This window comes from Mesorhizobium sp. WSM4822 (assembly GCF_055811155.1).
The window spans coordinates 390,778-448,448 of the sequence record NZ_JBVVQM010000001.1 but is presented as its reverse complement, the minus strand read 5'-3'; the positions used below and the strand labels follow the sequence as shown (position 1 = coordinate 448,448).

General features: G+C 59.1%; 50 protein-coding genes (2 of these 50 only partly in view). 33 read left to right on the top strand and 17 right to left on the bottom strand.

What is annotated here, in order from left to right; genetic code table 11:
• From AC0L3E_RS02270 to AC0L3E_RS02215, 12 genes are all read left to right on the top strand, one after another.
• On the top strand, positions 1-99 hold the final stretch of the coding sequence (locus tag AC0L3E_RS02270) for a DeoR/GlpR family DNA-binding transcription regulator (protein WP_473604152.1). The gene continues 774 nt to the left of window position 1, outside the view; the window shows 99 of its 873 coding nt (coding positions 775-873); its start codon lies off the left edge, out of view; it ends in the stop codon at positions 97-99.
• Positions 86-1,180 (top strand): four-carbon acid sugar kinase family protein, encoded by a 1,095-nt coding sequence (locus AC0L3E_RS02265; protein ID WP_128308065.1) that lies wholly within the window; start codon positions 86-88, stop codon positions 1,178-1,180. Before AC0L3E_RS02270 ends, AC0L3E_RS02265 begins: the two co-directional genes overlap by 14 nt.
• A 228-nt stretch (positions 1,181-1,408) precedes the next feature.
• A complete protein-coding gene (pdxA, locus tag AC0L3E_RS02260; protein ID WP_206631188.1) occupies positions 1,409-2,440 on the top strand; it encodes a 4-hydroxythreonine-4-phosphate dehydrogenase PdxA in 1,032 nt (343 codons plus the stop codon).
• A 41-nt stretch (positions 2,441-2,481) separates the two neighbouring features.
• Entirely contained in the window at positions 2,482-3,972 is a 1,491-nt protein-coding gene (gene aldA, locus AC0L3E_RS02255; protein WP_128308064.1) for an aldehyde dehydrogenase, read from the top strand.
• Between the two features lie 77 nt (positions 3,973-4,049).
• Positions 4,050-5,192: a substrate-binding domain-containing protein gene (locus AC0L3E_RS02250; RefSeq protein WP_473604151.1), complete on the top strand. Its 1,143-nt coding sequence runs from the start codon at positions 4,050-4,052 to the stop codon at positions 5,190-5,192.
• Between the two features lie 66 nt (positions 5,193-5,258).
• Entirely contained in the window at positions 5,259-6,842 is a 1,584-nt protein-coding gene (locus AC0L3E_RS02245; protein WP_128307563.1) for a sugar ABC transporter ATP-binding protein, read from the top strand.
• A complete protein-coding gene (locus AC0L3E_RS02240) occupies positions 6,839-7,786 on the top strand; it encodes an ABC transporter permease (RefSeq protein ID WP_128307562.1) in 948 nt (315 codons plus the stop codon). Before AC0L3E_RS02245 ends, AC0L3E_RS02240 begins: the two co-directional genes overlap by 4 nt.
• Positions 7,787-7,917: 131 nt before the next feature.
• Positions 7,918-9,033 (top strand): sugar ABC transporter substrate-binding protein, encoded by a 1,116-nt coding sequence (locus AC0L3E_RS02235; protein ID WP_473604150.1) that lies wholly within the window; start codon positions 7,918-7,920, stop codon positions 9,031-9,033.
• Between the two features lie 58 nt (positions 9,034-9,091).
• Entirely contained in the window at positions 9,092-10,615 is a 1,524-nt protein-coding gene (locus tag AC0L3E_RS02230; protein ID WP_473604149.1) for a sugar ABC transporter ATP-binding protein, read from the top strand.
• Positions 10,612-11,574, top strand: a complete 963-nt coding sequence (locus tag AC0L3E_RS02225; RefSeq protein ID WP_128307560.1) for an ABC transporter permease — start codon at positions 10,612-10,614, stop codon at positions 11,572-11,574. Before AC0L3E_RS02230 ends, AC0L3E_RS02225 begins: the two co-directional genes overlap by 4 nt.
• On the top strand, positions 11,574-12,557 hold the full coding sequence (locus AC0L3E_RS02220) for an ABC transporter permease (protein ID WP_128307559.1): 984 nt from the start codon (positions 11,574-11,576) through the stop codon (positions 12,555-12,557). The genes AC0L3E_RS02225 and AC0L3E_RS02220 overlap by 1 nt, the downstream gene beginning before the upstream one ends.
• 194 nt (positions 12,558-12,751) lie before the next feature.
• A complete protein-coding gene (locus AC0L3E_RS02215) occupies positions 12,752-13,660 on the top strand; it encodes an SMP-30/gluconolactonase/LRE family protein (RefSeq protein WP_128307558.1) in 909 nt (302 codons plus the stop codon).
• A gap of 458 nt (positions 13,661-14,118) precedes the next feature.
• Here the strand turns inward: AC0L3E_RS02215 and AC0L3E_RS02210 are convergent, their stop codons facing one another.
• Positions 14,119-15,081: an AraC family transcriptional regulator gene (locus AC0L3E_RS02210; RefSeq protein ID WP_473604148.1), complete on the bottom strand. Its 963-nt coding sequence runs from the start codon at positions 15,079-15,081 to the stop codon at positions 14,119-14,121.
• 213 nt (positions 15,082-15,294) lie between these two features.
• On the opposite strand from AC0L3E_RS02210, the gene AC0L3E_RS02205 reads away from it, so the two are divergent.
• The 6 genes from AC0L3E_RS02205 to AC0L3E_RS02180 all read left to right on the top strand — a co-directional run bounded on the left by AC0L3E_RS02205 (position 15,295) and on the right by AC0L3E_RS02180 (position 20,351).
• Positions 15,295-16,065: an alpha/beta hydrolase gene (locus AC0L3E_RS02205; RefSeq protein ID WP_128307564.1), complete on the top strand. Its 771-nt coding sequence runs from the start codon at positions 15,295-15,297 to the stop codon at positions 16,063-16,065.
• Between the two features lie 148 nt (positions 16,066-16,213).
• On the top strand, positions 16,214-17,074 hold the full coding sequence (locus AC0L3E_RS02200; RefSeq protein WP_473604147.1) for an alpha/beta fold hydrolase: 861 nt from the start codon (positions 16,214-16,216) through the stop codon (positions 17,072-17,074).
• A gap of 46 nt (positions 17,075-17,120) precedes the next feature.
• Positions 17,121-17,615: a DUF302 domain-containing protein gene (locus AC0L3E_RS02195; RefSeq protein ID WP_128307555.1), complete on the top strand. Its 495-nt coding sequence runs from the start codon at positions 17,121-17,123 to the stop codon at positions 17,613-17,615.
• Between the two features lie 942 nt (positions 17,616-18,557).
• Positions 18,558-19,151, top strand: coding sequence for an SOS response-associated peptidase (locus AC0L3E_RS02190; protein WP_473604146.1), 594 nt, complete (start codon positions 18,558-18,560; stop codon positions 19,149-19,151).
• A 5-nt stretch (positions 19,152-19,156) separates the two neighbouring features.
• Complete coding sequence (locus AC0L3E_RS02185; RefSeq protein ID WP_473604145.1) at positions 19,157-19,867, top strand: hypothetical protein; 711 nt, start codon at positions 19,157-19,159, stop codon at positions 19,865-19,867.
• Between the two features lie 148 nt (positions 19,868-20,015).
• Positions 20,016-20,351: an alpha/beta fold hydrolase gene (locus AC0L3E_RS02180; protein WP_473604144.1), complete on the top strand. Its 336-nt coding sequence runs from the start codon at positions 20,016-20,018 to the stop codon at positions 20,349-20,351.
• 200 nt (positions 20,352-20,551) lie between these two features.
• On the opposite strand, the gene AC0L3E_RS02175 is transcribed toward AC0L3E_RS02180, so the two are convergent.
• The 5 genes from AC0L3E_RS02175 to AC0L3E_RS02155 form a co-directional block, all read right to left on the bottom strand.
• Positions 20,552-21,679: an S-(hydroxymethyl)glutathione dehydrogenase/class III alcohol dehydrogenase gene (locus AC0L3E_RS02175; RefSeq protein WP_473604143.1), complete on the bottom strand. Its 1,128-nt coding sequence runs from the start codon at positions 21,677-21,679 to the stop codon at positions 20,552-20,554.
• Positions 21,680-21,741: 62 nt separating this feature from the next.
• Positions 21,742-22,392 carry a glutathione S-transferase family protein gene (locus AC0L3E_RS02170; protein ID WP_473604142.1) on the bottom strand — a complete coding sequence of 217 codons (651 nt, stop codon included), beginning with the start codon at positions 22,390-22,392 and terminating at the stop codon, positions 21,742-21,744.
• 8 nt (positions 22,393-22,400) lie between these two features.
• Positions 22,401-24,167 carry a PDR/VanB family oxidoreductase gene (locus AC0L3E_RS02165; protein WP_473604140.1) on the bottom strand — a complete coding sequence of 589 codons (1,767 nt, stop codon included), beginning with the start codon at positions 24,165-24,167 and terminating at the stop codon, positions 22,401-22,403.
• 22 nt (positions 24,168-24,189) lie between these two features.
• Positions 24,190-25,095, bottom strand: coding sequence for an aromatic ring-hydroxylating dioxygenase subunit alpha (locus AC0L3E_RS02160; protein ID WP_473604139.1), 906 nt, complete (start codon positions 25,093-25,095; stop codon positions 24,190-24,192).
• A gap of 43 nt (positions 25,096-25,138) precedes the next feature.
• Entirely contained in the window at positions 25,139-25,999 is an 861-nt protein-coding gene (locus AC0L3E_RS02155; RefSeq protein WP_473604138.1) for an aromatic ring-hydroxylating dioxygenase subunit alpha, read from the bottom strand.
• 197 nt (positions 26,000-26,196) lie between these two features.
• Between AC0L3E_RS02155 and AC0L3E_RS02150 the strand changes: the two genes are divergently transcribed.
• The 5 genes from AC0L3E_RS02150 to AC0L3E_RS02130 all read left to right on the top strand — a co-directional run bounded on the left by AC0L3E_RS02150 (position 26,197) and on the right by AC0L3E_RS02130 (position 31,767).
• Entirely contained in the window at positions 26,197-27,036 is an 840-nt protein-coding gene (locus AC0L3E_RS02150; RefSeq protein WP_473604137.1) for a GntR family transcriptional regulator, read from the top strand.
• Positions 27,033-28,127: a BMP family ABC transporter substrate-binding protein gene (locus tag AC0L3E_RS02145; RefSeq protein ID WP_473604136.1), complete on the top strand. Its 1,095-nt coding sequence runs from the start codon at positions 27,033-27,035 to the stop codon at positions 28,125-28,127. The genes AC0L3E_RS02150 and AC0L3E_RS02145 overlap by 4 nt, the downstream gene beginning before the upstream one ends.
• A gap of 97 nt (positions 28,128-28,224) precedes the next feature.
• On the top strand, positions 28,225-29,772 hold the full coding sequence (locus AC0L3E_RS02140; RefSeq protein WP_473604135.1) for an ABC transporter ATP-binding protein: 1,548 nt from the start codon (positions 28,225-28,227) through the stop codon (positions 29,770-29,772).
• Positions 29,756-30,847, top strand: a complete 1,092-nt coding sequence (locus AC0L3E_RS02135) for an ABC transporter permease (protein ID WP_473604134.1) — start codon at positions 29,756-29,758, stop codon at positions 30,845-30,847. Before AC0L3E_RS02140 ends, AC0L3E_RS02135 begins: the two co-directional genes overlap by 17 nt.
• Positions 30,847-31,767 carry an ABC transporter permease gene (locus AC0L3E_RS02130; RefSeq protein WP_473604364.1) on the top strand — a complete coding sequence of 307 codons (921 nt, stop codon included), beginning with the start codon at positions 30,847-30,849 and terminating at the stop codon, positions 31,765-31,767. Before AC0L3E_RS02135 ends, AC0L3E_RS02130 begins: the two co-directional genes overlap by 1 nt.
• Positions 31,768-32,447: 680 nt before the next feature.
• Here the strand turns inward: AC0L3E_RS02130 and AC0L3E_RS02125 are convergent.
• The 5 genes from AC0L3E_RS02125 to AC0L3E_RS02105 form a co-directional block, all read right to left on the bottom strand.
• Positions 32,448-33,194: a molybdopterin dinucleotide binding domain-containing protein gene (locus AC0L3E_RS02125; protein WP_473604133.1), complete on the bottom strand. Its 747-nt coding sequence runs from the start codon at positions 33,192-33,194 to the stop codon at positions 32,448-32,450.
• A 97-nt stretch (positions 33,195-33,291) separates the two neighbouring features.
• Positions 33,292-33,675, bottom strand: a complete 384-nt coding sequence (locus AC0L3E_RS02120; RefSeq protein WP_473604363.1) for a molybdopterin-dependent oxidoreductase — start codon at positions 33,673-33,675, stop codon at positions 33,292-33,294.
• Entirely contained in the window at positions 33,620-33,925 is a 306-nt protein-coding gene (locus AC0L3E_RS02115) for a flavin reductase family protein (RefSeq protein WP_473604131.1), read from the bottom strand. The genes AC0L3E_RS02120 and AC0L3E_RS02115 overlap by 56 nt, the downstream gene beginning before the upstream one ends.
• A 115-nt stretch (positions 33,926-34,040) precedes the next feature.
• Positions 34,041-34,385 (bottom strand): phosphotransferase enzyme family protein, encoded by a 345-nt coding sequence (locus AC0L3E_RS02110; RefSeq protein ID WP_473604130.1) that lies wholly within the window; start codon positions 34,383-34,385, stop codon positions 34,041-34,043.
• A gap of 43 nt (positions 34,386-34,428) precedes the next feature.
• Complete coding sequence (locus AC0L3E_RS02105; protein WP_473604129.1) at positions 34,429-34,932, bottom strand: hypothetical protein; 504 nt, start codon at positions 34,930-34,932, stop codon at positions 34,429-34,431.
• Between the two features lie 1,187 nt (positions 34,933-36,119).
• Between AC0L3E_RS02105 and AC0L3E_RS02100 the strand changes: the two genes are divergently transcribed.
• Positions 36,120-37,739 (top strand): recombinase family protein, encoded by a 1,620-nt coding sequence (locus AC0L3E_RS02100; protein WP_473604128.1) that lies wholly within the window; start codon positions 36,120-36,122, stop codon positions 37,737-37,739.
• Positions 37,740-38,372: 633 nt separating this feature from the next.
• Here the strand turns inward: AC0L3E_RS02100 and AC0L3E_RS02095 are convergent.
• Entirely contained in the window at positions 38,373-39,254 is an 882-nt protein-coding gene (locus tag AC0L3E_RS02095; protein WP_473604127.1) for a hypothetical protein, read from the bottom strand.
• A gap of 100 nt (positions 39,255-39,354) precedes the next feature.
• Here AC0L3E_RS02095 and AC0L3E_RS02090 point away from each other — a divergent pair, with 100 nt between their 5' ends.
• Positions 39,355-43,860, top strand: a complete 4,506-nt coding sequence (locus AC0L3E_RS02090; protein ID WP_473604125.1) for an NACHT domain-containing protein — start codon at positions 39,355-39,357, stop codon at positions 43,858-43,860.
• Between the two features lie 193 nt (positions 43,861-44,053).
• Here the strand turns inward: AC0L3E_RS02090 and AC0L3E_RS02085 are convergent, their stop codons facing one another.
• A complete protein-coding gene (locus AC0L3E_RS02085; protein ID WP_473604124.1) occupies positions 44,054-44,791 on the bottom strand; it encodes a hypothetical protein in 738 nt (245 codons plus the stop codon).
• A 212-nt stretch (positions 44,792-45,003) separates the two neighbouring features.
• Here AC0L3E_RS02085 and AC0L3E_RS02080 point away from each other — a divergent pair, with 212 nt between their 5' ends.
• The gene (locus AC0L3E_RS02080; RefSeq protein WP_473604123.1) at positions 45,004-45,711 is read left to right on the top strand and encodes a competence protein CoiA family protein; all 708 of its coding nucleotides are present in this window, start codon (positions 45,004-45,006) and stop codon (positions 45,709-45,711) included.
• A 23-nt stretch (positions 45,712-45,734) separates the two neighbouring features.
• On the top strand, positions 45,735-46,412 hold the full coding sequence (locus AC0L3E_RS02075; protein ID WP_473604122.1) for a hypothetical protein: 678 nt from the start codon (positions 45,735-45,737) through the stop codon (positions 46,410-46,412).
• A 358-nt stretch (positions 46,413-46,770) separates the two neighbouring features.
• Here the strand turns inward: AC0L3E_RS02075 and AC0L3E_RS02070 are convergent, their stop codons facing one another.
• Together AC0L3E_RS02070 and AC0L3E_RS02065 are read right to left on the bottom strand one after the other, a co-directional pair.
• Positions 46,771-48,471 carry a hypothetical protein gene (locus AC0L3E_RS02070; protein ID WP_473604121.1) on the bottom strand — a complete coding sequence of 567 codons (1,701 nt, stop codon included), beginning with the start codon at positions 48,469-48,471 and terminating at the stop codon, positions 46,771-46,773.
• Positions 48,468-50,189, bottom strand: coding sequence for a hypothetical protein (locus AC0L3E_RS02065; RefSeq protein WP_473604120.1), 1,722 nt, complete (start codon positions 50,187-50,189; stop codon positions 48,468-48,470). The genes AC0L3E_RS02070 and AC0L3E_RS02065 overlap by 4 nt, the downstream gene beginning before the upstream one ends.
• 91 nt (positions 50,190-50,280) lie before the next feature.
• Here AC0L3E_RS02065 and AC0L3E_RS02060 point away from each other — a divergent pair, with 91 nt between their 5' ends.
• From AC0L3E_RS02060 to AC0L3E_RS02045, 4 genes are all read left to right on the top strand, one after another.
• Positions 50,281-50,457, top strand: a complete 177-nt coding sequence (locus tag AC0L3E_RS02060; RefSeq protein WP_473604118.1) for a DUF6119 family protein — start codon at positions 50,281-50,283, stop codon at positions 50,455-50,457.
• Between the two features lie 41 nt (positions 50,458-50,498).
• Positions 50,499-50,825 (top strand): DUF6119 family protein, encoded by a 327-nt coding sequence (locus AC0L3E_RS02055; protein WP_473604117.1) that lies wholly within the window; start codon positions 50,499-50,501, stop codon positions 50,823-50,825.
• A gap of 93 nt (positions 50,826-50,918) precedes the next feature.
• The gene (locus AC0L3E_RS02050) at positions 50,919-53,057 is read left to right on the top strand and encodes an AAA family ATPase (protein ID WP_473604116.1); all 2,139 of its coding nucleotides are present in this window, start codon (positions 50,919-50,921) and stop codon (positions 53,055-53,057) included.
• Positions 53,054-54,133 (top strand): HNH endonuclease family protein, encoded by a 1,080-nt coding sequence (locus AC0L3E_RS02045; protein ID WP_473604115.1) that lies wholly within the window; start codon positions 53,054-53,056, stop codon positions 54,131-54,133. Before AC0L3E_RS02050 ends, AC0L3E_RS02045 begins: the two co-directional genes overlap by 4 nt.
• Positions 54,134-54,227: 94 nt before the next feature.
• On the opposite strand, the gene AC0L3E_RS02040 is transcribed toward AC0L3E_RS02045, so the two are convergent.
• Together AC0L3E_RS02040 and AC0L3E_RS02035 are read right to left on the bottom strand one after the other, a co-directional pair.
• On the bottom strand, positions 54,228-54,587 hold the full coding sequence (locus AC0L3E_RS02040; RefSeq protein WP_473604114.1) for a hypothetical protein: 360 nt from the start codon (positions 54,585-54,587) through the stop codon (positions 54,228-54,230).
• A 16-nt stretch (positions 54,588-54,603) separates the two neighbouring features.
• Complete coding sequence (locus AC0L3E_RS02035) at positions 54,604-55,569, bottom strand: hypothetical protein (protein WP_473604113.1); 966 nt, start codon at positions 55,567-55,569, stop codon at positions 54,604-54,606.
• A 456-nt stretch (positions 55,570-56,025) separates the two neighbouring features.
• On the opposite strand from AC0L3E_RS02035, the gene AC0L3E_RS02030 reads away from it, so the two are divergent.
• Together AC0L3E_RS02030 and AC0L3E_RS02025 are read left to right on the top strand one after the other, a co-directional pair.
• On the top strand, positions 56,026-57,078 hold the full coding sequence (locus AC0L3E_RS02030; protein WP_473604112.1) for a DUF2235 domain-containing protein: 1,053 nt from the start codon (positions 56,026-56,028) through the stop codon (positions 57,076-57,078).
• Positions 57,079-57,403: 325 nt separating this feature from the next.
• On the top strand, positions 57,404-57,671 hold the beginning of the coding sequence (locus AC0L3E_RS02025) for a serine protease (protein WP_473604111.1). Its footprint extends 1,670 nt past the window's final position; 268 of the gene's 1,938 nt are visible here — the first part of the coding sequence; it begins with the start codon at positions 57,404-57,406; its stop codon lies beyond the right edge, outside the window.

Here is a 57,671-nt window from a genome sequence, read left to right as displayed (position 1 = left end):
GGCATCGATCAGGCCAACCTCACCAATCTTCGGACGCTCGATGTGAACGTCCGCGTCGTGCGCGTCAGCCGTCCGGGTTCTTCAGTTGAGCGCTCTTGAGACTGTCGATATCCGGATCATCGCGGACGACCTGACTGGCGCTCTGGACAGCGCGGTTTGCTTCGCCTCGCCAGGCCACGGTGTCGGCGTGAGCTGGCAACTGGATCGTGCGCTCTCGGGGCGTTTGGCTGTCGATATCGCCACACGTGAGGGTGCCGAGACAACCGCCGTCGCGAGACATTCGAGGTACGCGCCGTGGCTTGCCGCCGGACAACTGAGTTTCAAGAAGATCGACAGCCTTCTGCGCGGTCACGTCATCGCCGAAATACAAGCCTGCATCGTCGAGGGTGGGTACCAGCGCGTTGTTCTGGCACCCGCGTTCCCCTTTCAGGGCCGCGTTACACGTCTTGGGCGTCAATGGCGGCTCGACCGGTCCGAAATGGTAGGTCCCGACATCGTCGCCGGCCTGGGTCAGCGCTTTTCGTCTGGCCGGTCGGTACCGGGCGCGCGGCCGGTTCATTTCATCACACTCTACGACGCCGAAACGGACAAGGACCTGGACGAGATCGTTGCCACGGCGAGCGCGCCGCGGACGCTCTGGGTTGGTACGGGCGGCCTCGCTGCAGCGCTGGCACGACACCTAAGCATACCACACAAGCCTGTTCCGGCACTGCCCGCCCCATTCCTGGGCCTTGTCGGCACAAATCACGAAGTCACAGCGGGACAGGTGGCCTTTTTTGCCGCCGAGAATGCGGATGCGCATATCGTCGTGGAACGCGACATCGACAAAGCGAAAAGGGACTTGGCGAAACGGATCATGCGAGGTGCGCCGTCGGTTGTCACCGTCGTTGCATCGGGAGATCGCCACGCGGTGGCAGATCATATCGGCAAGGTGTTTGCCTCGCTTCTCGACGGCTTGCCAAAGCCCGGAACGCTGCTCGTCACCGGCGGTGAAACATTGCGATCGGTGTGCTCCAGCCTGGGCGTCGTCGAACTCACGGTCGAGAGCGAGATCGAGCCGGGGCTTCCGATTTCCAGGATCGAAGGCGGTGTTTTCAAGGGGCTGGCCACAATCTCGAAATCTGGCGCGTTCGGCGACAGCGCCCTCTTCTGCAGGCTCGCGACTCCAGCCCATCGCTGATCAAGACCGTCGCCGGCCAAAGGCATGGGGGCGGGTCATTCGGGCCGGTCAAATCACGTCAAACGACGGTCAGCAGCCCGGGATATGGGCTCGCCTCCCTCGGAGGGGTTGAAAAACATGCCGATTTTCACCGCACCGTTGATTACGAATGACCGCCAAAGAAAACTATTGCGCATTGATGGTTATAAGGATTAGAAGATGATCACAATTGACCGATTAGAGGCGTTCATGTCTGGTCCAAGACTCGGCATCACAATGGGTGATCCTGCGGGCATCGGCCCCGAGATCATCGCCAAGGCATGCGCACGGCTGAAACCGCGCCTTGCCGACGGATCGTTGTCCCTTCTGATCCTCGGCAGCGTCACCGCGATGCGTGCGATGGAGACGATTTCCGGGCGCATTGAGGAGGAACAACCGTCAGCTTCGGCCACCGGGGTTTTTCCGCCGCTAGCCATTCTCGAAGCCGGCCCCGAACGCACACCTATCGAGACAGGCGTCTTGTCGGCGGAAGGCGGGCGCCTCGCCTATCTGGCGATCGAAAAGGCCGTTCGCCTGGCGCAGGCCGGTTCAATTGCGGGCATCGTTACGGCTCCCCTCAACAAGGAGGCGCTCAATCTGGCCGGCTATCATTATGCCGGTCACACCGACATGCTGGCAGAACTGACAGGCGCCCGCGATTCCGTGATGATGCTCGCCCATGGCGATTTTCGCGTCAGCCATGTCTCGACCCATGTAGCGCTGGCCCAGGTTCCGTCGAAACTGACCGAACCTCGGTTGCGGCGGGTTATCCAGCTGACGGTCGAGGCGTTGCGCGGCCTCGGCATTGCCCATCCCCGCATTGCGATCGCCGCGCTCAACCCGCACGCCGGCGAAGGCGGCATTTTCGGCCGTGAGGATATCGACATTACGACCCCGGTCGTCGCCTCCTACACGTCCGCCGATTTTGCGGTGTTTGGGCCTGTTCCGGGCGATACGGTTTTCGTCAAGTTGCGCGCCCGCCAGTATGACGCGGTGGTCGCGATGTATCACGATCAGGGCCATGTCCCGGTGAAACTGCTCGGCTTCAACATCGATCCCGCGACCGGTGAGTGGAAAGCGCTCTCCGGTGTCAATGTCACGCTCGGCCTTCCGATCATCCGCACCTCCGTCGACCACGGCACGGCCTTCGACATCGCCGGCAAGGGCATCGCCAATGAGGACAGTTTGGTCGAAGCGATCGAGTTCGCGGTCCAGATGGCGGCAGCGAAATCCAACCCTTAGGCGTCGGCACGCCTGCAACGCACGCGGAAGCGGATTGAACCATGGCAGCAGAAGACAAGAAATCCTATCTCATGTTGATCGACGGGAAGTTTGTCACCGGCGAAGCCGGCACGCGTTCGGTGATCAATCCGGCCAATGGCAAGGCCTTTGTCGACGTGCCCGAGGCAAGCCCGGATCAGGCTCGCCAGGCGATAGAGGCCGCCCGCAAGGCGCAGAAGGCTTGGGGGCTCAAAGCGCCTCTTGCCCGTGCGGCGATCATGAAGCGGATCGCGGTCTTGATCCGGCAGAACGCCCGACATCTGGCCGAGGTGGTGGTCAGGGAACAAGGCAAACCGATCAATGAAGCAATAGGTGAAGTCGGCGGCGCGGCCGAGTTCTTCGACTACTACGCCGAGTTTGCCCGTCGCATTCAAGGTGAAATCCTGCCATCCGACTACGCGGGAGAGCAGGTCTGGATACAGCGTGTGCCGGTAGGCGTCGTCGCCGCCATTATTCCGTGGAATTACCCGAGCGCCCTGGTCAGTCGAAAGGTGGCGCCCGCCATGATCGCCGGTGACACCATCGTCCTCAAACCGCATGAAGACACGCCACTTTCGGCGCTCGAAATGGCTCGCATCTTTGTCGAAGCGGGCGTGCCGGCCGGCGTCGTGAACATCATAACGGGACGAGGTGAGACCATAGGCGAAGTGCTCTGCACGGAACCCGGCGTCGACCTCATCACCATGACGGGAAGCGTACCGACCGGTAAGCGCATCATGGCGAATGCTTCGCGCAATCTGACGCCTGTTTCGCTGGAGCTTGGCGGCAAGGCGCCATTCATCGTCCTGGCTGATGCCGATCTCGACCTGGCGGTTCGTTCCGCAGCCACGTCGCGCTACATGAATTGCGGACAGGTCTGCATATGCAACGAACGCACGCTTGTTCATCGTTCGATTTACGATCAGTTCGTCACACGCTTTGTGGAATTCTCCAAGTCGCTCGTCGTCGGTGATCCGATGCAGGCAAATACCGATATCGGCCCGAAAGTCAGTCGTGAAGAGTTGGAAAAGGTCGAGGCGGTCCTTGCGGAAGCCGTAGCGGGCGGCGCGAGGCTTGCTCTCGCCGGCGGACGCCCGACTAAGGCGCCCATCGATGGCGGCTACTGGCTCAATCCGACCGTACTGACCGACGTGACGGCTGACATGCCGATCATGACGCGCGAAATCTTCGGCCCGGTCGTGCCGATCATGCCCTTCGACACCTTCGAGGAGGCTGTCAGCATCACCAATGCCACCAACTATGGCCTGTCGGCCTATCTTTTCACCAATGATCTGGGCCGCGTCATGAACGCCGTCAACGAGGTTTCATTCGGCGAGATCTACGTGAACCGGATTGGCCCGGAAATGCTGCAGGGTTTCCATGTCGGCTTCCGCGAAAGCGGACTGGGCGGTGACGACGGCGTGCATGGGCTCGAGAGCTACATGCGCAAGAAGACTGTCTACGTGAACTATTCAGGTGCCGCCACGGCGGCATTGATGCCTTACGGGCGCTGAGCAGCGCCCAACCAGTACGACCAGCCAGGTCGCCACCCGGCCGCTACGGCCGTTTCATATGATCGGGAGGAAATGAAATGCACTATCGTGGATTTATGGCGGCCGCTTTGGCCTTGGCGCTATCGGGATTGGCCGCATCGTCGGCGCGCGCAGATGACACCATTCCACCGGAAGCAAAAGCTCTGCTCGAGCCGCTGCCCCTATCGCCGAGGGGTCAACCCGTCCCAGGCTTCCCGGACGGTCCGCCGGCGGTGTCGCCAGACGTGCTGAAATTCTCCGATGAGGACCTTGCCAAGCTCAAGGCTGGAAAGTTTACCGCTGGACTGGTGATGCACACCATGGATGCCGGCTGGCCTCAGTTGCAGGTCGCAGGAATCAGCAACACGCTCAAGGACCTCGGTATCGAAGTCGTCGGAACCACCGACGCTAAGTTCCAGCCCGGCCAGCAAATCAGCGATCTGGAGCAGATGACCGCCCGCAAGCCGGACGTGATCTTCTCGATTCCGATCGATCCGAAATCTGAGTCCGAAGCCTACAAGAAGGCGGCGGCAGCCGGCATCAAGCTGGTTTTCATGGACAACGTCCCGGTCGATATGGCGCCGGGCAAGGACTATGTGACCGTTGTCGCCTCTGACAATGAGAAGAACGCCTATTTCGCTGCGCAGGAACTTGTCGGGGCGATTGGTGGCAAGGGTGAGGTCGGCATCATCACGCTGGTTTATGACTATTACTACTCGGTCGCGGCCCGCAAGATCGGGGCCTTGAAGGCGTTCGGCGAACATCCCGACATCAAGGTCGCGGATGTCGGTACCTTCACGGCGCCAGAGAAGGCTTACGAAGTTGCCACCGCAATGTTGACGGCGCATCCTGACATGAAGGGTATTTTCGTTGCCTGGGACACGCCCGCCCAGCAAGTCGTGGCCGCGGCAAAGACACTCGGTCGCGATATCGTCGTCACCACCAATGACATTGCCGCGGACAGTGCGCTGAACGTTGCACGTGGCGAATTCCTGGCAGTAGGCGCGCAGCGTCCCTATGACCAGGGCGTCGCCGAGGCCAAGGCAGCCGCGCTTGCATTGCTTGGACATGACGTCCCGCCATACATCTCGGTGCCGACGTTGCGCGTCAAGAAGCTCGACCTTCTCAGTGCCCTCAAGCAGGTCACCAAGGAAGATGCTCCCGCCTCGGTGGTAAAAATCTGCAACGGCGAATGCTTCTAGCCCCTTTTTCGTCGGCGGGCTCCAGCAGTCCCGCCGACGCTCTCCCAAGCGATCGAGAAAATCGTCATGGCCGAAGCCAAAACCTCAACGTCCCGGAACGCGATCGTAGCGATGCAGCGCATCAGCAAGTCGTTTGGCGCGAACCGCGTGCTGTCCAACGTTTCGTTCGAGGTCATGGCCGGTGAAACCCACGCGCTGCTCGGCGAGAATGGTGCGGGCAAATCGACGCTCATGAAGATCCTCATGGGAGCCTATCAAACGGATGAAGGCCGCATTCTTTTCGCCGGAGAGGACGTCACCGCCTTGTCGCTTCGCGAGAGGATCGACCGCGGTATTGCAATGATCTTCCAAGAACTGAGCGTCTTGCCGAACCGCTCGGTTGCCGAAAACCTCTTTGTCCTACGCGAGCCCCTCTCCTTTGGCCGGCGTGTCAACAGTAGAAAAATGGTTCGTGACGCCCAGGCTCTGATCGAGCGGTACGCCTTCTCGCTTGATGCTTCCGCGCGCGTGGGCGATCTGGCCTTCGCCCAACGGCAGATGGTCGAGATCCTCAAGGCGATCTCGCGAGGCGCCAAGCTGCTCGTCATGGATGAGCCGACTTCATCTCTGACCATCCACGAGGAAGAAACGCTTTTTCGCACCATCGGTCAGCTGAAGCAGGGCGGAATCGGTATCGTCTACATCAGCCATCGCATGGCCGATGTGCTGCGGCTTTCGGATCGCATTTCGATCATCAAGGATGGGCGACTGGTTGGCCCACTTGATCCGAGCAAGACCTCCATCGAGGATATCGCCGCGATGATGTCACGGCCAAAGGGCGACGTGCCTTTGCCGACCGCAGCAGCGCCCACGAAACGCCGCCCGGCAACGTCGGTTGGGGCGCCGGCCCTTGAGGTCCGCGATCTAGCCACGTCGCGCAAGCTGTCCGACGTATCGTTCTCGATCGATCCAGGGGAGATCGTCGGTCTTGCCGGGCTTGTCGGCAGCGGCCGCTCGACCTTGGGAAAGGCTTTGTTCGGTATCCTTCCGGATGTATCCGGCCACATCACCGTCGCAGGGGAATCCGTTCGGCCGGGCAGCGTCAGCGGGGCCATCACTGCTGGTGTCGCGCTTGTTCCAGAAGACCGCCGGCTCGAAGGGCTTGTTGGCGGGCGCTCAATCGAGGAGAATCTTGCGCTTCCCCGCCTTTCCGATTTCTCGCTCGCGGGTCCCTTTGGACCAATGGCGAAGGCCCGGATAGCGGCTCTGTTCAGACAATACCGCGACGACCTTAATATCCTGTGCCGCGGTCCCTTACAAAAAGCCCAGGAGCTTTCGGGCGGCAATCAGCAGAAGATCGTCTTCGCAAAATGGCTGGCAATGAAGCCGAAGCTGTTGATCCTCGATGAGCCAACTTCCGGCGTGGACGTCAATGCCAAGCGCGATATGCGCGAGCTTGTGCGCCGCACGGCAGGCGATGGCGTCGCCGTGCTGCTCATTTCGTCGGAACTCGAAGAACTTCTGGATTTGTCCGATCGCATTCTGGTGATGGCGCAGGGGCGGATAACGCGCAGCATGGGCAGCGCGCACGACGAGACCGGGCTTCGCGCGTTGCTGCAGGCCGAGGTCGCCAGGCAAACCACAGTACGCGTCCAGGGAGTTGCAGCATGAAACCGTCCTCGATGCCGATGAGCGCAAATGCGATGAATTTTTTCCGCGATCACGTTACCTATGTGATCTTCCTGGCGATCACCCTCTATTTCGTCTTGTTCGCCCCCCACTTCGCGTCGGTCTCAACCGCAAGCGCGGTTCTGCGCATCACAGCCATCGTCTCCGTGATGGCGATCGGCATGACGTTCGTCATCATCTGCGGCGAAATCGACCTGTCGGTCGGGTCGGTTGCCAGCTTTTCAGGCATGATCGGAGCGTTGCTGCTCGATCAAGGTGTCCCCACCTATGTTGCCGCCCTTCTGGTGTTGGGCGCCGGGGCCACGATCGGCGCGGTGTCGGGCGTGCTTGTTACAAAACTGCGCATTCCATCGTTTCTTGTAACGCTTGGCATGCTGTCCATCTTTTCCGGACTGGCGCTGACCATCACCGGCACCCGGCCAGTGTCGATCGTCGACGATGATTTTTCGGATCTGTTCTGGAACGGCAGTTTTCTGGGCATACAGGCACCGATCTGGTGGACGATCGTCCTTACGGCCGTCGGCTACTACCTGCTGCATCAGATGCCCTACGGCAGACGTGTCTATGCGACCGGTGGAAATGCTGTTGCCGCGCGCTTTTCCGGTGTGCGCACGGACGGCGTCAAGATTTTCGCCTTTGTACTATCCGGCATGACCGCATCCCTTGCTGGCCTGATGCTCGCAGCCCGCTCCACGGCCGGCAATCCCAGCCTGGGAGCGGGTCTCGAACTGGATGTCATCGCGGCCGTGATCATAGGCGGGACAAGTCTCTTTGGCGGTTATGGATCAATCGTCGGTTCCGTCGTCGGCGCAATCTTCATAGGCATTCTCGGATTTGGCCTTCTCGTGCTCGGTCTATCGACCAGCATCCAGGAGGTCATCAAGGGAGCCATCATCATCATTGCCGTCTCGTTGAACCGGCGTTGAAGAGCAGACCCAATGATCGGGCCAGATGCACGCATTCGAGCATCCGGCCTCCGCGGCGGTAGCCGCGGCGCAGGAAAGTTGAGTTTCAGTTTGAAAACCAGCATCGCTGGAGAAACAGGGAGGAAAGTGAAATGACCAGACGTATGACGCTTCTGATGTTGGGTGCTCTGGCTGCATCCACCACAATGTTCACCAGTGCCTGGGCGCAAGACACCTACAAGCCCGGCTGCTATGCTCCCGCGCCAAACAGTGCCTCGGTGATCTCCTATCCGAAGAGGGCCGGACCCTACAAAATTGCCCTGGTCAACGGATATGTCGGCAACGATTGGCGTGCGAATTCCATTCAGACCGCCAAAGCCTGGGGCGCCCGTCCCGAAATCAAATCCAAGCTGTCCGAGCTGAAGATCGTTTCGGTTGGCAACGATTCCACGGCGCAGATCTCGGCGATCGACAACTTCATCGCCGCCGGCTACGACGCCGTGATCATCAATGCCGTCAATCCCACCGCCTTCGACGCAGTCGTGAGGCGCGCCAAGCAAGCCAGTGTGGTGCTGGTGACCTATGACAACGTGCTCGACTCCGACCAGATCGTGCAAATCAACGAAGATCAGGTCGAACTTGGCCGGATCAAGGCGCAGGCCGTGGTTGATGGCATCAAGGCGAAGAAGGGCAATGTCTCGGGTCAGGTTCTCGAAATCGACGGCGTTCCGGGCAACAGCGTCGACCGTGACAACCAAGCGGGATTCAGCGAGGTCTTCTCCAAATATCCCGAGCTAAAGGTGGTCAAGGTCGAGGGTGACTGGGATGTGGGCACGGCCTCGAAAGTGACATCCGACGCCATTGCCACCAACGGCAATTTTGATGGCATTGTCGTTCAAGAGGGCTCGGTTGGCGCACTCGAGGCGATGGCCGCCGCGAAGCACCCGGTCGTCCCGGTCGGGTTCGATGCCGGCAACGGCACGCGCATGCTGGTCAACAAGGGCAAGTATCCTGGCATCACCGCTGCCCAGGCGCCGGCGCTGGCCGCTATGGCGCTCGAGGCCTCGGTCGTGTTGCTGGAGGGCAATGCGCTGCCGCAGAAGGTGTTCCTGCCAATCCCCCAGAAGAACAATGCGGATCTGGCGGAAGGCAAGGATTTTTTCCCCGATCTGCCAAAGACCTTCTACACGGCCACCGGCTTTCCGCAGTGTTTCCCCGTGTTCACGCCCGATGAGCTGAAAGGCCAGACGGCCGACAACGCCAATTGAGCTATGACGCGACCTGGCCGGCGTTTAGGCCAGCCAGGTCGGTAGCAACGGAGCGCGCATGGCCGATCGCTATGTTGAACTGAAATCGGTGTCAAAATCCTATGGCGGCGTTCCAGCGCTGACCGCAGTGGATTTCCGTTGCGAACCGGGACGGGTGCACGCCATTCTCGGCGAGAATGGCGCGGGCAAATCGACCCTGATGAAATTGTTGGCCGGTGTCATCCAGCCGGACGCGGGAACGATCTCCATCGGCGAGCAGACGGTGCGCTTCTCCTCCCCGCGGGAGGCGGCCGAACAGGGCACTGTCTGCATGTTCCAAGAGCTGTCGCTGATGCCGCATCTTTCGGTTGGCGACAATATCGTGCTCGCGGCCCCGCGCACCCGGATGGGGATGATAGAGCGCAGCGTTTATCGTGAAGCGCGCGAGGCCCTGGATCTTGTCGGGGCCAAGTCGATCCCGCTTGGCGCTCGCGTTTCGGGCCTGTCCCTGTCGGAACGACAGCTTGTGGAAATCGCCAAGGCCGTGTTCCGCAAACCCAAGCTTCTTATCCTTGACGAGGCGACGTCGGCGTTGACCAGCGAGCTCGTCGAAACGGTGTTCGGTGTCCTGAGAATGCTGAAGGAGCAAGGTGTCGCGATCCTCTTCATTTCGCATCGCATGCACGAGGTCCACGCCATCGCCGACCGCATATCGGTCTTCCGCAATGGCAGACATATCGAGACCTTCGACGTTGGCGCGCGCACGACCGACGAGATCGTCGGCCTCATGATCGGCCGTTCGCTGGAAGAGCTCTTTCCACCACGCCGCGCGCCTGTGCCTGACACGGCGCCGGTCGTTTTGAATGTGTCTAACGTGAGCTGGGCAGGCCAGCTTGTCGATGTATCCCTGGCAGCGCGCGCGGGCGAAATTGTCGGGCTCGGCGGTTTGGACGCACAGGGCCAGCAGCAGATCATGCATGCCGTCTTCGGTGTGCTGCGCGGAGTGACGGGCCGCATCACGCTCAATGGCAAGCGCCTGAATGGCCTCAAGCCGCCGAGGGTGAAACAATCCGATATCGGTCTGGCGCTCGTGCCTGAGGATCGCAAGACCGAGGGGCTGATCCCCAGCATGTCTGTTGCGCAAAACATGCGCTTGGCGGCCCTTGGGCGGGCCCCCTTCGGCCTGCTTGACCTGGACGGCACCAGCGAGGCCCGGCTGCAGGAGCTGATCGAACGTCTGGCCCTGACCTACGGTTCGCTGGACGATCCCATCGCGACGCTGTCGGGCGGCAACCAGCAGAAGGTGGTACTGGCCAAATGGCTTGTGCTGTCGCCCAAATGTCTGCTGCTGATGGACCCTACCCGCGGCATTGACCTGCCGACCAAGGCGCAGATCTACAGGCTGCTCACGGATCTGGCGGCCGAAGGAATGGCCGTGATCCTGCAATCGACCGACTATGAAGAACTCATTCACTTGTGCGACCGGGTGTACGTCTTCTACCGGGGCAGTGTGGCCAAGGAACTGACGGGGGATCACCTGTCCGCCGATGCCCTCATCGCCGCCTCGATGAACGTGCACCTTCACGCTGGGGTCCAAGCATGATGACCTGGCTTCGCCAAAATGCCAGGGAAACGATCGCCGCGCTCGCGCTGGTGATACTTTTCGCTGGCTATATCGCCATTCATCCGCGCGGCTTTTCGACCTATGTGGTTACCATCTGGTCGAACCAGGGGACGCTGCTTGGGCTCGCCGCGATCGCCCAGTTCTTTGTCGTTTTGGTCAAGGGCATAGACCTTTCGGTAGGGTCGATCATTGCGCTGACCAACGTGATGGGATCCTTCCTCCTCCACGGATCTCCCACGTCGATCGCCCTTGGCATGGTGGTGGTGCTCACCGTCGGGGTGGCCTGCGGACTGGTGAACGGGATTGCGGTCGTCTACGGAGGGGTGCAGCCAATCGTCACGACCCTGGCGACGGGTGGCATATTCGGCGGCATCGCCCTGCTTCTGAGGCCAACGCCTGGAGGCAGCATCGATGAGACAATGTCGGACGCGCTCACCTATGCAGTAGCGGGCATCCCGGTCTCGGCGGTCATTCTTGTCATCGTTCTCGTCGTATTGCTGGTGCTTCTGCGCCGCACGGCCATCGGCCTCGGCCTCTACGCTATCGGGTCGTCCGAACAGTCGGCTTATATGACCGGCCTTCGCGTGAACCGGCTGAAGCTCGTCGCCTACGGCAGCAGCGGCTTTGTCGCAGCTCTTGCCGGCACCTATGTCAGTATGGTTACGCTGACTGGCGATCCGAATATTGCGCCGTCCTACACGCTGAACTCGATCGCCGCCGTCGTGTTGGGCGGTGTTGCGCTAAGCGGTGGTGTTGGCAGCCCCATCGGCGCAGTGATCGGCGCTTTGATCCTAAAGACCATCTCGTCGCTGATGTTCTTCTCCGGCCTGCCGCCATTGGCGCAACCGTTCTTCGAGGGATTGATCCTCGCAACTGCAATTGCACTTGGCGCGCTCGGCGTTTTCCGGGTGCGCAGCCGGCTTGAGTTGTACCGCTGATGACCGGTGCAACTGAGCGAACCGTTACCTCCCGCTGGCTCAACCGAGACCGTGTATCGGTGCTGCTGATCGCGCTGGGCTGCGTGGCTCTGCTGTTGGGTGGTTCCCTGTTGTATCCCGGCTTCCTGAAGCCCGGCTACATCCTGCAACAGCTTCAGATCGCCGCCTTTCTTGGCATCATCGCCACCGGCGCGATGCTGGTGATCCTGCTCGGCGAGATCGACCTTTCGGTACCGTGGACCATTACTGGCACGGCGATCGTAGTCATCTCGGCCTCTGGCAGCTCCAATCCCCTGGTTGCCAGCCTGGCAATTCCCCTGGGACTATGCCTTGGCATTGCAGTCGGCCTCTTGAACGCCATTGGTGTTGCCGTCTTTCGCGTGCCTGCGATGGTGTGGACGCTGGCCGTCAACGCCATGCTGTTCGGCGCTGCGGTCTTCTACACCGGCAACAGCCGTCCCAACGGTGAGGTTCCCTGGCCGGCGACGCAGGCGGCGACCGGCCGGACCTTCGGCATCCCCAATGCTTTTCTCGTTTGGCTGGTGGTCGCCGCGATCACCATCTGGGTTCTCAAACGGACCGTTTATGGAAACTATCTCTACGCACTGGGCAATTCGCGACGTGCCGTGTTTCTCGCCGGGGCGCGGGTTCGTCTGGTTATGGTGGCAACTTTCGTCCTTGCCGGGGTGTTTTCCAGTTTCGGCGCCATCCTCCTGCTCGGCTACACCAATCAGGCCTATCAGGGCATGGGGGACCCTTATCTCATGCCGGTGATCTCGGCCGTGGTGATTGGGGGGACCTCGATTCAGGGCGGCCGAGGGAACTATATCGGCACGTTCGCTGGTGCGATCTTCATCACGCTTCTGTCGTCGATCCTGTCGGTTATGCAAATGCCCCCTGCTGCGCGCCAGATAATTTTCGGTGCGATCATCCTGGTCATGCTGCTGGTGCACGGGCTCACCAACAAGAAGGAAGGCATCTGAAAGCCAATGGCGGTCAGCGATCCAACGTGGATGCCGTGTCCACGTCCATGAGGCAGTCAAGGCTGTGATACCGATGGCGCCGAGCGCGAGTTGCACAGGCATTCTCGCGACATTGAAATATCCATCAGGCCGAGTGCAAGCCCAAACGGGCCGGTCGGCTGGCAAGGCAACCCCAGCAAGCAAGGCATGTCAAAATGGCATACTACGAGGTTCTGGATGATCGCTTCCAAGATTTCATTATCTCTCTGTGCAAACTTGAAAAACTCCATACTGGAATGCGCTGGGCTGAAGGGCCCGTGTACTTCGCCGATGGCCGCTTTCTGCTCTTCAGCGACATTCCCAACAACAGAATGCTGAAGTGGGATGAAGTGACGGAGAATGTTTCCGTTTTCCGCTATCCTTCGAATTTCTCCAACGGCAATACGCGCGACCGGCAGGGACGCCTGGTCAGCTGCGAACATGGGCAGCGGCGCGTCACGCGCACTGAGTATGACGGCAGCATCACCATCTTGGCCGATCGGCTCGAGGGCAAACGTCTCAATTCTCCCAACGATGTCGTGGTCAAATCCGACGATACTGTCTGGTTCACCGATCCGCCCTACGGCATCCTGAGCAACTATGAGGGCTACAAAGCTCCCAGTGAGATCGGAGCCTGCAACGTCCTCCGCCTTGATCCAAGGTCAGGTACGCTATCGGTGGCTGCCGGCGACTTCGACAAGCCAAACGGCCTTGCCTTCTCCCCGGACGAGGCACATCTCTATATCGCCGACAGCGGCCGTTCCCACGGCCAGGATAAACCGCACCATATGCGTTGCTTTGATGTGGGCGAAGACGGCCGCCTTTCGAATGGTCGCATCTTTGCCGAGATCGATCCCGGCATCCCCGATGGCTTTCGGATCGATGTGGACGGCAATTTGTGGGTGTCAGCTGGCGACGGCGTGCACTGCTTTGCGTCGGACGGTACGCTTCTTGGCAAGATTCTTGTTCCTGAGACTGTCGCCAATGTCTGCTTTGGCGGACCTCATCGAAATCGCCTGTTCATCGCCGCCAGCAGCTCGCTCTATGCCGTCTATCTCAACACAACCGGGTTGCAGGTCTGCTGAGGGAGCAAAATTTCCGGTGACCGGTTTACAATCCCGTCCGTCCCAGGTTGAGCAATCCATTGTCGACGGTGGTCGGGTCGACCAACAAGCGCGGGTTTATACTAGCAAATGCAACTAGCGCAAATCCAGAATTTGGCCGTTGGTAAACTCGGACTTAGGATCGGAGACCCTACCCGCAGCCAGGAAACTCTCCTGTGTTAATGCGACTTTTCGAGCAAGACTCGGAACATTGGCCATTTCCCTGGAAAATCCAGAGTGCGGTGTTCAGAAATGGCAGTCGCGGGCCGCAAGCAAAAAATGGCAACCTCGCGAAAACAGTGGTCGCGGCTGTGATCAAGCCAAAACTAGACGACAGTTGGGATATCTCAGGGCGCGCCATTTGTGAACAAACCTAGCACTCCTGCCGGAGCTGCTCCGCCGCCCACCGCCAGACCTCCCTGAAGCCAGCTCGGTCGAAGTCAATCGGCGACTTCTGCTTCCAGAGCGCGCCCTTGCCTTAGGCCACCGTCAGACCGGCGAACTGCTCGATAGCGGCCAGGCGATAAGCCATGATGTCGACGGAACAGCTTCGAAAACGCGGACGAAGTCTCGTAGCCGACACGGGTCGCAATCCGTGCAATTCCCTCGTCGCTTGTTTCGAGCAGAAACGCGGCCTCCGACATCCGGCGCGCGATCAGATAGCGGTACATGGACTCGCCGACGAGCTTAGTGAAGCGAGCCGAAAACGCCGACCGACCAAGTCCCACGCTTTGCCCGAGGTCGCCAAGCGTCCAGGGGCGATCCGGCCGTTGGTGGATCAACTGAAGTGCCGGTCCTATGTGTGGGTCTGCCATGGCCCCCAGCCATCCGCCTTCTCCGGGGCCGAGCGACTTGATCCAGCTTCGCAACACCTCGACGAAGAGCACTTCAGTCAGACGTGAGAGCGCAACGCCTTGTCCGGGACGCTCGAACGCCGCCTCGCTCACCATGCGTTGCAGAATCGCCGCGAGCCATCCTCCGTCTTCCGTCGGTTTCAGGAGAAGCACGGGCGGAAGCAATTCCAAAACGCTACCGCGCGAGGGGGTTGCCACAGTGAAATTACCACAGATCATCGTCGCGTGCGGTTGCTCGCCGCCTCCATGACGAACGAGGCCAAGACGCCCGGCTAATCGATCGATGTCGACAATCGGTACCGGCCCCGCCTGGCTATCCGAGTAGATCACATGGGGCACGCCCCGCGTGACGACAACAAAGTCGCCCTCGGTCATGTGGAGCTCTCGTCCCTGTTCAAGCGCGAGGGTAGCCGAACCACGGCTGAGATAGTGGAAAAGGGCGTAAGGGCGCTTTGGCAACGCAAGATTCCAGGGATGGCCGAGCTCGAAGTGGAACAGCAAGGTTCCGCCAAGGCGAATGCGATCAAGCACTTCAGCGAGGATGTCCATGTCACTGACGTTAGCCCTTCGGACGATCCGACACAACATTCGGACGATTGTGCCCTAGCGTCCGCGACCTTCGCGGACGATCTCATGTCGCAGCGGCCGATGCATCGCGAGGTCATTCATTCGCTAACCGGCAGATGGATGGACCGTGGCTTCGCACAGACGGCTGCCCATTCTCGGACGCGCGTCGTCCGCCATTCCAACGGGAGCAATCCAATGCGAAATCTTCTACTTTCCGTCGCCACAGTCCTCATGGCCGGAGCAACAATTGCCGCACCCGCCCAATCGGCTCAACTGCCCAAGGGGGCGGCTCGCAATATCGTGCTCGTCCATGGCGCTTTCGTGGACCAGACAAGCTGGAAGCCGGTTGCCGATATCCTCACGAAGAAGGGCTACAACGTAACGCTCGTCGAAAACCCCCTCACCTCCCTCGCCGCGGACGTCGATGCCACCAAACAGGCGCTCGCGAAACAGAACGGCAAGACCGTTCTCGTTGGCCACTCCTGGGGCGGTGTGGTCATCACGCAAGCAGGTGATGATTCGAAGGTCTCGGCGCTCGTCTATGTCTCCGCATTCGCGCCTGACGTGGGACAATCCCTGGCCACCCTGGCCAAGAGCGGTCCGGCCACCGAAGGCGGCGCGGCAATTCATCCCGATGAGAAGGGCGATCTCTACATCGATCCCAAAGTGTTTCCTTCGGCAGTCGCGGCCGACCTTCCTCCAGAGATCGCCGAATCCCTGGCAAACCATCAACTGCCGTTGAACCACACCGCATTCGAGGCTCCGGTCGATACGGCAGCCTGGCACGATAAGCCGACGTTCTATGTGATCAGCACGAAGGACAAGGTCATCGCCCCTGAGGTCCAGAAGATGTTCGCCAACAGGATGAAGGCCCACACGACGGAGGTCGCCGGCAGCCATGCCTCCCTCGTCGTCCATGCGAAGGAAGTCGCCGCAGTCATAGAAAAGGCCGCACTCGTGAAGTGACGATACCGCTCCCGGCACTTTCGTGCCGGGAGCACCACGTCTGGTCGGCGGGCTACGGAATGCCTTGGGCCACGAGCGGCTCAAACCTAGCCAAAACCGCACCAGCTACTCCCACTCGATTATTTAAGCCAAGCATCCGGAGGATGACATGACTGAACTCGACACCGCGACTCAGGACGCCGCCACGCTAGAAACGGCGCCCACCCGTTACATCGAAGGCGGCGGAATCCGCTTTGCCTATCGCCGCCTCGGCCCATCGATCGGAACGCCGCTGGTTCTCCTGCAGCATTTCTCGGGCAACATCGACGCCTGGGACCCCGCCGTCGTGAATGCCCTGGCCGCCGATCGACCGGTGATCGCTTTCGATAACGCCGGGGTCGGCCGCTCGACAGGCCAAACGCCCGACAATATCGAGGCGATGGCCCGAGACGCGGTCGCCTTTATCAATCTGCTTGGCCTCCCCGAAGTCGACTTGCTGGGCTTTTCCCTCGGCGGCTTCATCGCGCAGCAGATCGCCGCCGACCACGCAACTCTGGTCCGCAAGCTCATCCTCGTCGGCACGGCTCCGAAAGGCGGTGAGGAGCATCTCTTGGCGGTTCTGCAGGACGCGTTTTCCCAAACCGACGCGCCGGACCCCCGCCTTCCGCTATTCTTCACGAAGTCGTCCGCCAGCCAGCAGGCCGGCCTGGCGTTTCTGAAGCGGGCGAAGGTGCGTAAGGAAGATCGTGATACCGATAACGGCAGCACGGTGACCGATCCGCAGGCCAAGGCGCTGATTACCTGGTGCGCCACTCCTGATCCCGAGCACGCCACTCTGCGCGCCATCCACCAGCCAGCCCTTGTGCTCAGCGGCAGCCATGACACCATGCTCCCGGCGGACAACGCCTACGCAATGTTCAAGGCTCTAAGCAACGCCCAGCTGGTCCTCTATCCCGATTCCGGCCATGGCTCGCTGTTTCAGTATCCCGAATTGTTCGTCAACCACGTCCGAACCTTCCTGGAAGCGTAGTGGCGGTTGTCGCACCTTATTCTTCAGAGCTGTTGCGGAGAAAGAAATGACAATCGCAAAGGTCGAGGTTGAGCGTTTCAGCCTGACGTGCTCCAAACCATTCGATGCCGTTGTTGCCGCGCTCAAGTCAGCGGTCGGGCAACCTGACATGGTCGAATTTTTCAAGGCGACGAGCGCTGCAAACTCCTTCTCGGATTTGGAGCGCGTTGTGCAAAGCGGCCTCGGCCGTACAGGTCTCATGCTCTTCGCGGAATTCGACCTGGGCGCCATTCTGCGCCGCGAAACTGGGGCCGAGACTCCCAAGAGCATGCGGTTTTTGGTGGGCAATCCACTCATTATGAAAGATATGGTCAAGCACGTTCCCGATGCTGGATCTTATGCCCCGGTCACAATCCTTGTTGATCAACGTCCCGATGGCGTACATGTCTCCTATGACAAAATGGAGAGTTATCTGCTCTCCTATGGTGATTTGGAGGCTCTTGCTGTCGCCCGCAATCTTGATGCGAAAATCACAACCTTGTTACGCGAATGCGCAAGCTAAACTCTCCTGATGACGCTTCAAAAGACGCATGGAAGTGAGAGCCCGTCCCGAAAACCGACGACGCGGATGGTAACCATGGCGCGACGGCTTTGAGCAAAGCGGTCGCCGAAGCGATTGTGGGCTCGGCATCCTTGCGGGTCGAGCGGAGCGGCTCGGTACGGTATCGCTTCCAGAGACGTGACAGCCCCGCGAGCAAGCGTTCCTTCTCGGCGGCACCACCTGCGTCACGACGCGACCCGCGTTTTCCCCTATTGAACTCGCTGGCTCAGTCGAACTCACCCGCAGGCGGCAGCTGAACTGGACAATGCGCCCATCGGCATTAGCCCATCCCTTCAGGTAGAAAACCGGGAGGAAGTGGTGCTTGTTGGACTCGCTCTGTTTGAACTCCTTTGTCATGCAGCGTCTATATCGCGCCAGGCGCCCACCTTGATACGGCCACTGTTTATCGCGACTATCGCCGCCAGGTAATCTGCCTTGCCTGCCGGGTTCCGGTTCGGCGCGGCACAGCGGAATCGCCCGGCACACTCAGAATGGTTCGCCGATGACTGTCGTTTTTTACCTGCATGTTCGGCGGGCGGCGGCCACTAGCGGAGATACGCGTCCAGTGATCAACTCGCTGCGATCACTGCATCGGGGGCCGGCATTCGATCGGAACGGAAATGGATTGCGCCTTTGCAGCTAAATCCTACGGAGCTAGTTCTTGGTGAGCGGGTCCGTGAGCCTATGGCTCCCTAATCACTTAGAAGCTAGACGGCACGACGCTCGGTGAGGTTTTACGAAAATGGTCTGGGGAGACTGAACTCGAGCAGACCGTTGTGAGCCACGGCGATGTCATTCGCGAAAGTGTCGATCAGGTCGCGCGAGTAAGTCTGGCGCCTGTTGCGCCCTGGTTGAGCCGCACTATTTGGCATAACGCAGCAACTCTGAACGCGCGGGACAGCTATGTGCAATGACTATGAGCAACATATCGCCTGGGCCGAATATTGCCGGATGATGCAATCACTGGCGCTCGACGTTCCCACCCATCAAACCGAACTGGATTTGCCGCAGGCGGATGACATCCGCATCAGTGATCCCGCCCCGATCATGCGCGCCGCCGGCGACACGATCGAACTCACGCGCATGACCTTTGCCTTTCCGCCCTCCGGGCCCAAAGGCGGGCCGATCTTCAACTTCCACTCGGAAGGACGGAGCTTCTCCAACAGCAAGCGCTGCCTTATTCCGGCGTCGGCTTTCTTCGAATTCACCGGAAAGAAGTCTCCAAAGGCTAAGCATCGCTTCGCGCTCAACGGCGCCTCGTTCATGGCGATCGCCGGCCTGTGGCGCGATGGCGAAGGCAACAAGCCCCCGACGTTCGCTATGCTGACGACGGAACCCGGCCCGGACGTGGCGCCCATCCACAATCGCCAGATTGTGGTTCTGCGCCCGGACGATTGGGCGGCATGGATCTACCTCACGAAACCCGAGGTGGAGCTGTTGAAGGCCCTGCCGGCCGGGTCGCTGGCGGTAGAAACCGTGCGACAAGGAAGCGACTAGCTCAGATGCCGGTGCGTTTTGCGCAAACACGGAAGATTCTTGGCGGCATCGCTTCGGCAATTGCGGCCCCTCGGGATCGCGGCTCTCGCCAAAGCGTCAGCACCTCGTTGTCACTGATTGCCGAGTGGCCACTTCCGCCATCAGCGACGCTTGGCTCGTCGGTGCGCACGAAAGGTATCGAGCGTGAAATACGTGCCCGCCTGCCATGGGCGGTGAGGAAGTACGTCAAAGCCGAGACTGGTCGCATAGCCTTGCCGATGCGCGAAGACGATGCCGAAGAGTTCGAGGCCGCCTCGAACAAGATCGCCAAGATCCTGGAAACCATCGAAGTACTCCCGGTCCTGCCGCGCGAGGCCGAGGACATCCTCACAATTTCTTCGCGTGAGCGTCACAAGTGGCTGAAAGACGGACGGCTGCAAAGCATTGGCACCCGCACCGTGAAGATGCGCGGTCGATCCAAGGCCGTCACCTTCCACGTGTTCGATCCCAAGCACATCGAGGACATCCTTGATCGTGATCTGCCAAGCCTTTGGCGCGAAGAAGACGCGCAGCAAGTTACGGAGAACAGGCGACGTGGCGCCGGCAAGGCTGCCCTGACGCGGGCGGGAAAGGGTAGCGAGAAGGTTCGCGGTTCCGGGAATAACCCCAGAGATGACGCTCCCCGGCCTAAGTTGAAGGGCTGGGACGCGTTCGACGACGAGGGCCTGCTCCGTTAGATCCGCCTTGTAGCCATTCGCGCGTCCAGAATGGACCCTGAGGGAAAGCTAACCGGGAGAAACGATCTGCAGTCGCGATTTGCCCCGAACCATTCCATGCTCAAGGAGTTCTTCAAGCCGACAACAGCCCGTTTCCTGAGGATGGCCGATGTTCGACAACTTCGCGCTTGAAATGGTGGAAACCGAGGGCGGGCCGATAAGGCTTCGGCATGGCGGATCTGGGCCGCCTCTGCTTCTGATCCATGGCCATCCTCGCGCGCATATGACTTGGGGCCAGGTCGCGGACTTGCTGTCAGCAGATTTCAGGATCGTGTGCCCCGACTTTCCGGGCTTCGGGCGCTCCTACGTACCGGCCGATGACCCCGAGAGCAGGTTCTCGTCCAAGCGGGCCAAGGCTTCGGCGCTGACGCCGCCATGGCATTTTAGAGGTAGAAACAACTTTCATCAGTTCGCCTTCTCGTCAGGATGTCTCGACCCGGCATAGCCGCAAGCCATGGCGTTCGAAATCGCGCCTCGCAAAACTGCGCCGGCGGCGCGGTCGAGCTGCGCTGGCTCGACCACGCCGCCGGTCTTACGCCAGTGCTGAGGAGGTCCCGAAGTTTGGGAACACAGAACCTTCAGCGTGGCGTATGGCTAAAAGCGATCGGACCGCGACCGTTCAGGCCGGCAAGGCGCCGGACTTCTTCAGTAAACGACGACGCTCCTGATCGACTTGCCTTCATGCATGAGATCAAAACCCTTGTTGATGTCCTCAAGCTTCAGCAAATGGGTGATCATCGGGTCGATCTGGATCTTGCCGTCCATGTACCAGTCGACGATCGTCGGTACGTCGGTGCGGCCACGTGCGCCGCCAAAAGCGGTGCCCATCCAGGTGCGGCCGGTGACCAGCTGGAATGGCCGTGTCGAAATCTCCTGGCCGGCGCCCGCGACGCCGATGACGACCGACTTGCCCCAGCCACGATGCGAGGCTTCCAGCGCCTGGCGCATCACCTTGGTGCTGCCGGTGCAGTCGAATGTGTAGTCGGCGCCGCCGATCTGGTCGGCGCCACGCTTGGTCATGTTGACGAGGTGGGGCACGACATCGCCGTCGATCTCCTTTGGATTGACGAAATGTGTCATGCCGAACCGCTCGCCCCACTCCTGCTTGTCGTTGTTCAAATCGACGCCGATGATCATGTCGGCGCCGGCAAGTTTCAGGCCCTGGATGACGTTGAGGCCGATGCCGCCGAGGCCGAAGACCACGGCTGTCGCGCCGATCTCGACCTTGGCAGTGTTGATCACAGCGCCGATGCCGGTGGTGACGCCGCAGCCGATGTAGCAGATCTTGTCGAAGGGCGCGTCGGGGTTGACCTTGGCCAGCGCGATCTCGGGCAGCACGGTGAAGTTGGAGAAAGTCGAGCAGCCCATATAGTGAAAGATCTTGTCCTTGCCGATCGAGAAGCGCGATGAACCATCGGGCATCAGGCCCTGGCCCTGGGTGGCGCGGATGGCCGTGCACAGATTGGTTTTTCGCGACAGGCAGGAATGGCACTGGCGGCATTCGGGCGTGTAGAGCGGGATGACGTGGTCGCCCTTCTTGAGCGAGGTGACGCCCTTGCCGATATCGACGACCACGCCGGCGCCCTCATGGCCGAGGATGGCTGGAAACAAGCCTTCCGGATCGGCACCCGACAGCGTGAATTCGTCGGTGTGGCAGATGCCGGTCGCCTTGATCTCGACCAGCACCTCGCCCTCACGCGGGCCGTCGAGGTCGACCTCCATGATCTCCAGCGGCTTTCCGGCGGCGACAGCGACAGCGGCGCGGGTTTTCATCTTTATCTCTCCCCCAAGAACTTGGTTTTGCCGAGCCATGGCTCCGGCTCGGTGTGGGTTGGTCAGGCGGCGGCCATGGCGGGTCCGGCGGGGAACACGCCCGACATCACCGTGAACCCCTTGATGCGCTTTACCCGGTCGCACCAGCGCCGGATTGCCGGATAGTCCTGGCGTGGAACACCCCCCTCCTCCGACAGGATGATGTAGGGAAAGCAGGCGATGTCGGCGATGGTCGGATGACTGGGCAAACAGATCCAGTTTCGGCCCTGCTGCTCGCCAAACCACAAATGCTCGTCGAGGATGCGGAACAGCCGATGCGCGCCGGCTCGAGCGGCATCGATGTCGAAATCGTAGAACAATGCATCGTGCAAGCGGGCGGCGGACGCAGTCGCTGTAATCCCGTCAGCGAAGGCCAGCCACTGGCTGATCTCGCCAATCAGTGCCGGGTTGTCTCTAGGATACCAGGTGCCTGATGAATCGTATTTCGATGCAAGATAGACAAGGATCGCCTGGGCATCACGCAGCACAAGACCGTCGTCGTCGAGCACGGGCAACTGCCCGAGTGGATTGAGCTTCAGGAACCATTCGGATTTGTGCTCGCGGCCGGGGTAGAAATCGACAGGCACGGTCTTGTAGTCGATGTCGAGGAAACTCATCAGCAGCCGCAATTTGTAGCAATTGCCCGACAGTTCATAGTCGTAAAGCGTGATCATCGCTGCTCCTAAATATCGAGTACGAGGCGTGCCGATTTGGCCCGCGAAACACAGGTCATGATCTTGTTGCCCGCCTTCTTCTCGGCGTCGTTCAAATAGACGTCCTGATGGTCCGGCTCGCCTTCGATCACCGTCGCCACACAAGTGCCGCAGGCACCTTGCTCGCACGAGGACGGGACATCGATGCCATTCTCACGCACGACCTGCATGATGGTCTTGCCGGCGGGCACGTTAAGTGTGACGCAGGAGCGCGCCAGGGCCACGTCGAAGCTCGAGCTGTCATCGATCTTGTTGGTGTTCTTGAAATACTCGAAATGCACGGCAGCATCGGGCCAGTCCTGCTCTGCCGCGATCTTGCGGGCAGCCTCCAGCATCGGGCCGGGCCCGCAGATGTAGACATGCATGCCGTTCCGGTATGGGGAAAGCAGTTCGCGCAATTTCGCGCCTGTCTGTTCGGGCGTGAGGCCAAGATGCGGCACCAGTGAGCCGCCGAGTTGCCGCAAGCGATCGGAAAAGGCGAGATGCTCCTCTCCTTGAGCGAAATAGTGCAATTCGTGCGCCAGTTCCTGGTTCTTCAGCGCCTGCGCCATGGCCAGCAGCGGCGTGATGCCAATGCCGCCGGCGACGAACAGCGTCTTGATCGCGTCGCGGCGCAGCGGAAAATTGCTGCGCGGCTCGGAGATCGCCAGCACGTCGCCTTCACGCACGGTCTCGTGCATGCATTTCGAGCCGCCCTTCGAATCCCGCTCCAGCTTGACGCCGATGGTAAAGCTGTCGGTCTCGCCAGGGCCGTTGGTGATCGAATATTGCCGCACCTCGCCATTGGGCATGTGGACATCGATATGGGCACCCGGCTGGAAGGTGGGCAGAAGACCCTTGATCGGGCGAAGTTCGAAGCCAGCTATGCCGTCGGCCGCCAGCCATTTCCTTGCCACCAACACGCGCAGCGCCGCCTTGCGGCCATGCGTCGTCAATTCTGGCATTTCGGCGAGTTCGGCTGATACTTTCTCGTAAACTGGCTCGATCGGCGCCGGCGCGGCCGAGCTCGCCGCCTCGCGCTCCGCGGCATCGCGAAGCTTGCCCAGCCGTTCGTTGTGATGGCGTAGGACGGCAATACGCGCGGCACCCTCAAGGTCCCTGTCGAGCACGCCGCGAATGACCGAACGATTGGAATCGACAGGCTGAACAAAGAAGACGCCATGCGTCTCCTGGCTGCCGTCATGGGAGCGCAGCGCCACTGCAAAATCCTGCACGGCTTCGACGAGGATCTCGGCGCCGTCGCCCTCGACGGCCCCGCTGGGCTGGAAACGATAGGCTTTCAGCTTCTCCACGACTTTGCCGGCAGGCGCATTGACCGGAATGCCGCGCAAGGCAAGCAACTGGCCTTCCGGCAGCCCGGCAAAATCGGGCACCTCCCCTTGCGGCCCTTCGGACGACCAGACCAGGCCATAGCGTTCCACCGCGGGAAAGGTGCGGTTGGTGATGGTGCGCGCCGGCGCGTCGGCGGGGTGCGCGGGGATATAGGTGCAGCCGGCGGTGCGGTTCGAATAACGCCAGCCATGGTACTGGCACTTCAACTCGCGCCCGTCATTGATGCCGATCGACAACCTGACACCGCGATGCAGGCAACGGTTCTCCCAGATGTTGACGTAACCGTCATCGGCCCGCCAGACAGCAAATTCCCGGCCAAGCAACTGGCCATGGAAGACGTGTCGGTGAGGCAGATCGTAGGCAGCGGCAATCGGATGCCACCGGCTTTTGGCTTCTTGCAACATTCGTCGTCTCCAAAAATAGGTCTCAGGCCGCAACCGGGATGACGCCGTAGGTCACGCCCTTCTGGCTAAGCCAACGCCGGTAGGCGATGGCCGACTTGTCGGCCCGGATCGGTGTTTCGGCGCGCGGGTCGAGCGGCAGCCGCTTCGGCACCTGGTTTTCCAGAATCGGCTTGTCCTGGCCGAAGATCGTCTGCTGAAAGCGCTTGATGACCTTGTCTTCATTGTCTTCGTCGAGCACGCAAAGCAGCATGTGGGCGCGCACATGCTCCTGATCGACCGGCTGCAGGAAGACGGCGATGACATCTCGTCGGGTTTCGTCGAGCGGGCTCGATTTGTAGAGAACCGAGCAATAGGGATGCGGGACGCGGTAGATGTAGTCCACATCGGCGCCACCATCCGAAGCAGTCGACGCCATGGGTTGGAAAAAGCGGCAACGCGTGGCCAGTATCTCGTCGCGATCGACAGATATCTCGACGTCGTATTCCTTCACCTCGGTGTGCGGTTCAACGCCCAGGATGTCGGTGTGCACGTAGGGAAAGTGACCCATGTCGAGAAAATTTTCAATGGCGCGCGGTGCCGAGACGTTGACGCCAAACGTTGCCGCGTTGAGCTTGCGGCGGTCGGGCTCGTCATATTCGGGTATCGGAAACAGCTCCGCAGGCGGCGAACCGAGCGACGTCCAGACATAACCATAGGCGCTCTTGGCGGGCAATGTTTCACCGACCGAGGCCGGATCGATCCGCGCGCCGGGTCGCAGATCGGGCCGGGATAGCCAGACTCCAATGGCGCCGGCCGCGCCAATTGCGAAACTGACCTGTTCGCCGAGCAGGGTTGTCTCCACCACGTTGTTCGGCGTCATCTCGGCAATGGCGCCGATCGGATGCCAGAGATTGAGGATGAGCGGATCGAAACATCGCGTCTGTATCATTTTTTCATGTCCTTCGAAGGAGCCAAGCCCAGCATCGATCCGGTCAGGCCTGAGCCGGAAGGGCACCGTAAGTTATTGCCTGATCGCGCAACCAGCGCCGGTAGGAAACCGAAACGGCGTCGGCGCGGATCGGTGTTTCGGCCCGCGGGTCGAGGGGCAGCCTTCGCGGCACCTGGTTTTCCAGGATGGGCTTGTCCTGAGCGAAGATCAGCTGCATGAAGCTGCGCACCGTTGCTGCCTCGATACCGTCCCTCAAATAGCAAAGAAAGGGATGAGCGATGCAATTGTCCTCATCGACCGGCTGCACGAACAAGGTGATGACGTCGAGCCGGTCCTTTTTTACGGGATTGCTCTTGTAGAGCGCGACCGTGTACGGCCGGATCACCTTGTAAGTATAGTCGACGACAAAGCCTTCCCTGGCGGTCGGCGAGGCAAGCGGCTGATAGAACCTGCATTCGGTCGCCAGCACCTCGTCCTTATCGGTGATTTCGACCCTGTACGGCACCACTTCGGTGTGCGGCTCTTCGCCCAGCAAGCCGGTGTGCACAAAAGGGAAATGCCCCATGTCGAGGAAGTTCTCGACGACGCGCAGACCCGACACCTTCACCGCGATCGAGCCGCCGGTGACCAGATGCCGGTCAGCCTCGTTTGATTCCGGGATGTAGACGATGTCACGCCAGGGTTTGCCAAGACACGCCCAGGCGAAGCCGTAACGCTCGGCCGAATTGACCTGTTCGCCAGTGTCTCCACGCACGATCTCCTTGTTGTACCGACCCTTGCAGGTGACTGATAGGGCGACCCCCAACAAGCGTGTCATGAACAGCGAGCCGTTAGAAAGCGTCGAGCAATCCGCGACGATGTGCCAGTCGTTCAGAAGAACCGCATCGTTGCAAGGGCTAGCCATCGCAATCGTCCTCCCTGGCCGGCACTTCACAGCGAACCCGGCTTGGTGACACCAACCATTACAAGCACAGAATTGGATATCAATGTTGGATTTTTTGAAACTCTTTCATGCGTATATTGATTGACAAAAACACCAGACCGATATGCAAATGTCCAGCGTGTTGACACCAGCAATGCCTGGAGGGAGCGGGAAGCCGCATGAGCAATCGGTCACAGGAGATCGCTGCGACGCTGACGAAAGCGATCATGGATCATCGTCTCGTGCCAAGTTGCAAGCTTGGCGAACGCGAGCTCGCAGAAATATTCGACGTCAGCCGCATCGTCGTGCGCCAGGCGCTCATAAGGCTCGCCGATGACGGGCTGGCGCAGATCGAGCGCAATCGCGGCGCCTTCGTTGCCAAGCCAAGCATGCAGGAGGCAATGGAGATCTACGACGCCCTTACACTTGTCGAACAGGGCGTGGCAGCACAGCTGAGCGATCGGCTGGGTCCGGCCGGCTGGGCCGAACTGCGCCATCATGTCGAACGTCAGCGCCAGGCCGTGGCAGCCGGTAACGATGCACTGGCCGACGTGCTGGGCCAGGAGTTCCACACGGTGTTCGTGCGCCTCAGCCGCAACAAGGTGATGCAGGAAATCCATGCCCAGCTCGTGCGCCGCACGACGTTGTTGCGGTCACTCATCACCGCCGATTTCGATTATTGCAATCTCCTGGACGACCATTCGCGGGTTGTCGACCTTCTGGAAAAAGGCCGGCTCAAACAGGCTATGGATCTCATCGACACCCATCACCGCACGGTCGTGCGCGGCTACATCATGGACCGCGAGGTGTTTCCGGAAATGACGCCCGCCGAGGCGCTTGCCCCTTATCTCGACGGTACGACGGACGCAGACGCACCATCGGTTCCGCTTAGACGGCTGGCGAAGTCGTTAAGCAATGGCGATGGGGCGACGCATCTCCACGTCCATCTTCCAAAAACAGATCTGGCACCCGCAAGCCGGGCATCAACCAAAAAAGCCAACAGAGGGTTGCCATCATGAACGACGTAACAAGACGGGATTTCCTGAAATACAGCGGTGCGCTCGGCGCAGCACTTGGCGCCGGAGGCTTGAGCACGATCGCGCATGCGCAGGAGGTGCTGAAAATCGGCGCCGTCTATGTCTCGCCGGTGGCCGAGATCGGCTGGACCAAGCAGCACAGCCTCGGCGTCGACGCCATCAAGGCCGAATTTGGTGACAAGGTTGAACTTACCGTCATCGACAACATCTTCATGCCGCAGGACGCCGAGCGCATCTTTCGCGAGCTGGCCAGCGCCGGCAACAAGCTGATCTTCGGCACCAGCTTTTCGCACGGAACGCCGATGCAGAAAGTGGCGCCGCGATTCCCCAAGGTTGCTTTCGAACATTGTTCCGGCATCACCCACCTCGCCAATCTCGGCACATTCGAGGCCAAATATTACGAGGGTACTTTCGTCGCCGGTGCGGCCGGCGGCTATATGTCGAAGTCAGGCAAGATCGGTTTCATCGGTGGCTTCCCCATCCCCGACATCGTCGGTCCGGCCAATGCACTGCTGCTCGGCGCGCAAAGCGTCAATCCGAACGCCACTTGCAACGCCATCTTCCTGAATTCCTGGTTCGATCCGGGCAAGGAAAAAGAAGCTGCCAAAACGCTGCTCTCACAAGGCTGCGACGTCATCTGCTCGATGACGGACACGGCAACCGGTGTCCAAGTCGCCGGCGAAGGCGGCGCCTGGTCGATTGGCTATGCCAGCGACATGTCGAAGTTTGCCTCGGGCAAACAACTGACCTCGTTCGTGCTCGACTGGACAAGCGATTATGTCGGCGCAGCCAAGGCTGTCGCTGCCGGCACCTGGAAGCCGGAAGTGCGTTGGGACGGACTGGCAGAGGGCGTCGTTAAGATGGCGCCCTACAATGACGGCATTCCGGCCGACACCAAAGCCAAGCTGAAGCAGCTCGAGGCCGACATCGGCAGCGGCAAGGTACACCCCTATGGCGGCGAGTTGAAGGACCAGGACGGCAACGTCAAGGTCGCTGCAGGCTCGGTCCTGGCCGATGACGATGTTCGCGGTATGAACTGGTTCGTCAAAGGGATGATCGGCAAGCTGAGCTGAACGCCATCAAAGAACCAGGGAGACGCCGAAGCCGACCTTCGACGTCTCCCTGCCTGGTTCCCGTCCAACCCCGCTTCACGCCACGGCAGGACCCGCCATGCATCCGCGTCTAGAATTGCGCAACATCTGCAAGCGCTATCCCGGCGTCGTCGCCAATGACGACGTCTCGCTGTCTATCCAGCCCGGCGAAATCCACGCCGTACTGGGCGAAAACGGCGCCGGCAAATCGACCCTGATGAAGATCATCTATGGCGCGGCGCAGGCCGATTCCGGCGAGATCTTCTGCGACGGCAATCCGATCGCGGCACACAACCCGGCGACGTCGCGCGCGCTCGGCATCGAGATGGTCTACCAGCACTTCGCTCTGTTCGAATCTGTTTCGGTGGTCGAGAACATCGCGCTCTCGGCAAGCAGCGCCTTCGACCTGCCCTCGCTTGCCGACAAGATCCGCGAGCTTTCGCTTCGCTACGGCATGCCGATCGATCCGCATCGGCAGGTGCATGATCTCTCTGTCGGTGAGCGGCAGCGCGTCGAGATCGTGCGCTGCCTGCTGCAGGCGCCCAAGCTTCTGATCCTCGACGAGCCGACCTCCGTGCTGACGCCACAGGCGGTGGTCAAGCTGTTCGAGATGCTTCGACAACTCGCCGCCGAAGGCTGCAGCATCGTCTACATCAGCCACAAGCTCGACGAGGTGCAGGAGCTCTGCGACACCGCAACCGTGCTGCGCAACGGCAAGGTCACCGGCACCGCTCGGCCGAAAGAGACGACCTCGCTCGAGCTTGCCCGCATGATGGTCGGCTCGAAGCTGCCGGAAATGCATGTCAGCCCGCCGTCCCCGAGCGAGAAGCCAGTGCTCGAGGTCAACAACCTTTCGGTCAAGGCAAGAGACCATTTCGGCGTAGATCTGAAGGACGTCTCCTTCAACGTTCATGGCGGGGAAATCGTCGGCCTGGCGGGAGTGTCCGGGAACGGCCAGGCGGAGCTTATCGCCTTGCTTAGCGGCGAACGCACGCATCACAACAACGACGCGATCAGGATTTGCGGTACCGCTGCCGCTCGCCTTCGTGCCGACGAGCGCCGCAAGCTCGGTCTTGCCTTCGTTCCCGAGGAACGGCTGGGGCGTGGCGCGGTACCGTCGCATACGCTGTGGGAGAACGCGGTTCTGACCGCCCATCGCTTCGGTACCGTCCGCAAAGGCCTGGTCGACAGGCGCAGGGCCAGCGCTTTCGCTGCCGGCATCATCGACAGGTTCAAGGTCAAGGCCAATGGTACAGGCTCGACGGCACAGAGCCTGTCGGGCGGCAATCTGCAGAAATTCATCGTCGGCCGCGAGATCGCACTTGAGCCGAAACTGCTGCTTGTTTCGCAGCCGACCTGGGGTGTCGATGTCGGAGCCAGCGCCTTCATTCGCCAGACCATCGTCGACCTCAGCCGCGCCGGCGCGGCGGTGCTCGTCGTCTCCGAGGAGCTCGACGAGTTGTTCGAGATTTGCGACCGGCTTCTGGTGATCTGCAAAGGCCGGGTGTCACCACCGCTCATACGCAAGACGACCGATCGCGAGGAGATCGGACTGCTGATGACCGGCCGAACGATGAGCAAGGACGAAATGGCAAGTGGGAGGGGCGACGTTGCGCTTCAGGATTGAACAAAGGCCGGAGCCGTCGGCTGCGATGCGTGTGGCGGCACCGGTTCTGGCGTCGGCCTTGACGCTGGTCGTCGGCTCGACCTTCTTTGCCTCGCTCGGACACGATCCGCTGCCGACGCTCTACGCCTTTTTCGTCGAGCCCCTCAGTTCAATGAACGGGCTGTCGGAATGGCTGCTGAAGGCGTCACCGCTAATCCTCATCGCCTGCGGGTTAGCGGTCGGCTTCCGCGCCAATGTCTGGAACATCGGCGCCGAGGGCCAATTCACCATGGGCGCGATTGCGGCGAGTGGCGTCGGCCTCTTCTGGCCGAACCCCGACAGCCTGCTGCTGTTGCCGTTGATGTTCGTTGCCGGCATGGGCGCCGGCATGGCGTGGGCCGCGATTCCAGCCTTCCTGCGCGCCCGCATGAACACCAACGAGATCCTGGTCACGCTGATGATGACCTATATCGCCACTCTGTTCCTGTCCTATCTCGTGCATGCGCCGTGGCGTGATCCGGCCGGTTTCAATTATCCGCAGACAGCGCTTTTGCCGACAGCCGCCCTGTTCGAATCCTTCGACCCCGCCTACCGGCTCAACCCTTCGATCTTTATCACCGTCGTTGCCGTGCTCGTGATGTGGCTGTTCACCGACCGCAGCTTCCTTGGCTACAAGATGTCGGTGAGTGGCGCAGCACCGCTTGCCGCCCGCTATGCCGGCTTTCGAGAATCCGCCGCCGTCTGGATCGGACTGCTGGCGGGAGGTGCGGCTGCCGGCATCGCCGGCATGGCGGAGGCCGCCGGGCCGCTCGGCCAGCTCTCGCCGCAGATTTCGCCCGGCTACGGTTTCGCGGCCATCATCGTGGCCTTCATCGGACGGCTGAACGCCTTTGGCATCGTTCTCGGCGGGCTGTTGATGTCGCTGCTTTTCCTTGGCGGCGAAGGCGTGCAGATGACGCTGGGCCTGCCCTCGGCGTTGACTCGCATCTTCCAGGGCATCCTTCTGTTCTTCCTGCTCGCCGCCGATTTCTTCATTTTCTATCGCGTTCGTCTGGTACGGCCGGCCCGAGACACGCATGCGCTGGAGACTGCATGATGGATCTGTTCATCGCCATCTTCACCGGCACCATCATCGCCGCCACGCCGCTGATATTCGCGGCTCTCGGCGAGCTCGTGGTCGAGAAGTCCGGCGTTCTCAACCTCGGCATCGAAGGCATGATGCTGATGGGTGCGGCATTGGCTTTTGGCGCCGTCACAGCGGGCTATTCGATGCCTGTCGCTATCCTTGCCGGCGCGCTGGCGGGTGCCGCCGCCTCGCTGCTGTTCGGCGTTTTGGCGCTGACTTTCCTCACAAATCAATATGCCGCCGGACTGGCGCTGGCGATCTTCGGCTCCGGCGTGTCCGCATTCCTTGGACGCGGCTTCGGCAGCGAGCCGATCGAGGCGCTGCACGGCGTCGATATCCCCGTTCTGTCCGACCTGCCGCTGATCGGTCCCATGCTGTTCCGCTTCGACCCAATGGTCTATCTGGCTCTGCTGATGTTCGTTGCCATCAGCTGGTTCCTCTATCGCACGAAGGCCGGGCTGGTCCTGCGCACGATCGGCGAGTCGCCGCAGACGTCGCATGCGATCGGCTATCCGGTGATCAGGATCCGCTACATGGCCGTCCTGTTCGGTGGAGCGATGGCCGGCCTGGCTGGCGCTTACCTGTCGGTCGCCTACACGCCGCTATGGGTCGAGAACATGACTGCTGGCAAGGGCTGGATAGCCCTAGCGCTGGTGGTTTTCGCCACATGGCGGCCGCTGCGCATCTTGCTTGGGGCCTGGCTGTTCGGCGGCATGACGATCCTGCAGTTGCAAGGACAGGCGCTGGGGCTAGACGTGCCGTCCGAACTGCTGTCGGCTCTGCCCTATCTGGCGACCATCGTCGTGCTGGTCCTCATTTCGCGAAACCGCCAGATGCTTGCACTGCATTTCCCGGCCTCGCTGGCAAAGCCTTTCCGTCCCGCGGCTTAGTTCAGACTAGCGGGCATTGGCCCAGGTGCCAGCGCCACTCCTCAGGCGGCCGGGCAATATGAAGCTCCAGACAGGGCAGGTTCATGCGGAGATGGCCCTCCGCGTCAGTGGCTGCTTCATCGCGAAAAAATTGGCCGCCAAGGCTATCTCAACGGCGTGGATCGGGAAAGCGTCGCAGAACTCCTCGACTGAACGGCGAGCCACCGACAGCCTTCGGAGGGAATTGGTCGTCCACGCAAGTACACAAATCCCAGCTAGGCCGCGTATCGCCTATAGCAGAAGAATGGGCCCTCAATAGTGGGTATTGAGATGTAGCGGTCTACCGACTCGAACCCCACTGATGCTTGGATCAAGGCTGCACCACAGCGAATCCAGACACCCCCGCCTCCTTCAGAAGCGCGCGCATCTCAACGGCAGGCGCGGGGCAGAAAGCTCGAAAAGCTTCCAAGAACTCCGATCGCGAATTGTAGAACGGTACAAACGACGGCTTGCGGCCATGGGCGGACTGTGCCCTTCCAAGGAGCCGAATAGTGTGACTACCTCCTGCAGGTTAGTCTCCACCTTTGAGGCCTGTTTGCCGTGTAGGCAGTATTGGCGACGGATGCAGCGGCGGCGATCCAAGGTTCGGTGAAGATGACCCCAATGCCACCCTCGCCCTAGGTAGCTAATCTTGTTAGTTGCTACCTCATAAAGAGAATGCCGCCCAGCTCCTTGCGATCGATCGACGCGTTGCCGTTGGCGTCGCCAACAGTCTCGGATTGCTGGAACGATGGCCACCTACGCGAGTTGGTCTCACCAGCGTGGTGGGCTGTTGGCGCACACGAACTGCAACCAATTATACTTACTAACCTGCGTTGATCTGGGGCATCTGGAATCGCCAGCCTGCTGTTCACAAGGAATCTTTCTACCTCGACGAGAGCAGACTGAGCAGAAGGCCCTTGGCTGACGAATGACGTTTCTTCGTCGCGCGTGAGCATGTTTGGATTTCCATGAAGATCAAGCGAGCCTGGTGTCGCGTACGCTTCAGGGTGGTACCAAGCGCCTGACGCCAGTTGCACAACACCCTCCAAGACGTCGCTCGAAAGCACCGCGCCAGCCAGGCATGCGCCGCGGTCATTGAAGACCCGCACGGTGTCGCCATTTTCGATCCGTCGGGAAGCAGCATCGATGCTGTTGATCAGAACCGGCTCACGCCCAGCGACTTTTGACTCGCGGCTCAGCTTTGCGTCGTCCAGCTGGCTGTGAAGTCGCGTCGAAGGCTGATTTGAGATTAGGTGAAGGGGAAACCGCTCGGCGGCTTTTGCCGAGTGCCATTCTTTCGGCGGCAACCAGACCGGATGGCCAGGGCAATTGTCATAGCCAAAACCCGTAATCGTCTCACTGAAGATTTCTATGCGTCCTGATGGCGTTCCAAGTGGGTTGGCCACGGGGTCGGCACGGAAATGCCGAACAGGATGAAGCCCTCCTCCGGCGACGGCACCTCGACGAAGCCATCCCTCCAGAACCTTGAGAACTCAGGCAACTCTACATTGTGCACCCGAGCCTTCGAGCGGCATCGGTCGTAAGCATGCTCGATCTACCTACGAATATCGCGGCCCTCCGTGAACTGCTCACGAAGCCAAGGTGGCCGGCAAGGTCACTAAAGATGTCATAGTCGTTGCGCGCCTGGCCAACCGGTTCAATCAGCTGCGGCATCGCGACGATGAAGCGGTCGCGGGGGGATGCTCCGACATCATCCCGTTCAAAGGTGGTCGTCGCCGGCAATACGATGTCGGCCTGGCGCGCCGTCGCCGTCCACCAGACCTCATTCACGATGATTGTCTCTGGCCTGTTCCAGGCTTCGACCAGACGGCTAATGTCCTGATGGTGATGGAACGGATTGCCGCCCGCCCAATAAACGAGCTTGATGTTTGGGAAGGTTACAGTCTTGCCGTTGAAAGGGATTGTCCTGCCCGGCTGAAGCAGCAGATCCGCCATTCGGGCGACTGGAATTGCCAGACCGAGCGTGCGTGACATCGATGACGCGGCCGATCATGACATTGTGCGTGCCTACGACATGTACATCCTCGATCTCGCAATCGAAATTGGCGATCTCATCCGACAGTGCCGGCGTGCCGACGTCAACGATTGAACATATAAGCTTAGAGGAATTCGCCACTACTCACTACTCGGCGTCTACTTCGCGATTGGCTGATGAGAGTGCCGCTGACCCCCTTATTCTCCCCGCAAATAGGCAATCACTACATTGGCTGCTATGGCTGACATCTGCACGCCTACATCCCGTGGGATGTCACCTTCGACGCGGCTTTGCGCCCAGCCGAGGAAGGCGAAGCGCGCAAGGCCGAAAATAGCGGCAGCGCGGCGATGTCGCGCGCGGTCAGTGCCCGCTCCTGCCGATAGCCCTCGAGCAAAGCGGCCTCGATCAGCGGATAGATCGCCTCATCGCGGTTCTGGTAGAGCGCGACGGCAAGGTCGTACATGTGCCAGCCATGGCCGCAATCGTCGAAGTCGATGATGCGGATCGCGCCGTCATGGACGAGCACATTCTCGCGCACCAGATCGGCGTGGATGATTCCGAAATTGCGGGCGCTGCGTTCATGCTCCGACAGCACCTTCACGGCCTTTTCCCGCGCCCGGAGGTGACCATTTGGATACTTTTGCTCATTGCCTGATGAACACGCCCGTATAGGTCTGGCCGGCAAGCGCAACGGTTCCCGCCAGAGTTCCGTCGGGCAGCATCATAAAACTGACGTCAGCACCATTCGGGAAGCGCCCAAGCTTCAACGTAGTCCTTACAATTTTTCCCGCTCCCGCGGCCTCTCCCGGATTGTTGTCGCCCAGCATTCCCCACGCAAAGGTGACCGTCACTTGGCCGTTCTGAGAAATCGTCTGCACAGCGACTTTGGCTTCATCCGACCCCTCCAATCGTCCGACCCACATGCCCGAAAATGCGGCGTACTTTGTTGGAACGCCCTTCGCGGGGGGAGTGATTGTCACGGATTGGTCCATGATTGCAGAGCCAGGAGGAATGGGATCCAAGGCCGGTTGAGGAGGAACAGCAACAGTATCTGACGCAGGTTCGAGAGCGGCTGATTGCGGCGCTTCGGGAGCCGATTGGCACGCCGCCAGGGCAAGCGCCGCGAAGCCCAGCATTGTGTTCCGCATCAAATCCTCCACCTCGTCCCCAAGCTGTCGGTGGGCAGCGGGCACCGAATTTCACATCATTCTACACCACCACCCGATGCATAGCGTATAGCACTTGCGTCCACGCAAAGCAGGGGTAGCCGCGCACCTGGCTTGTCAGATTTACGGGAGCTACGGTGACAGCTCCCGAGGCGACGATTCATGGGCATATGGTCCATTCGGAGGCCAGAACTCATGCCGTCGCCGCCTCCGTAGGATTATTCCAATAGGTGTAGATGCCCTTCTCCGGATGGATGCGTCGAACCGCATCGATCCACCTATCCTAGACCAGGGCATCTCGGCACAGGCCTGGCGGCTCTCAGGGAGGTAACCCGCATCGCCCAGCCATCCTTAGGGCGCCACGGCGTCAATCGGAGTTGGAACGACGTTGTAGTCTCCACACAGCACCCGACATGACACCGGCACTCGCAGCATTTCCTCACTGCATTTTATGCGATTCCGGGCTGCGCTACTCATCGCTGTAATCGCTAGCAAGAGAGTGTTAATGCCCACGAAAGCATGACCGGTGGCCCCCGTCACCTTTTTTCAATCACAGGTTGAGAACCAAACGTGTTGTTCTAATCACCGGATCGAGCGGCTGTTGCAATTGGCCATCTACAAATAAGGTAGAACGACCCATTTTGTTGCTTTTTTGCAACGCTGTAATGCCAATAGCAACATTTGAAAAAGAACGTTTTAGGAACTCGGTTATCTGGACGTCCGGCTGATCGCTATAGGTTCCACCAGGTGGGACTTGCCTCCTGGCAAAGGAGGTCTGCCATGCAAATACAACCTAAGATACGCCTTTTGGCACTTAAGTCTCAGCTGTCAATACGGCACATTCCACTCCCATCACGATTCAAGCGTCTCGTCACTCTGATAAAACGAGATGGCGTAATCCTTCCAATAGTCATCGACGAGGGTTGGGTCATCGACGGCGAAACAATGCATGCTGCTCGGGCGGCCGGCATAGCATACGTCTGGACAGCAGACATATCTGGACTGTCCAAAGGACGCAAAAAATTCGTTCGGTCCCGCTTGGCTCGCGACGGCTGGGGAGCCCAGGCTGTAAAAATTGGTCTCAAAACGAAACTGCCTCCTACTTCCGATTTGATTGCTACATCCCGCCTGGTGAATGGCCTGCGAGCGCGGATAGGGGAGAACAATCAATGAAGAACCATCTTGAAATGCAACTCACCGCGATTGCCGACCTTCGGGCATCGCCGTTTGCCGCCCGCAACCACCCTCGCGAAAAACGCCGCAAGTTATCCGCCCACATGCGGACGTACGGCCAACTTGTTCCGTTACTTATTGAAAACGGCGGCTTCATCATTGACGGGCACCTGCGTCTCGAAGTCGCTCGCGAGATCGGGCTTAGCCACCTCTTGATGGACTTCTCGAAGATCGTCGAGATCTTCGACGCCAGCGCGGTGTCATTCGTCTCGGTCACCCAGCAGTTCAACACCACCACATCGATGGGCAGACTGACACTCAATGTGCTTCTATCCTTCGCGCAGTTCGAGCGCGAGGTCACAGCCGAGCGCATCCGCGACAAGATCGCAGCATCCAAGAAGAAGGGCATGTGGATGGGGGGTGTGGTGCCGCTCGGCTATTGCGTGGAGCATCGCAAACTAGTCATCGACGATGCTGAAGCGAAGATCGTTCGACATCTCTTCGAGCGCTACCTTGTTCTGAAGTCAGTGCGCGACCTTGCTGACGAGGCCGCGAACGATGGGCTCGTGACGCGAACCCGCAAACGCCAGGATGGGACTGTTGCGGTCACGATGCCCTTCGGCCGCGGCAACCTCTATCACCTGCTCTCGAACCCGGTCTACATCGGTAAGATTAAGCACAAGGATCAAGTCCACGACGGCGAGCATGAGCCGATCATCGCTGGCACAGTGTTCGATCAGGCGCAGGCGCTTTTGGCCAGTCAAGCGCCGCGCCGCAGGAGCGCATCAAACGTCACTCAGCCACATCTTCTGACCGGCCTCCTTTTCGACGAACAGGGCGAGAAGCTGCGATCGGTGCATGCCAATAAGCGCGGCGTTCGCTACCGCTACTATGTCTCAAAACAGTTCGTTGATCAGCGGCGCGGCAGTTGCGCCGGATGGCGTCTTCCTGCCGATGCAGTTGAATCAGTCGTTGAGCTTCAGCTGAATCGTATTCTCAGCGATCACAGCCAAATGGCTGATTTGATTGAGCGTTGGGGAGGTCCCGGCGAGATCCAATACGCGCTGAGCCGCGCGGCTGAGGTCAAGGCTGCCTGGAGGTCCAACACGGCTGACGCTAGGCGATCTCTGCTGCAGAAAATTGTCCGCCGCATCACTCTTGGTCAGAAGTCGCTGGCCGTCGACATCGACGGCCGAGCACTGTGCGAACATCTGCTCGATCGAATTTTGCCATCAGATGGCGGTGCCGAGACTTTTTCGATCCCTTGCCCATTCGACATCAAGCGACGCGGTGTCGAGATGCGCATTGTTCTCACCAATGGCTTATCCAACACCGCTGTGCCGGACGCCGGGTTGATTGACGTCGTGCAACGCTCCCAGCGGTATCTCCATCAACTCACAGATGGCTCTAGCCGAAGCCTGACTGAGATCGCTAGCTTGAACGCTACGACGGTCTCTGAGGTGAGCAGGCTGCTGCCGCTGGCGTTTCTCTCGCCGAAGATCGTGTCGAAGATTATCACGGGCAATCAGCCGATCGAACTCACAGCCCACAGGCTTTCGCGCCTGTCCGGTCTTCCGCTGGCCTGGACCGATCAGGCTGCCCTGCTCGGGCTCTGATCCCAGCCATCGGTCGAGCATCGCTTTTCCAAACAGTTGGCTACGGAAACGGGCCTGCAGAGACGAAGGCCCAAAATCGAGCTGTTCTGGGCCGAGAAGGCGGCGTCTCCACCAAGCGTTGTCAGGAATAGGTCGCTAACCCAACGGAAATGTCGACTCTATTCTGAGACGGCCGAAAACGAGCCAAAACTGGCGGACTGAATGGTGGGCCCGGAGGGCGTCTTAAAGTCGTTGATTTCGTTACGTTTTTCGTGGGCAAAAATCAGAAAGCTTGCCGTATCGTTCCGCATGCTCCCGTGACGCAAGACAGTGGACTGTAGCCAACCTCGTTTTTCGAACGTTCGGAGCCATGCTGTAGGACGGCCGCATTGGGGCCGACTGCGGTCAGTCCGCTTATGGGAGCGGATGGCGGAAAGCTGCGGTTAGGCTCTCGACCCCATTGCCGCCGCTCCTGCTTCGCTCCGGGAGGACTGCTTTTAGCCCTTAGAGGACTTTGTGCCTCGGCTTTCCTGGTAAGCCTGCACGGCGGATGGCCCGGTGGGATGTCGACCGCGAGCCGGGACTAGCCATCGAATCCGAGCAGCCAGTGGATGCCGCAAGCTGCCAGATTCGCCTTAATTTCGTAGCGCCGACTCAGTCGCTTTCTACAAGGTAGTGCTTCCTAATCTCTTTTTCTTCGTAGAGATCATCATTAACCATCGCCACGATGATGGCGACGACGGCAAAGCACAGATCAACGTCGGCCTTAGCAATCGGCTCTGTTTTCGTGTTGTGAGCGATAGCATTTCTGAGCTTTTCGCACTTGTCGAAACCGTTCTTAACGTCTCCCCATATCTTCACTTTATCGAGGCCGCCGACAGACGGTGGCATGTTCGCCTTTATGATCGCCTGCAGTTTCTGCATCAGTCGGATGTCAGGCTTGATCCGCTGATCGTCGGATTGACCCTTGTCGAGTTTCTCACGCTCCGATTCAACGAAGCTGTCGAGTGCCGAAAAATATGAGAAAAATGCCTGCTTGAGTTTTCCCTCTTCCTCGAACGCGAAACCTTCGGCAATCGCTTCCGCAGCATATCCGATACGACTGCTTTCTCTGGAGTAGGAAGCCACGATGAAATTGAAGCGCACATCCATGTTCATTTCCATGGAAGTACCAGACAAGCTTCCCCTGACCAGCGCTCGGCACCCAAAGCGGTCTGCCATCTGGAGTTCCAAGGCAAGCTTCCCTGTGCTTTCAGACGTTGCTTTCGGTAGCTCATATTCGGGATCATCGTGCGGGTCATCGTCAACGAAGTACCCATAGTCGTGCAGTATCAATCTATGGATGAAAATCGCTTCGTCCGAGAGATCGAACTCGTGCCAGATTGGGTAGTCCTTATCGGTTCCCCCGTCGTACGGGATGAAATCGAAGTCGGGAAGGAGTTCAGTGGTCCTATAGACGCGCTTGACCTCGGAGGCCTCCAATTTAAGGCAAACACTGAGCTTGTCCTGGCTCAACGCCTCCATCAGCTTACTCATGAATTCGCCTCGAATCTTGCAGAGCATTCGTATCCACGGTCTGGAGATCACGTCGGTTGCGCGAGTACAACCATCAACGACTGAAACCCATGGGGGATTTATGACCACTTCCGCCGGCCAAAAACCAAGCTTGATGGACTTTGCTCGCGCGAAAACTTTGTTGGCGGCTCGACTTCGCAAACTCGATGCGACCGGCACGAGTGGGTTTGAAGGTCTCATGCGAGACGTCCTGTCAGAAACCACAGGTCAGCTGTTCAGGTTGGCCAAATCGGGCCCGCAGGCAGGATCCGATGTTCGGACCATCGAGCACAATACATTTCGCGTCGGTCTAGAGGCCAAAAGATATGGCGCGAAAACACGGCTTAGCCTTGATCAGATGAAGGCAAAGGTCGTCGACTCCGCTCTTCAAAGCGACCCTGTCGATCTATGGATACTGGCTGCCTCGCGGGAGATCCCGGTCACCGATATCGAAGCGCTCCGAGACATTGGAAACCGCTTGGGAGTAGCTGTGCTGGTCCTCGATTGGCCAAGCCACAAAGACTCGCTTCCCGACCTGGCGGTCCTTTGCCTTGAAGCGCCAGTCGCCATTGCGCGCCACTTGGGGAACGACCGATCTCTGCGGGACGTGGTCAAAGCAATTAGATCCCACCCGGATTTCGCAAAGTCTCGCGTGAGGGTCCGCCAAAGGCTGCTGGACGCCGATATCGGATATGCGGCAGCTGTGAGCGCCATGAAGACCTGGATTGAGGTTGGTTTGTCCAATCCCCTGAATGCGGCATCACGTCTTGGCGGGAGCTTCAACAATCTGCATGACCCTGCCGTGAGGAAAGTCTTACGGCCATCGCTGAAAGAACAGCTCGACAGATGGCTCATCAGCGGTCGACCTGCGGTTCTGCTCGGTGATGAAGGCATGGGGAAAACCTGGTCCTTCTTGTCCTGGTGGGCAGCGAATTCCGCAGACGGCCGTAGTCTGCCTCTGTCGGTTTTCGTCTCCGCCAATGACGTCCGGGACGACAACGCCGAGGAGCTGCTGGCCAAGGTTCTAGCCAGACGGCTCGGTCATGGCGATGCGACGTTCTGGCTACGCAGAGTTGGGCTCTGGCAGCGCGCCGAGTTCGCCGGTCAGCAATTCATTCTGGTCGTCGATGGACTGAACCAGAATTGGCGAAAACGCGATTGGTCGGATTTCCTGCAACCGCTCTACGACGAGCGCTGGAAAGGTCGCTTTGCCGTTCTGGCCAGCTGCTGGCCAGATCATTGGGCCGATCTGCACAGGCTGGCGCCTTTGGCTCCCCGTCCAGATGAAATTCGTGTTGGTCCCTTCAGCAATGACGAGCTGAAAGCGCTGTTGAAGTTGCACGCGGTGGAGGGTGAGGCGTTTGGAGATCGGATGCTGGATCTTATGAAGGTGCCGCGTCTCTCCCAGCTGGCTATCGAACGGCGTGAGGCCCTGGCGCCAACAGGCGATATAACGCCCGAGCGGCTCGCATACGAAGATTGGAAGCACAGGGTAGGTCGGCGCGGAGCAGCGCTGGCGATTTCCGATGAGGAATTCCGAGATTTCATCCGCGATCTCAGCAGCGGCGTGAAGGTTTCGCTCGATGACGCAATGTTCACCCGCGCTGATCTGGTTGCGAAACTGGGCCGGGAGAGCGGCAAGGGCCAGGACGACCTTCGCGAAACAGTGGCGGAGCTAATCGCCGGGCGTTGGCTGGAAGCAGGTGACGGCCCTCATCGGTTTAAACTCCGCAAGGAGCTCACGCCTTTCGTGCTCGGCCTTCTGTTGGCGGCTGAACTGAGAGGCCTGGGCGATGAAGGCGAGGCCGCTGCCATCATCGCCACGTTCGTAGATCCCTACAAGGGGCAACGGCTCGGCGTTTCGATCCTGCGAGCGACAGCAACAATCGCGCTCCTGGACGGGCTTGTCGGCCGACCTGCTCGGCGTGCCATCGTTCATCGGTGGGTGGGCGAACAAAACTTCTCTCAGGTGGACTATGACGCTTTCTGGCGTTTGATCGGCCTGGATTTTGAGCTTTTTTGCCAGATTGCTGAGGAGACCTGGCTCGCCCGGTCCGGCAACAGGTCGATGGATGAAATCCTGATCAAGGGACTGGCACGAGCCTATTCCTTCGCAGAGATCGCGCCACGCCTCATCAGACAGGTGACGATCTGGCTGGGATGGCTCTGGGCAGACCCAGACGACGGACGCTTCCTTGGTCAGATTGACCCGAACTCCGAGCGATCGGTCAAAAATCGCAAGCGAACTCATGACAACCTGCGACGATGGAATGACTCGCCGATATCGTCGACCTGCCCGACCGTTGAGCTTGTGACCACGGGCGACGTGAGTTGGCTCGCTCACCGGGTGTTCGGGATTCTTTCGTTCCTGCCGCTGCAGGCATTCACTGACGCGTTCCTTGCATGGGCAATCAGCCGGGCAATCATGGCCACCGCCAATCATTTCGAGGAGCTGGCCTGGGTCTTGCGCCTGGGCGCCGGCAAATCTGGCGATTTTCATGCTGCGCTGCTGAAAGCCGTGGACGAACTGACCGCAACAGGTGATGACATTACGCTAACTGGCGGGCAATGGCTTCTGGAGGCTCTTGGAGACGCTGTCGCCGGGGCGCACCTGGCTGCGTTGGTAAAGGACAAACCACCTGCAGTCTTTGCAGACCGCGCGGATGCCCAAAGTCCGCTTGATCCGAACGGTTGCGTAGCGAACCATGATGCCAAGTTCGCTGGCGACCAGCTTTGGCTGCTCGGGCGCCAGTCGAGTGATGACGACAATCGTTTTGAGCGCCTAAAAGCTATGTTGGCCCACACAGACCCAAATCTCCTGCAACAAATCGTTCGCTTGGCGGCCCTAAGCGCCCCGGGGCGAAACGAACTCGAATTGCAACGTCTTGTGGCCGAGGCCAACCGACTTTCGCTACTGTATAGACAGGAGGAGAGACTTCTCATCGCCGATGCCATCAAGGATTTGATCGACGCCCCGGCCATCGCCAAGGACGATGATCTTCCTTGGTGGCGAGCACGCGAGCTGGAATTGCGGCTTTGGGACCTCGAACCTGAACAACTGCTGGATAGAGTGCTCGACGATTGTCTGAAGCTGCCGATCCTCGCCAGGATCGAGAAGATACTGCTGCGTTGTAGACAATCAGCCATAAGATCGCGCCTTTCCAGATTCCCGCTAACCGGTCCTCGCGATGACGTGCTCGGCGGGCTTCTGCTCCTGAGCGCCATAGCTGATGAAGAGGCTCTGGATGGTTGGTCAGATTTGGCGCCACTTGTCAGCAGCGTGGACGCAGAAATACGCGGCGCCGCCTTCGAACTGGCACCAGAGACACGCGACAGTCGGGTGCTGCAGGCGATCGCCGATAGCGGATGGAAAGCTGCGGAAGCGAAGAACCTCAAAGACCGCTGTCGGGGATCATTGGCGTTGCTGGCTGCAAGCGAGATTCTGCAACGCCCGGAACTGATCGAAGAGGCGGATCCCGAAATCTGGGCCGTCATGCTTCAACGAAATCCTGAAGACCCGGTCGCACTGCAAAAATATCATGACTTCGTTCGCGGTGCCTTCGATAGGCTGGATCAAAAGGGAGGCTCCTGGTCCTACCCGAGATATTGGGCAAACCACGACCTGCCGATGACCATCTTGATTGCGAAGCAAGGGGCGAGCCTCGTGGCCTGGTTGGACGCTTGGCTCGACGAGCGTAACCACATTTCGAACGTAGATACGCTTGATGAATTTCCTCTCGTTGCCCTGTGTGAGGGACTCATTCGATCCCTGCCCGCGGCTGGCATTCCGTTGTGGCGGAAGTTGAATGACGCAAGGGATCGAGGCATCATAAAGAACCCTCGGATAACCCTGTTGCCAATTGAGGCGCCAGCATGCTCTGCTGGAGATGAAGGACGCCGGGAGACTCTTGACCTCTGCACGACTGACAATGTGTTGCTTGACATGGCGAGGGCCGCCATCCAGCACGGCCAATCGAGTTGGCTTGACGCCACCATTCGGGATGACGAGGCCAGTGGCGATGCTGCCCGGATCGCGCGGGCTTATACGCTCCTGGGTTTCTGCGATCTGACTCCCGCATTCGAAAAGATACGGACCGAGTTCGAGGCGAGGAAGCCACGAACAGGCTGGCTGGCCGAGGTTTACGCGACTGGCAGTGATCACTATCGTCGAAACAGATGGGCGCGCGAGTGGTATCGACGCTACCTACACGCCGCAGATCATGCGACCGCATTTGCTGCCCACGAAGTTCTCGCGAAGACGATCGACGGGCGAGCCAACCTTTGGATCAAGGGTAAGGATATTGAGCTGCTCACGACTCCGGTCGGGCGACACTGGGACACGAACCTGACCGTACTGAACCAAGCCATCAAGAGCAGGAGCGAAACCCTTCAGGATAAGCTTTATGGTGCAAGAATCATGAGGCAGACCCAATGCCTTGGCTCTGACGGGGATTCGACACCGAGCAACCGAAACCGCCAGTCCGTTTTCGAGCTCTTATTGACCATCATCGATGATCAGCGGCTAAGGCAGCTTCCGGCCAAAGAGCAGTCCGCCAGAATGGCCGGGATGAGGCGCATTGCGGCCTGACAGCTCTGGGCCGGTAGCGGGATGGCAGCTTTGGAGCGCCGAACGCCATAAGTGGACAAGGCTAATCACCTCACGAAGCGGCCAAGACCCCAACTCGCCATTCAAACACGCTCAGCTTCATTGTAAACGCGGACGCCCGTTGATCCTGAGATACCCGCCGCTAAAAAGGCGTCACGCCGCAGGAGCGGCGCAGCTACTTGTAGACCGCTTCCGTCTTCGACTGGATGGCCCCGGCCAGCGCCTTCAGTGTCACGATGACGTGCCGGAAATAAGCATCGTCAATGACCAATTCTTCCCCAGCGTCGCCCCGACGCTTGTCGCCCGCCTTCTCGACGTAGAGCTTGTTGATGAGCCCGCTGTTGTGGATGATGATATCCCGTGAGGCCTTGATCTCGATGAAGGCGCGCACTGTTTCCGGCTCAAGCTCAATCGACAGCACCTTCGCCGCCTTGTCGAGATATTCGGACGGTTTGCCAAACATCAGTCCCTCGCACTTCAGCGCGACGAAACGGCGGATCACGTCATCCCGGTCCCCGTGCTCAAGGAACAGGTCGAGGGGAATACCGCTCTTGTCCGCCAGCACCGATAGCTTGGCGGGAAAGGTACTCGCGGCGATCGCGATACATTCCTGGATGAAGGCTTCGACCCGCGACACCATCGAGACGATGTTCGTCTCAAAGACGCCGCGCTCGTGCTGGGCGTAGAAGATCAGGCCGATATCCTCGTCCCGGCGCCGGCTTATAACCGTGCCTTTGCGCTTCGGTACCGGATAGGGCTTTTTCGCCTTGCTCTTTGAAGACCGGAGCTTGTCCGCGCGCGTCTTCAACTCCGGTCGCAGCAGCGCCGTAAATATCCATGCGTCGTTGAGATAGCGGTAAAGCCGGATGTGGCGCGTGTAGATCGCCTTCGATACAGCACTTTTCCTTGCCACACGTTCTCCCCTGTCGTCATCGACGATCCTACGATATCCTAGACATTACGGCCACTGACATCCGCCTCGTATAAAGCTATGTCGTTACAGAACCGGAATTGTCTCCTCGCCTCCCGGGAAGACCTCACGCTAATGTTCACAACAGATTAGACCAGTCTTGGCACTTCCGGGAGACCGATGCTGAAAGGCCCAAAACACTGTTGCGGGGATGAATGCTTTACGCCTGGATTGACGGAATAAAGCGTGCTCCCCTCGCCAAAGGGGAAAGCACGGTCTGCAATGATTGCGGCGGGTTGCTGACCTCCGTCATGCCGGTCGAGAATGGCAGGCACTGGCGGCACAAGGCCGGGGATTGCGATCCATGGAGCGAACCGGAAGGCCCCTGGCATCGAGGCTGGAAAGAGGCCTTTCCCGAGAACTGCCGCGAGGTCGGTCTGATCGACCAAGCGACCGGCGAGCGCCACAGGGCCGACGTGCTTTGCAACGCCGGTACCGTGCAGGCGGCCGTTCTGGAGCTGCAATACTCTCTGATTTCGGAGGAGGAGCGAGCGGCACGCGAAGCCTTTTATCGTCAGGGCCACCGCCTGTATTGGCTCGTCCACGTTCATGACGGGCCGTCGAGCTTCACCGGCTGGAGCTTCAAGGCCTCGATGAATTGGGGAGCCCGGCCCGTCGAGATCGATGGCCGCCGCTATGCGATCATGCAGTGGATGGGCCGCAGCAAACAGTTCATCGAGAAGTGGAAACGAGCGACGGGCTATGTTTTCCTTGAGTGCGAAACTTACATTTTCTTTCTCGCCGGCGACGAGCTGGCGCGGCGCGTAGCCGGCGGAATTCCCCTCAAAAAGGGCGAATACGTGCTCAGTCGATGGAGTCGGGAAGACTTCATCCGCTCCGTTCAGTGGACGGGCGGCGCATGAACCAAGGCAAAGCATGGGTCGAGTTGGGCGACGGGCTCGTGCAATACATGGCGGCGGCCGATGAGACTATGCGCGAGCTGCGGGAAGCCGACAGCCCCTTGCTGAAGGCGCTGCTGCAGTACGACGCCTATTTTCGGCGCGACCTGTGGGAGCACGTATCGCCGACGCCGGCCTTCGCCTTCGTCCTCTTCCTCAACGCCTACCAGATGTTTCTCGGCGCGGCGCGCATGGCATTAAGCGGGCATCCGGCGGCGGCTTTTCCACTTGTGCGGACCGCCCTCGAATCTGCAAGCTATGGCTACCTCATGGAGCAGCAGCCCACCCTCTCCGAGGTCTGGGGCAATCGACACCGCAGCGAGGCCGACATGAAGGCCTGCCGCAACGCCTTCACCTTCGATAAGGCGATCAAGGGTTTTGCCCATAAGGCTCCGGATATCGATAGGCTCGCCAAAGAGGCCTACGAGGGCGCGATCGACTACGGCGCGCACCCCAATCTGAAGGGCGTTTTCGGCCATGTGTCGATCAACGAAGATCGACCGGACGGCATGGTGGCCGTCACCCACACCAGCCTATACGGCTCAGGTCACCACGAGACGATCCGCGGCATCTGTGCCTGCCTCGACTTCGGCTTTGCCATTATCGGCATCATTGCGCTGTCCGGCCCGACCGCGATAAGCTGCAGGACGAGCTCCAGGCGTTGAACGACGCCAAGGAAGCGGCGATCGCCGCCTATCAGTCTGCGGGATAGTTCGTCCGCCGTTCCTGAATCAATGGCCCCTCCGGCAAGGTAGCAGAAGCGAGGGCGACAATACGTCGATGTGTGCGGGCCTACCGGATCTTGATGCAGATCGGCGCTGGCATCAAGCCGCAAATTTCGGGCGCCCAACCACACATAAACGAACGTCGGCTTTGAGGGTCAGCAATTGGCCCGGCTAACGACCGACTTGACTCGCATAGCCGACAGGCACCTTTGGGGCCGGGAGCGGAATGGCGGCTTTGGAGAATAGCGTGGAGAAAGCGGACTGCGTATGTGTAGCATCATAAAGGGGTTGAGCGGCTCTAGCTATTGATGAGCCAAAAATGCGGAGGTATCGGCAGTCGATAATGCCGACAAGCTGCCATAAACAACACACTCAACCCAGCTTTCACGGCGCTTATCTCGCTGATGTCCATGCAGTTCTCCATGGCCAAGTTGATGGTTTCAGCGACGTCTTCGAGGCCTCTGTGAGGCGACAAATCGGTGACACACACGCCGTGATCGGTCTCTCCCCGCCATATTTGTGAATCTGTCTCTGCGTCGGGGAGCCAAGCCTGGTGTGTACAGTTCGGTAGAAATCTCGCGAGGCGCTCTTTGAATGTCACTTTCTCATCATCACTTGCTGCTATATGCTCCAGCCAAACGAACAGATAGGGGTACAAGACGCTTCCACTGCACGCTTCCGCGCGATAGGAAGCGTCAGCGCTCACGGGATGATTAAGAAGGTCCACATAATCGCGGAAGCAAGTCGGGTAATGTGAGTTGATGCTCAATGCCAATGTAGTTTGATGGGCGACTGATTTCAGCCAAGGCAGAAATTGCGGGGTCGAGCCCGTCATTTGCGCGAGGTACATGACCAACGCAATTTCGATCATGTGATCGTCTTTGAAGGGCGAATTAAGTGTTGGGTTCGAATTAATTAGATGGACCATCGTGTCCAAGACGAGCCCAGTACTTTCTCTTAACGCCCTCGCAAACTCCGCATCTTCGTCCGTAAAGGTCTGAGCCAGTGAGGCTGTCCAGCAACCCCGAATGGCCAGGCGACCAAGGAGCTCGAACAACGCCAAATTGACATCCACCGCCTCGCGTGACCGAACCGACGTTGAAAGGGCATGAAGCCGCTTGCTATGTTCGAATGCAGTTTTAGCCAGATACCGTTCGGAACATGCCAAGTACAGCTTGATAAATTGATCGAGTAGGACTTGTAATGACCGATCATGCTGGATTGGTCGGCGTCTTGGCGGCTGAGCGCGTACTACATTCCAGCAGAGCATGACGCCCAACTCCGAGACCGTGTAGATGCTCTCCAGATTGCCTGCTTCGATAGCCCACGTGGTTATCGCATTCAGGCAGATATAGGCCTGCCTTAGGCGAAGAAGCTGGATGTTTGGCGCCAGCTCCTCCTCAACCAACAGATTGTGTAGAAATGCACGAGAATACTCATAGCAAGCACTCGGCTCATTCACCATGGCGACCGCCTTTTGGAAGCTTCGCCGGGGCGCTTCATCCAACAATTCGCGCGCGAGCAAGCTACGCATCATGAGATCCGCCAAGCGGTCTCCATTCCATTCCTGATACTTGACCTTACCCGTTTGGTTTTGAGTCGAATAACCGGCCCAGTTCATGAGAACGGTTTCATCTAGCTCACCGCCGCAACACAGAATTATTCGGACCGGAAGTCCAGCATGTTCGGCCGCCACATTTGCACGCAAGTAAACGTCGCGAATTTCGTTCAACTCGGGGCGCACCGCCTGCACCCCGTCATCCCAATCGCGCCTCGTGATATTCCCTGCCTTTATGCAGAAGAGATACAAAAAACGCTCGTCATCCTCGCCTTTGATTTTGCCGACTGCTGCAATGTCCACGCCGTTCTGGCGCGTACCAATCATCGGTGTATTCAGCACCCGTAGGCCGATCTCTGCGAGCAGGTTTGGGAGTACAGATTTGTCTAAGTCCCCCCGCTCCTTCAGTGATGCGAGGTACTCCTTAAGGATGATTTTCATGCGGACCGCCGCTTCATCGCGCGGAAAAATGTGAGCCTCGCATTGAATCCAACAGGGTCGATGACCATCAGCCGGGGTAATTCGACGCTGTGTGAAATCTCCGAAAGCGCAGAAATGTTCGGATGCTTCTTCCCTTCCGCGCCCTGAATAATCGAAAAGCTCTTTCGTCCATATAGCAGCGTATGATGTGTCATCAGGCTGGCAAAGATTGACCTTTCATGAGCTAGTTTCTGGATGTCTCGATTGCGATCCCGATCTTTCGCCGCAACTGCGCGCCGGTGCTCAATCGATGGAAGTAGTTCAACTAAGTCCCGGGTCGTCGCAAGACCCGCAATATGCGTGTCATGTTTAGAAAGCAGCCTCTTTGCGCAATTTGAAATGCGCTTGGAAGCGTTTGAACACTGCTTCTCAAGGAAGTCGCGCAAATCCCCACCGTAGCTCAAGAGCAATGGATCAAACAAAAGCTTTTCAGCCGCCGATTGTGCTTGCGGCTGCCCATACTTGACGATGCTCAAGAGAATTGCAGCTGCCGCCACCTCATGGTGCCACAGGAAACCGACGCACTTTTGCGCTATGAAAATCTGGTCGTTGGCATCAGGTGGCAGATGCTGTTTCTGTATCCAAACGCCAGCCCCTTTGGGGCCTCCGCTCAGCAGATCCGCCAGAAACGAGCACAGACCAAACTCCCCTACATTAAGCCATGCGGCAAAGAGATAAGAGGCATGTTGCGGGCTGCTCAAGGCCCAGCTAGCGAAGGAATGATAATCCCGCTTATCGGCCTTCTTACCCAGACCAGGAATTAACGCAGTGAAAACGGGAGCAACCCGCTTGAAATCCCATCGATCATCATTTTTTTTGATGGCATGGTCCAGATTGCTGAGTGTCGCGCTGCTGTTTGACGGCAACGTCTCGAGCATGCCAAGCACCTGATCGATACTGTCTTTCGGCAAGGCTCGTTCGTAATAAAACAACATTGCAGAAAGGAGGCTCAGCTCATTGGCGCTCCCTTTCTTCCCGAGGGTTTCGATGAATTCCCGCTGTCGATAGGGTTCCGAAGGCCCCAGCTTCTCCCAGAGCCTAAAAGCGGCCTCCATGGCCGCAGCCCTTACGTCGGGATCTGTTTCGCGTTCGACGAAGCCAAACGCATCATCCACGCCCTTTTTAATGTCAGTCACGGACACTATTTCCATTCGGCCAAGTGCTCGCAGCCCAATTGCGCTCACGGAGTTATTGGTGTTCCGAATAAGATCAAAGGCCAGCGCCGCACCACCAACGCCCGCGACCACGAAAACCCCGTGCGCCAAGCAAAGATCGTCCAATCCCTTGATGCCATCAATGATCTTGCCAGCCTCCTCTGGATGATTTTTGGACCAGATGCCGAGCGAAAGGTTTGGCATGCCCGCCATACCATCCGATCCCGCCTTGTTAACCAGCATATGTACAAGAGTTAAAACCTCGCGATGCGAGCAGTTGAGGTGTGGAATAGCCTCGTTCAGCGGATGCACCGCGATCCAGAACTCGTTGTGTGCAAGCGCGTCGATTGCTGACAAATTCTGATCGGATGCCAGATTGACTAAGCCCGCATTGTGCAATTCGCACAAAATATCGCCTAGCTCTTTTCGCTCAGTTCGCAATTCTTCTAGCGCCAAAGCTTGTACCAAGCAGCCTCGCTCATCGGCATTGATCAAATCAAGGCGCAGGTCGGGTGAGTTGTCCATCTAGTAGGAACCGAATCGTTGAGCTAAGCTGACACTAACAACTCCCGCCGTCGTTGGCCCTCAATTCCATCCTAATGGGGCTGCTTTCGCGATGGAAAATATCAATCCAAACGTCCGGATCCAAGGCGCAAGGCTGCTGGAATTCATTCACCTGAAGGATGGCCACGGCTCCGCGCCCATCAGCCATCTCTGGAGCCAGGGAGTGGTTTCAGCCGAGAGTTTTGTGCGCGATGAGGTTTTCGCAAATCGATCCGGGATAACGCGCTAAAGCGCCAGAAGAAGGCCGGCAAAAAGGGCTTTGAAGGGCTATTGCCCGACGGTCGCTCGAAACCAGTCGTCGCCGAATACAGGGTGGTCTACGGCATCATGCGCCACTCCTATCAGCGTTCGAAGAAGCTTGGCTTGCCCTTCTTGAGCAAAGTCAGCCTGCGAGCCGCGGCAAACCGCGTCCAACTGATGGGGTACGCTGTCGAGGTGCAGTTCATCGAGAAGGGGGCATCGAATCAGCGGGCAGGTTTAGGGCAAGATGGCGGGATGCCGACCGCTGCCTGGCGAATATCGCTAACTAAACGCAGTTGCCAACCATGTCGATCGATGTCACGTCGAAGTCCCTGTAAAGCAGTCATTTCTTTCTGACTGTGATTGCTGAGCAAAGCGTTCGTGACCGCTGATCGGAAGTCGAAGCCAACCAGTCAAGGCCATAGCCTTGAAGCAAGGATGAGTTGAGTCATGCGCAAGGTCGACCACCGCTCGATCAATCCCCAGCCGCTGCAGGATTCGCGAACGATCGAGGCACGCCGTACCGTTTCCCAGTTTCTAGACCAACCTGAGGAAATGCGGCTTAGCCGCCGCGCACCAATCGATGAGACGATATACACGAGGTCGGACGTCCGCGACGCGCTGCAAACGCTGTTCGAAGGCAGATGCGGGTTCTGCGAGACAGGGCGGTCGAGCCCGCTTCATGTAGAGCACTATCGTCCGATCGAGAATGCCGGAGGTGGGAGAGACAAGCTCCCGCACCATTATGCCTGGCTTGCTTATAGCTGGGACAATCTGCTGCTGGCCTGCGAACCGTGCAGCCGGCGCAAAGCCAATCTGTTCGCCTTGATGGCCGGACGACGCGCGCCGCTGAAGACGCCGCTCGGCCAGATCCGATCGCTAGAGACGCCCAAGTTACTCGATCCGGGCTTCGACGCACCGTTCAAGCATCTCGACTTCACGCTAGATGGGCGGATTCATGGTCGCACGCGGCGAGGTGGAGCGACGATCGCAATCCTCGAGCTCAACCGGCGCGAGTTGGTCGAAGAACGGCGCGATGCCTTCGGGCTCTTCCACAGCCAGTTGCGGGGTGGCGACAAGGAAGATGCGGTGATGCTGCTGCGGCGGGTCAATGAACCGATCACGCCCTTCAGCGGCGCACAGCAAATTCTTCGGTATCGTTTCCTCTCCGCGCTTGCCGCCAAGGTGGCACCATTCGATTTCGGGTTCGACGACAGTACCGAGCTGATCGAAAGCATGATCGAGCAAGCATCGCCTGCCGACATCGCCACCGCAGTCGACGCGCTATTGACCCCGCGGCCGAGCACCAAAGCGCCGAACCCAGAACGCGCGCGGCGCCCGTTCACGCCACCGATCACGCGGATCCTCATCGAAAACTTCAAGGCAATAGACCGGATCGAGATCGGCCTGCAGTCAAGCCGTCGCGACAGCAAGGCCGCGGCGGCACTAATGCTACTCGGCGAGAACGCCACGGGCAAGAGCAGCGTACTTCAGGCCGTAACCCTGGCGCTGGTCGGCGCGGCGAACGCCAACGCGATCGCAGACGCCAACCAATTCGTCCCGAGTGAAGCGCGGGGTGGCCATCGCGGTTCGCATGGCACACCAAAAGTGCTCATAGACTTCGCCGAGGGGCCGTCGGCGGAACTCAGCATCGAGAACGGCCGATTCGTCGGGGCCGCCGCGCCGCACGCCAATGTCATTGCCTATAGTTCGAGCCGCTATTTCAAACCCGGCAAGCGTCGTTCAAGGGGCGGTGCCCGTGGTCTGCTCGACCCGGCCTGGGGCCTACCGAACCCCGAAGCCTGGCTCAAGGGCCTCAATCCCCTCCAGTTTCAGAATGTCGCCCGCGCTCTCGCCGAGATTTTGGCGCTTCCGCGCGACGCCTATCTCAAGCGGGTCCCAGCCTCTGGGACGGTGATCGTCGACGGCGACCTAATCACCCCGATCGCGGAACACAGTGACGGCTATCGCTCGATCCTCGCGACAGCGGTCGACATGCTGGATGGCTTGCGCGGTGGCAGCGATTTACTCGACGCCGAGGGAGTCGTACTGATCGACGAGATCGAAACTCATCTCCATCCGCGCTGGAAGATGCGGCTGATGACTGCGATGCGCAACGCTTTGCCCCGCGTTCAATTTATCGTCACGACCCACGACCCGCTGTGTCTGCGCGGCATGGGCCAGGGCGAAGTCCAGGTGATGGCGCGTGATGAGGACGACCACATCGTTCTACTTCCCGACCTTCCGGATGTGGCAGGCATGCGGATCGACCAGATCCTGACGTCGGAGCATTTCGGGCTGCAATCGACGCTCGACCCCAGCCTTGAGTTGGTATTCGCCGAATACTATGCGTTGCTGCGCCTGAAGAGCAGCGATGTGGCGTCGCGCGAGCGGATTGAGCTGCTGCGCGAGCAAATCAACAAGAAGCAAGAGATCGGCCAAACCGAGCGCGAACGTCGGCTGCTCGCGGCGATCGACCGGCATCTCGCCAATCAAGCGAGCGATGGCGCGGTCCGGGCGCAGCAGGAGCGTGCCCTCGATGCCGAACTCGATGCGATCTGGGCGGCCGCGGAGGCAGCGCCGCAATGATCCATATCGAGCGACCCGATGCGTCCGACGCTGTCAAGGAGGCCTTAGACAAGCACGGCCGGACTAGCCGGATGAGCGAATTTGAGTCGGCGATGTGGTTCTATGCCGACCTCGAACCCGATGCGCGCGATCCAATGCCAGTGAAGCCGGCAGAAGCGCCGGACTTCAAAGTATACAGGCACGACGCGGTGAAAGACGCGCTACATGAGATGTTTGGAGGGCACTGCGCCTATTGCGAGAGCCGCTATGCGCACGTCGTCAGGATGGATGTCGAGCACTATCGGCCTAAGGGCGCGGTGGCCGAGAACGACGGCACGAAGACGACGCCGGGCTACTATTGGCTGGCGGCGACTTGGGAGAATCTGCTGCCGTCCTGCAACCTGTGCAACCGGGCGGGCACCCAGGAACTGACGCATGCCGACGGCTCTACGATCGAGGCGACAAAGGGCAAGGCCAATTTTTTCCCGCTGCTGGCAGGAACGGCACGTGCCGCTCAACGGGGGGACGAGCAACATGAGGATCCGCTCTTGCTGGATCCCTGCAATCCCGAACACGACCCCAGGAGGCACCTTTTGTTCCGCTCCGACGGGCTGGTTGAGCCGCGCGCATCCTTGGAAGAGCAAATGAAGCCGCGCGGCATGGCGACGATTGACACCTGTGCGCTCCACCGCTCGACGCTGGTGGAGGTTCGACGTTCCGACGCGACACGATTGCGTGACGCAATGGCGGGCATCCTACGCGCAGATGGGCGGTGCCTACGTGACCCTACCGACGAAATCGCTCAGGAAGAGCGCGCCGGCGAGGAAGCCGAACTCGCGGCGTTGATTCCCGACCTCAACTTCCGCGCGATGACGCGGGAACTAATGACGCTGTTCGAGGCAGTTCGCGAAGGTGTCATCAGCTATTTCGATGCCCAGTTCGCCTGGCAGGCCGACAAGACGCCAGCCACCGAGCAGGCCTTCGTCGTTCGAGCGCGCACGCTCTATCAAATCCATGCTGAAGCCGGACTCCATCAGCCGTTCGTCACCGAGCTATTAAAGATCGCGAGGATTCCGCTCGGCGTTCTCGCGGGCTAAGTCTAGGGGCCGACGCTCAACCAAAGGTCGACAACCTCTCGCAGGGGAAGCCGCTAGAAGCGGTTAGCCCGCACTGATCAACCAATGTGGTCTTTTAAATATCAATGCACCACGGATCAGTGCGCGGATCGCAATTGTCCTGGTTTTGCTTAACTGCCTTCAGGCTAGTAACTTTCCGTCGCGATGCGATCCCGTTTTCTTGCGCGAAATGTTTGATCTTGCTGGCAAGCGTAGGAGACAACACAACTGTCACATCCTGAGTGCCGAGCATTTCATGGAAGCGACCTTGAACGTCCTCACCGCGCGCATCGATCTCTTTCAACAGGCGTCCTAGCCCGTGCAATCCCACGCGAACTGGCGCCTTGCGGTCACTACGCCCACTGTTGCCACCAGAATCTGTTCCCGCCCCTCCCGGCGCGGTTTTCGTGTGTCTATCTTTGGATGCCTTTGCCATAACGATCTCCTCTTCCTCAGCGATCTTGGAAGATTTTCTGTTTCAAGAACTGATCTACAGCTGCGGCCGCTCCTTGCTCGGCAGGACCACCTGCGGCCGTGATGAGACCCAAGAAGATATCCGGACGCACCTTCTCAATTTGCTTTAGCCCGGCCGGATTGAGATAGAGGCCTACCGTCAGCTTATGGGTGTCGGTCCGCGAGTTCGTTACCCCGACTGCGGCTTCGGAGATATGAAAGCCGTCACCGCCCGGCGAGAACGTGACTGATGGACTAATCGTGCCACTGATCGTTGTCTTGAATTCCAACTGGTCCACCATAGTCGGCGGCCCCTTGACAGAAGTCACGTCTTTACTGTCGCTTCCACTGAGATTGCCAAACAGGGCAAGAACTAGGAAATCATCGACAACACGTTCCATCCCCACTTTTCCAGCTATTGGGTAGACGACGTTGGCCTCCACTAACTTGTCCTTGCAGTACCTGGCATCAACATTATTTATGAGGCTGCCGAAATTGTCTGTTATCGTGAACGACCGTTCATTCCCACGCTGTCTGTCGAAATTCCCTTGCAAACCCAATGAAAATCCTGAGTGCGGCAATGCGCGAAGCAGTTTCATGGATGGATCGACATTGTTAACGACCACCATGTTTAAATCAAAATTATATGCAATTCCTGTACTCCACAGCAGTCCAACAACAACCTTTGAGAAACCGGACAATGCGTCTGGCTTAAATTGCCTTATGGAATTGGCGTCAACTTTGTTGAGTTGCTGAAAGGACAGTCCAATCTGCCGAGAGCGATCATCAACCTTTCCGCCGTCGTGATTTGCATCACTGGTCAGGTATGTAAACAGGGAGTCGATCACGGCCTGGCGGGTTTCACACCGAATCTGGCGCACGATGTTGTATGTCGACAGCCCCGTCACGTCATCGGGCAGCGGATGAATCCCACATGCAGTTAAAAAGACGGAAAAAGCGACCAAGGTAGAGATACGTCTCTTGTTGCATCGCCCAAAAGATGACAGCGTTCGCAACAGGATTCTCGGAAATTGACCGCCTCTTCTCAATTGACTACCCCCGCAAATTGGACGACACAAATATTAAATTTCTTTTCTTCTTTCTTAGCAAGGAATTTTGCTCTTTTGCTCGTATTCAACCGCAAAGCGTCGCTCTCGGCGACCGGAAAAGAAGAAATCCACATGTCCGGAGAAAGGGGACGGAATATAAGATTAGGCAAGCGATGCCGCGCCTTCAACTTGAAGGTCGGTTCGGGAGTCAATCCTCCGGGAACCGACATCGTAAACGTGGAAGCGGATGAGCTTCACCGACAGGGGATGCGCCGTCCTATGGCCGAGCGATCTATGTTTGCGATCCAGGCCATTTGGCTCGCCTGCGATTCACGATAATGAGTCTCAGCGAGCTACAGACACGGGGCAGATATGAAAAACATAGTTGTTTGCTGTGACGGGACGGCGAACGAGTTTGCGGCAGACAACACCAACGTCGTTAAGCTCTGCTACGCGCTGGAGACCTCGCAATCACAGGCAATCTGTTATCACCCTGGCCTAGGGACAATGGAGCCAGCAGGAGCGCTCACTCAGGTTGGTCGACGCTTTACGCGCTTCCTCGGACGGGCCATCGGCTTTGGCCTCGCACGGGATGTAAGCGACGCATACACTTTCGTGATGAACAGGTTCGAACCGGGCGACAGGATTTTTCTGTTCGGATTTAGTCGTGGCGCTTACACGGTTCGTGCTGTCGCAGCTCTAATAAACATGTATGGGCTGCTGCCCCCAGGCAACGACGCGCTTGTTCCCTACGCCATTAGGCTCATGGTCGCCATAAACCGAAAGCCACAGCGTGATCCGAAGGATGATTTCTCGCTGGCGAAGGAATTTTCAAGCACCTTCTCGCGGCGCGAAGTTCGTATTCACTTCCTTGGGGTTTGGGACACCGTCAGTTCGGTCGGTTGGATCAGCAACCCCCTGCGCTTGCCCTACACTGCCAGAAACCCAATCGTGGATACCATCCGTCACGCAGTGTCGATAGATGAGCGGCGCGCTTTTTTTCGTACAAATCTGTTTGAGGCCATTGAACCCGGCAACGGACATCAACAGGATCTTCGCCAAGTATGGTTTGCAGGCGTCCATAGCGACGTTGGTGGAGGCTACAAGGAAGAGGAGAGCGGCCTCTCCAAGATAGCGCTGCAATGGATGTTGGACGAGGCGAGTGAAAAGGGCTTGATGATTGATGACGCGCGATACAGGGAAGTTCTTGGTATGGTTGACGGAGGTAGGTTCGCGCCCCCAGATCCACATGCCAAACGGCATGTATCGTTGCAGGGGCCGTGGTGGTTCGCAGAAATCTTGCCGAAGAAGCGCTTTAGCACGGGAAAATGGTACATTAATCTGGCCCGCCGCCGCACCATCCCTGAAGGCGCGGAACTTCACAAATCTGTAAAAATACGGCAACCTATCGTGGACGACGCCTAAACATCCAGTAGACATAGCGCGTTTTTTGTTCGCGATTTCGCCTTCATGACCGACAATTAAGTAAAGAAGATCGGCATTTACTTTTTTAACTCGCTATGACAGTCTCGCCCTATTTTCAGGCGTGCGGAAAAGGGGAGGGTATACAATGCTGCGCGGTGCCATTTCCGACGGTGATTTTCTCTGTCTCCTGGGCGAAAGGTCAGCTGGGTCCAGATGCGATCTTCATCGCCGACTGGTTCGGATAGATTGGATTGCGCGGAGACAGATTCGTTGGATGCGAGCTTGAGCAGTTGCCAAAGGCAAGACTGGCGATATGGGGGGCTGCATGGCGAAAACGATCATTCCCGCTAGAAGATCCAAAGCCGAGGCGCAGGTAAATCTTTCCGCTGAGGAGACTCGCGATGCATATGCGTCACGCCGGTTTTTGGATGGGGGCACACAGAGAAAGCTCGGTCTGAAGGTCCGATTTGATACCTACTACAAGGATCCTTTGGTCGCGGAAAACAATCCAGGCCTGGAGATTGACGACGACTTCTATGTGCCGTGGGAGCCTCGCATCGGTGATGGTCCGACAAGCGCACGGTTTGCTGTGG

Coding starts and splice junctions, on each gene's coding strand:
- AC0L3E_RS02240 (WP_128307562.1), top strand. CDS start 6,839: ATGAAACCGTCCTCGATGCCGATGAGCGCAAATGCGATGAATTTTTTC.
- AC0L3E_RS02195 (WP_128307555.1), top strand. CDS start 17,121: ATGACAATCGCAAAGGTCGAGGTTGAGCGTTTCAGCCTGACGTGCTCC.
- AC0L3E_RS02090 (WP_473604125.1), top strand. CDS start 39,355: ATGACCACTTCCGCCGGCCAAAAACCAAGCTTGATGGACTTTGCTCGC.
- AC0L3E_RS02200 (WP_473604147.1), top strand. CDS start 16,214: ATGACTGAACTCGACACCGCGACTCAGGACGCCGCCACGCTAGAAACG.
- AC0L3E_RS02040 (WP_473604114.1), bottom strand. CDS start 54,587: ATGGCAAAGGCATCCAAAGATAGACACACGAAAACCGCGCCGGGAGGG.
- AC0L3E_RS02130 (WP_473604364.1), top strand. CDS start 30,847: ATGGATCTGTTCATCGCCATCTTCACCGGCACCATCATCGCCGCCACG.
- AC0L3E_RS02220 (WP_128307559.1), top strand. CDS start 11,574: ATGACCGGTGCAACTGAGCGAACCGTTACCTCCCGCTGGCTCAACCGA.
- pdxA (WP_206631188.1), top strand. CDS start 1,409: ATGTCTGGTCCAAGACTCGGCATCACAATGGGTGATCCTGCGGGCATC.
- AC0L3E_RS02050 (WP_473604116.1), top strand. CDS start 50,919: ATGCGCAAGGTCGACCACCGCTCGATCAATCCCCAGCCGCTGCAGGAT.
- AC0L3E_RS02080 (WP_473604123.1), top strand. CDS start 45,004: ATGCTTTACGCCTGGATTGACGGAATAAAGCGTGCTCCCCTCGCCAAA.
- AC0L3E_RS02105 (WP_473604129.1), bottom strand. CDS start 34,932: ATGCGGAACACAATGCTGGGCTTCGCGGCGCTTGCCCTGGCGGCGTGC.
- AC0L3E_RS02030 (WP_473604112.1), top strand. CDS start 56,026: ATGAAAAACATAGTTGTTTGCTGTGACGGGACGGCGAACGAGTTTGCG.
- AC0L3E_RS02230 (WP_473604149.1), top strand. CDS start 9,092: ATGGCCGATCGCTATGTTGAACTGAAATCGGTGTCAAAATCCTATGGC.
- AC0L3E_RS02095 (WP_473604127.1), bottom strand. CDS start 39,254: ATGAGTAAGCTGATGGAGGCGTTGAGCCAGGACAAGCTCAGTGTTTGC.
- AC0L3E_RS02060 (WP_473604118.1), top strand. CDS start 50,281: ATGGAAAATATCAATCCAAACGTCCGGATCCAAGGCGCAAGGCTGCTG.
- AC0L3E_RS02250 (WP_473604151.1), top strand. CDS start 4,050: ATGCACTATCGTGGATTTATGGCGGCCGCTTTGGCCTTGGCGCTATCG.
- AC0L3E_RS02065 (WP_473604120.1), bottom strand. CDS start 50,189: ATGGACAACTCACCCGACCTGCGCCTTGATTTGATCAATGCCGATGAG.
- AC0L3E_RS02175 (WP_473604143.1), bottom strand. CDS start 21,679: ATGAAAACCCGCGCCGCTGTCGCTGTCGCCGCCGGAAAGCCGCTGGAG.
- AC0L3E_RS02185 (WP_473604145.1), top strand. CDS start 19,157: ATGCCGGTGCGTTTTGCGCAAACACGGAAGATTCTTGGCGGCATCGCT.
- AC0L3E_RS02155 (WP_473604138.1), bottom strand. CDS start 25,999: ATGGCTAGCCCTTGCAACGATGCGGTTCTTCTGAACGACTGGCACATC.
- AC0L3E_RS02145 (WP_473604136.1), top strand. CDS start 27,033: ATGAACGACGTAACAAGACGGGATTTCCTGAAATACAGCGGTGCGCTC.
- AC0L3E_RS02170 (WP_473604142.1), bottom strand. CDS start 22,392: ATGATCACGCTTTACGACTATGAACTGTCGGGCAATTGCTACAAATTG.
- AC0L3E_RS02215 (WP_128307558.1), top strand. CDS start 12,752: ATGGCATACTACGAGGTTCTGGATGATCGCTTCCAAGATTTCATTATC.
- AC0L3E_RS02045 (WP_473604115.1), top strand. CDS start 53,054: ATGATCCATATCGAGCGACCCGATGCGTCCGACGCTGTCAAGGAGGCC.
- AC0L3E_RS02180 (WP_473604144.1), top strand. CDS start 20,016: ATGTTCGACAACTTCGCGCTTGAAATGGTGGAAACCGAGGGCGGGCCG.
- AC0L3E_RS02225 (WP_128307560.1), top strand. CDS start 10,612: ATGATGACCTGGCTTCGCCAAAATGCCAGGGAAACGATCGCCGCGCTC.
- AC0L3E_RS02210 (WP_473604148.1), bottom strand. CDS start 15,081: ATGGACATCCTCGCTGAAGTGCTTGATCGCATTCGCCTTGGCGGAACC.
- AC0L3E_RS02190 (WP_473604146.1), top strand. CDS start 18,558: ATGTGCAATGACTATGAGCAACATATCGCCTGGGCCGAATATTGCCGG.
- AC0L3E_RS02165 (WP_473604140.1), bottom strand. CDS start 24,167: ATGTTGCAAGAAGCCAAAAGCCGGTGGCATCCGATTGCCGCTGCCTAC.
- aldA (WP_128308064.1), top strand. CDS start 2,482: ATGGCAGCAGAAGACAAGAAATCCTATCTCATGTTGATCGACGGGAAG.
- AC0L3E_RS02235 (WP_473604150.1), top strand. CDS start 7,918: ATGACCAGACGTATGACGCTTCTGATGTTGGGTGCTCTGGCTGCATCC.
- AC0L3E_RS02070 (WP_473604121.1), bottom strand. CDS start 48,471: ATGAAAATCATCCTTAAGGAGTACCTCGCATCACTGAAGGAGCGGGGG.
- AC0L3E_RS02150 (WP_473604137.1), top strand. CDS start 26,197: ATGAGCAATCGGTCACAGGAGATCGCTGCGACGCTGACGAAAGCGATC.
- AC0L3E_RS02140 (WP_473604135.1), top strand. CDS start 28,225: ATGCATCCGCGTCTAGAATTGCGCAACATCTGCAAGCGCTATCCCGGC.
- AC0L3E_RS02205 (WP_128307564.1), top strand. CDS start 15,295: ATGCGAAATCTTCTACTTTCCGTCGCCACAGTCCTCATGGCCGGAGCA.
- AC0L3E_RS02245 (WP_128307563.1), top strand. CDS start 5,259: ATGGCCGAAGCCAAAACCTCAACGTCCCGGAACGCGATCGTAGCGATG.
- AC0L3E_RS02100 (WP_473604128.1), top strand. CDS start 36,120: ATGAAGAACCATCTTGAAATGCAACTCACCGCGATTGCCGACCTTCGG.
- AC0L3E_RS02160 (WP_473604139.1), bottom strand. CDS start 25,095: ATGATACAGACGCGATGTTTCGATCCGCTCATCCTCAATCTCTGGCAT.